Source organism: Pseudomonas sp. NPDC086112 (assembly GCF_044746425.1).
Taxonomy (GTDB): Bacteria; Pseudomonadota; Gammaproteobacteria; order Pseudomonadales; family Pseudomonadaceae; genus Aquipseudomonas.
This window is the reverse complement of the sequence record NZ_JBIVCD010000006.1, coordinates 56,685-101,349: the sequence shown is the minus strand read 5'-3', so window position 1 is coordinate 101,349 and position 44,665 is coordinate 56,685. Positions and strand designations below refer to the sequence as shown.

The following is a 44,665-nucleotide window of genomic DNA, read 5'->3' as shown; positions in this document are numbered from 1 at the left end:
ATACGCTTCATGTGGTGCTTACGACGACGGAACTTGATGATGCGGTCTTTATCGTGACGACCTTGTTAGATCACTTCAGCCACAACGGTAGCGCCAGGAACAACTGGAGCGCCGATATTCACGTCGTCGCCATTGGCAACCAACAGAACGCGATCAAAAGTAACGGATTCGCCGGTAGCGATTTCCAGTTTTTCGATCTTCAGGTATTCACCTGGAGCAACTTTGTACTGCTTGCCACCAGTAACGATTACTGCATAAGACATGGTATTTCTCCGATAATCCTGCTCACCCAGCTCTTTATAAGAAGAGGTATTGGCTGGCATGGCTGCATAAGGCTGGAAGGCCTGTTTGCAATTGCGTAAGGCAGGTGCTGCCCAGGAAGTTCAGGGTGCGCGATTGTACGCAAGCTTCCGGGGCGATGCAAGAGGCTGTCCATCGCGCCTTGACAGGCCCGGACGTGGGTCCTAGCATGCCGCGCAACCCTTCTGGAGCAACTGTCGCTGATGCAACCCCAAGCTTTCTACCGCGCGGTGGCGGACGATTTTAGCGCCGTCGACGGCATCATCAAGAAACAGCTGACTTCCCGAGTGCCGCTGGTATCGAAAATCGGCGACTACATTACCTCGGCTGGCGGTAAACGCCTGCGCCCGTTGCTCGTGCTGCTGTGCGGCAAGGCACTCGGCCGCGAAGGCGATGACCTGCGCCTGTTGGCCGCGACCATCGAGTTCCTGCACACCGCCACCCTGCTGCACGACGACGTCGTCGACATGTCCGGCATGCGCCGTGGCCGCTCGACCGCCAACGCCATGTGGGGCAACGCGCCGAGCGTGCTGGTGGGCGACTTCCTGTATTCGCGCTCCTTCGAAATGATGGTCGAACTGGGCTCCATGCCGGTGATGAAGATCCTTTCGCAAGCCACGCGCATCATCGCTGAAGGCGAAGTGTTGCAACTGTCGAAGGTCCGCGACGCCAGCACTACCGAAGAAACCTACATGGAAGTCATCCGCGGCAAAACCGCGATGCTCTTCGAAGCCTCGACCCACAGTGCCGCGGCCCTGGCCGGCGCCTCGCCGGAACAGAGCGAAGCACTGCGCACCTTCGGCGATCACCTGGGGGTGGCCTTCCAATTGGTCGACGACCTGCTGGATTACCGCGGCGATGCCGAAACCCTGGGCAAGAACGTCGGTGACGATCTGGCCGAAGGCAAACCGACGCTGCCGCTGATCTACACCATGCGCGAAGGCACTCCTGAGCAGGCCGCACTGGTTCGTCAGGCGATCCAGAAAGGTGGCATCGAAGATCTGGAAAGCATTCGCGAAGCTGTTGAAGCGTCCGGTTCGCTGGACTACACCGCGCAACTGGCCCGCGATTATGTGGCCCGTGCGATCAAGTGCCTCGACGCCCTGCCCGCTAGCGAATACCGCGATGCGTTGGTTGAGTTGAGTGAGTTCGCGGTCGCCCGCACGCACTAACTAACGCGCGCCCTGTAGGAGCGAGGCTTGCCCGCGAATGCGGTGTGTCAGTCACATTGGTGTCGACTGGTAGATCGCATTCGCGGGCAAGCCTCGCTCCTACAAAATCATGTGTCGCCCCCTCCCCTGTATAAACCCTATATAATGTGCGCTTTTTAGCCATCCTGAATCCAAGGAGCTTTAGTGAGCACGCTGCCACCCTGCCCAAAATGCAATTCCGAATACACCTACGAAGACGGCACCCAGCTGATCTGCCCAGAGTGCGCCCACGAGTGGTCCGCCGGTGGCGAAGCCGAAGTGACTTCCGATGACACCGTGAAAAAGGACTCGGTCGGCAATGTCCTGCAGGACGGCGATACCATCACCGTGATCAAGGACCTCAAGGTCAAAGGCACGTCGCTGGTGGTCAAGGTCGGCACCAAGGTCAAGAACATCCGCCTGTGCGATGGCGACCACGACATCGACTGCAAGATCGATGGCATCGGCCCGATGAAACTCAAATCCGAGTTCGTCAGAAAAGTCTGAATCTGCTGCATTCCATCCCGCGCCCGGCGTGGGATGGTGCTTCGCCCTTCCCCGAATCACCCAGCATTCCCGCGCAATAGCCAAACGCCAGTCGTTTTGACACTCAGCAATTTCCCCACAGAAAAAAACACAAACCGCCAATAGGCCCTTGCTATTTGATGAATAAGAATTATTCTCATTGAAACCCATCAATGGAGATTAGACTCATGACTTATTTGATCGATGCCTGGCTGGACCGCCCACACCCCTACCTCAGAATCCTGCATCGGGAAACCGGGGAAGTCTGTGCGGTGCTTGAAGAAGAAGCCTTGAACGAGCTGCAGGATCAGGGTGATCTGGACGTCAACGGTTTAAGTTCCAGCGAGCCGGTGGTGCTCAAGGAACTGGTGCGCAATCTGTTTCTGTTCTGCTATGCCCGGGCGTTGCGCCCGACCAGCGATTTGAACCATAAAATTGAACTATGAAAATGCAACATGTCGGAGCGAGCCCTGTGGGAGCGGGCTTGCTCGCGAAGAGGTCATGACATTCAACATCATCGCTGAATGACACACCGCCTTCGCGAGCAAGCCCGCTCCCACATGACCGAGCCCGTTCCGACACCCAGGTCTTACAGAACGTCGAGCAGTTCGACGTCGAATACCAGTACGCTGTGCGGCGGAATGCTGCCAACGCCTTGAGCGCCGTAAGCCAGTTCGCTCGGCACGTACAGACGCCATTTGCTGCCGGCGTTCATCAGTTGCAGGGCTTCGGTCCAGCCAGCGATAACGCCGCCTACCGGGAATTCTGCAGGCTGACCACGATCGTAGGAGCTGTCGAACACAGTGCCGTCGATCAGGGTGCCGTGGTAGTGGGTGCGCACTTGATCTTCACGGGTTGGCTTGGCGCCTTCACCTTGAGTCAGCACTTCGAATTGCAGGCCGGAAGCCAGAGTGGTGATGCCTTCGCGCTTGGCGTTTTCAGCCAGGAAAGCCAGGCCTTCGCCAGCAGCGGCTTCAGCCTTGGCTGCAGCTTCGGCTTGCATGATTTCGCGGATCACCTTGAAGCTGGCGGACATCTCTTCCTGACCCACACGGCTTGGCTTGCCGACGAACGCGTCGGTCAGGCCAGCCAGGATTGCGTCCAGGCTAACGCCCGGAGGCGGGTTGTCACGCAGCTGGTCGCCCAACTGACGGCCAATGCCGTAGCTGACGCGGGTTTCGTCGGTAGACAGATTTACTTCGGACATGACACTGCTCCGTTGTGCGGACGGCCCTGGAACTTGCCGTGCATGCACAGCGCATCCCGGAGCGCCCGGAATCAAAAGGGCGAGCAGACTAGCACAGATGCCGTCACGTTGATGAGCCGTGTCGGCCCTGTCACGCGGAACGGAAAGTGATCGGTACCTTCAGGCTTTCCTCGGTGCTGGCACCGCACATTTCATCCTGAGCCGAGGTATGCACGACGTTGAACGACAACTTGGGAAAGGCATGAAGCACTTCACGCGCATGCTCGACCGAGCGCAGATGCAATATCTCGCCGTGCGCATCGCGCAATGGATGCCCCGCGCCATGCATCCGTGCCTCCAGCACGTAAAACACGCCTTCCATCGAGATCAGGTTCAGCTCATCGACCTTTCCGGCGACGGCATACGCATTCAATTCTTGCAGGTTCATGAGCACACCTCAGGCATTGGCGAGCCAGGACCTCTACATGGATATGCCTCGGCGGGCCAAAGTACAAGCTACAGACGGCACCACCCGTCTGTTTCACACCGTTTCTTGTAGGAGCGAGGCTTGCCCGCGAAGGCGGCGTAACAGGCAACACTTATGTCGACTGACACGGCCTCTTCGCGGGCAAGCCTCGCTCCTACAAAGAATTGTGCAGATCAGTGCTTGGTCAGCTTGTCCAGATAGCCCATGGCAAACGCCGACACCACGAAGGTCATGTGAATGACCACGTACCACTTCAAATGCTCGGGATCGACGTTCTTGGCGTCCATGAAGATCCGTAGCAGGTGGATCGACGAAATCGCCACGATGGAAGCTGCGACCTTCATCTTCAACGAAGACGAATCCATGGTGCCCAGCCAGTTGAGCTTTTCCTTGCTGTCGTCGATATCCAGCTGAGAAACGAAGTTTTCGTAGCCAGAGATCATCACCATCACCAGCAAGCCGCCCACCAGCGCCATGTCGATCAACGACAGCAGTACCAGAATCAGGTCCGACTCGGCCATCGAGAACACGTTAGGAATGACGTGGAAGACTTCCTGGAAGAATTTCAGTGCCAACGCCAGCAAGCCCAGGGACAAACCGAAATAGATCGGCGCCAGTAACCAGCGGGAGGCGTACATTGCATTTTCGATAAAGCGTTCCATTGAATCTCACACAAGGGGCTGGAAATGGCGGCGAGTATAACAGCCACCTGTTACACCCAGAAACCGCCGGAAAATCCGTAACCTGCGTGTGTGTGACAAAGTTTTTCTGCTAGTGTCCAGATGATTGACAGGTCAGCGACGTCGGACAGGAAGACTGGAAATGGATGTGCGATTGCCGTTAACGAGTGCCGGGCTTTGCTTCGCATTGTTGCTCGGTGGCTGCTCACCCAGCGATGAGAAACGCCAGGTCAGCCTCGAAGAAAAGATCGCACAGTTCGAACAATCCCTGGAGACGATCGAGGACCCTAAACTCAAGGATGCCGTAGCCGAGCTAGGCGGTTCCCTATTGTTACTCGAGCGTGCACAACTCAAACTCGACACCAAACCAGTGGTCACCGAATACGGCGAAGACGCCCTCGCCGTGCTCAAGCACTACCCCACACCCCAGGCCCTGGTCGACACCTACATTAACGGTCTGTTCGTGCTGCACAAGGAGTCCAGCTCGGATTACCTGACCGATCTGCAACCGGTATTCCCCTTCAACTTCAACATTCCGGGCGCGTTCCTTTTTCCTCATGGACTGGAATGGCAATCGGTGACCCTGAGCAACAAGCGCGTCATCGCGTTCCAGCCGGAATGGTCGGAAACCGATCCCGGCATTCAGCTGAGCCCGTCGAGCTCCAACCTGACCAACCCCGATGATTTGACGGTGACCTACCCCTTCATCGAAGGCCTGGAGGTGGACAAGAAGAACCAACCACAACCGGTGAGCCTGCAAAGCAAGGTGGAAGTCATCGCCCCACGCCGGCTCTACAGTTTCGACCTGACGAAAAAGGACGTCGGCCAGACTCGCACCAACGACAATCTCAGTGTCACCTTATTGAAACTGGGCGATAACTACGCCGAAATCGAATTCAGTAACAGCGCGCCGCTGGCCCCCGAGATACGTGACATATCACTCACCCCATTGATCGTTCAGGCCAGGGACGCCACCGGGCAATTCCTCTCTCGTTCAGGTGCGATCAACGAAACCGCCGCGCAAATTGCGTTTTATCAAAAACAACTGGCGCAGATGCAACAGCAGAAGGCCTGGAGCGAAGCGTTCGAAAAACAGCTCGATGACGAGCAGCGTGCGTTTGAACAACAACAAACCCGGCATTACACCAAGGTCTACTTCAACGGCCCGATCGACACCATCGAGGTGAGCCTGCTGGACTTCTCGGCGGTCACGGTGACCCACAAGGACCTGAACCTGCCGATACGCCGCTTCGACCCGCACACCACGGAAAAAACCATCCAGCCGCTGACCTTACCGGTGGTGGTGTATGACGACCAGGCTGCGACTTGGCTCAAGGGCGCAACATTGAGCGAGGAGCAACTGAAAAAAAGCATCAGCATCAGTCAGTCGGTCGATGACCCAAGTGCCGCCCGCATCGAATTCAATCACCCCAGAAGCTTCAATGACGAACTGCTCGGCACCTCTTTCAATCCCGGCGAAAGCCCGGTGACGTTCTTTACCCAAGACCGCAATGGCCAGCGCGATGGGCCGATAGAGCTGCCGCCGGAGGCGTATGAGGTCGATCCGATCCGCGGCGCCATCACCTATGATCTGAACCTGTTTCCGGAAACACCGGCCTACGCCGTGGGCTCCATGCCGCACTTTCTGGCGACTATCGACCAGCAAACATACGACGCCCGCCAGTTGCCCAAAGGCCTGGAGTTCAAAGGGAATGCATTGGTGGTGGATTTGAAACTGTTTCCCGCCCAGGACTGGCGTTTTTTCGCCAAGGACGACAGCGGCAATTATTTGAAAGAGATTCTGTCGGTCAGTCACGACGCGAGCGCGCAAGGCCCGGCGTTATTTGCAGTGCATTACTTCTATGGCCAGCCCACACGTCTGGAAACTTATCAGCGAACCAACCTCACCACCGTGCAATATGGGTTTGAGGTCAAACTCGACAAGGCTGAGCCAGGCAGCCTTGATCAATAGCCTGTTCAGTGCTCGGGCCGAAACTCGGGTCCGCTAAGGTTGCGGTAACGACCACCATTGATCTCTCGCAACTGGGCTTGCAGATGCAGGCACCAGATTTGCGGGTCGTCGGCCAGTTCGTAACCATGCAAGGTCAGACTTTCAACGATGGTGTCGAGGATCGATTCCGCCACGACCGGCCCACGGAACGGGCCTTGGGCCTTGATGGCAGAAGGCTGCTCGCCGGCCATTCCGGCGGCGAAGAGCAAGGTCCACATGCCCGTATCTCCCGCCAGCGGGCGGATAGCACATTCGATACGGGTCACAAGGCCCAGGCATTGACGGGTGAGACAGAGGTTGCGCGACATGGCGGCGACCCTCGGTAGATCCGGTATTCAGCCTCCACGGGAAGGCTGTCTCGATCCAGTGATTACTGTCGATATCCTTGAGCAGATAATAGAAGAAAAGTCTGGCTCGCACGCGAACCAGAATCAGAAGGTGCCGAGTGGTCACTGCGTGAATTCTTGACGCCATTTTGATGGCGCTCTTTTGCATTGAATACAGTCTGCAAAACACTACAGAACCTGTGGGAGCGGGCTTGCTCGCGAAGGCGGCATAACAGTCGACATTGATGTTGAATGTTAGTCAGTCTTCGCGAGCAAGCCCGCTCCCACATGGGGGTTGTGTCAGGCCGGTTTGATTTCCAGCATCGCTTCCTGTGCCAACTCCTTTTCGGCTTCCTTGAGGTCTTCCTCGCTGATCATTTCCGCAATCACCCGCAAGCGTTCCACTACCCGCGCGTTGATGCTGCCTTCAGGGAATGCGCCATTCTCATCCGGCGCGCCGGCTGGCTCGCCGACCAACAGACTCAGAGCCTCGTCGGCCTGGCGCACCGCGTAGACATGGAACTGCCCCGCGCGCACCGCCGCCAGCACCTTTTCGTCGAGCATCAGCGTGGCAACGTTGGCCTGAGGAATGATCGCCCCTTGCTCCCCCGTCAAACCACGGGCTTCGCAGAGCCGGAAGAAACCTTCGATCTTCTCGTTGACCCCACCCACCGCCTGCACTTCACCGAACTGGTTGATCGAACCGGTAATCGCGAAACACTGCTTGAGCGGGGTTTTCGACAAGGCCGAGATCAGCGTGCACGCCTCCCCCAGAGACGCGCTGTCACCGTCGACATAACCGTAGGACTGCTCCAGGGCGATACTCGCGGAAATCGCCAGCGGAAATTCCTGGGCATAACGGCTGCCCAGATACCCGGTAAGGATCATCACGCCTTTGGAGTGGATCGGCTGACCGAGGTTGACCTCGCGCTCGATGTCGACGATGCCGCTGCCGCCTGGATAAACCGTGGCGGAAATCCGCGCCGGAATCCCGAAGGCCGAATCGCCGACTTCCAGTACCGTCAGCCCGTTGCACTTGCCAACAGCCGCGCCATCGGTGTCGATCAGAATGATCCCGGCCAGCATGTCATCGAGAATCCGCGCCGAAACACGCCCGGTACGGGTGGCCTTGGCCTTGAGCGCACGCTCGATGTGCCCGGCGTCGGTCATGTCGTCACCCGCCAGGTCACGAATGAAATCCGCCTCGCTGACCAGTTGGAACAGATCGCCGATCCGCGCCGACAAACGTCCCTGATGTTCTGCCAGACGCGCGCTGTAAGTCGCCAGACGCGCCACCGCATCGGCGGTCAGCGGCGCCATGCCTTCCTCGGACGTACGGGTTTTGAGCAACTGGGCGAACTGCTCCAGGCTCTCGTCGACCATCGGGATGTCTTCGTCGAAATCCACCAGGACGCGGAACATCTCCTGGAAGTCCGGATCGAGGTCTTGCAACGTGTAGTAGAGCTGTCGGGCGCCGATGATGACGACTTTCACCTGCAACGGAATGTGTTGCGGTGTCAGCGTCACGGTGGCCAGCCGGCCCAACTCACCCAGAGGCGATTCCATTTTCAGCTTGCGCGATTGCAGGGCGCGTTTGAGCGCATCCCAGACAAAAGGCTCACTGAGCATTTTTTCCGCTTCGAGAATCAGGAAACCGCCGTTGGCCCGGTGCAGCGCACCCGGTCGCAGCTGCCGATAGGTGGTGTAGAGCGCGCCCTGATCGGTGCTGTATTCGATGCGTCCAAACAGGTTGTCGTAGGTCGGATGCGGCTCGAACACCACGGGCGCGCCGCCACTGAACGGATGACCGACCACCAGGCTGGGGGCGTATTGCTCTTCCAGTAGCTTGCGGGCGATGGCGTCGGTCTTGCTGTCGTCCACCAGTTGCTCGACCACCGTCTTGAGCAGGTACACCTGCATCGCTTGCAGGTAACCGCAAACGCCGGCGTTTTCCGCGTACTTTTCCGACAGCGGAGCGAGCAATGGCTGCAAGGCCAGGGTGATGGTTTCTTCGTTGAGCTGACGCAGTTGATTGCTCGACTCGCGCTTCCATTGCGGCAGGCTGGCGAGTTCTTCGTTCAACCGCTCTTCCAGCCCGGCAATGTCGTCATGAAAACGTTCGCGCTCGGCTTCCGGCAACTGGGCGAACTCAGCCTCATCCAGTGCCTTGCCTTCGCTCATCGGGGTGAAGGCGATGTTGCTGCTGTCGCGGTAGAGCGCGACCTCTTTCTCCAGCGCCAGACGCTCGATCACATCCAGTGCACGGTCATAACGCTGGTTGAAAGCGCGGTCGATGGCGCTTTTCTTCTGCTGATAGGACGGGTGCTCGAACACGGCCGGAAAGGTCGCCAGCAGGTTGTCGATCAAGCCGTTGATGTCACCGATGAAAGCACCGGCGGTGCCCGACGGCAATTCCAACGCACGAGGCTCGCGCGGCTCATCGAAATTATTGACGTAGACCCAGTCAGCCGGGGTCTGCAGGCGCTTGCCTTCGGCCTTGAGGTAGCGTTTGACGAACGAAAAACGGCCGGTGCCGGGCTCGCCCATGACGAATACGTTATAACCGGGGCGTGGCATGGCCACACCGAACTGCAAGGAAAAAACCCAACGTTACTGGACAAGAACACCCCTGAAGGGATCCAGATCATTGGTCGTCTAGAAGCTGAACTGTTCAGCGGAAAACGGACGGGTCAGCGCTTCAGGCGCTAGACGCAAGCTGGCAGCAACAGGATCAGGCATCGGGCTTCCTTACATCAGGCGGGGCAGATAGCGGCATTCTGGCGCTGCCCGTACCTCACTGGCAAGGCGCGCGCTTAGACAAAGCGCCAACCCCGGGCCGAGCAGCTCAAAATCAATGTTTTCAACGAATGTTTCGCAAAAAGTAACGGAACCCCCGGAACGTGCCTAAACTCCAAACTGCGCGGCTGGAACGAATAACCGGCCCACTGGCACCATTAGGGGCCAGCACCCTGTCCATTGGTATGCACACAAAGAGAACATAGCTATGAAACGGATTCTTCTCGGTACTCTCTTCACCGCTGTATCCATCAACGCCATGGCTCAGGCGCCAGGCGGTCCGGACTGCGGTTGGGGCAACATGCTGTTCGAAGGTCAGCGTGGCACCCCGGCACACTTCCTGGCATCCACCACCAACGGCACTTCCGGTAACGCAACGTTCGGTATGACCTCCGGTACCAACGGTTGCTCGACCAATGCGTCGCTGACCTATGGCGGCAAATCCTGGATCGCCATGAATGGCATGATGAACGAGCTGTCCGAAGACATGGCTAAAGGTCAGGGCGAAGCGCTGACCACTTACGCCGTAGTACTGGGCGTGGCGCCGGAAGACCGTGCGCACTTCGCCGCTGTGACTCATCAGCACTTCCAGCAAATCTTCAGCAAAGCTGACGTGACCGCTGATGACGTGCATACCAACACCCTGGCCGTGCTGAAAAGCGACCCGCGTCTGGCCAAGTACGCTACTCAAGCTTAAGCTCGATCCACCCCGCTCCTTTTGGGGAGCGGGTTTTGTTTTTTGACCTGTCGTGCTTTGGGTCTTTCCTCCGATCTCTTTTTTTTTCGAAAAGCTAAGTTGCTCACTATGCTCAAACGCCTTGCCTGGCTGGCGCTCTGTGTCTGCGCCCCGCTGTCCGCCGCGCCACATATCGACAATCAACGTTTGCAGCAACTGGCCAACGACCCCTTCTGGATTTCCCTGGGGCATTACGAAACCGCCAAGCTCGGTGGCTGGCGCAGCTATGTCAGCGACAAGAAATTCTTTCTCGCCCCCGATGGCAACGAACACCCCGACCGTGAACTGGCGGCGACCGTGCAGGCTCTGTATGCCCCGGCCAGTGCAGGTGAGCAGCATGCCCAATGCGTCTATCCGGCCCGCACCCGCTGGCTCAAGGCGCAACTGGCGCTCAGCGATCTGCCGACACCGGACTGTGCTGAGTTCAAGCAATGGTTCAAGGATGTTGCGCCCCACAGCGCGGTGATGATTTTCCCGGCGGCCTACCTGAACAGTCCATCGTCGATGTTTGGTCACACCTTGCTGCGCATCGATCAGGCCAATGTGCAGAGTGACAAGACATCGCTGCTCAGTTACGCGATCAACTTCGGCGCCTACATCGAAGGTTCGGACAACAGCATTCTGTATGCCTGGAAAGGTCTGATGGGTGGCTATCCCGGGCTGTTCGCGTTGGTGCCGTATCAGGAAAAGCTCTCGGAATACCGTAGCCTCGAGAACCGCGATCTGTGGGAATACCGCCTGAACCTGACGCAGCAGGAAACCGAGCGCATGGTCGAGCACGTCTGGGAACTCAAGCAGATCCAGTTCGACTACTTCTTCTTCGACGAAAACTGTTCCTACCGCCTGCTTGAACTGCTGCAAGTGGCGCGACCGAGCCTGCAGTTGACCGAGCAATTCCCGTTGACCGCTATCCCTACTGACACGGTCAAAGCGGTGAAAGAAGCCGGGCTGGTGGAGTCGATCGAGTATCGCCCGTCCCGTGAGCGTGAACTGCTAAGCCGCGCCGAGCCATTAACCGTTGAAGAGCAGGCGTGGGTGCTGAACGTCAGCGCCGATCAGACGCAATTGCAGACTCCGGCGTTCAAGACCCTACCTCGCGACCGCCAGGCGTTGATCATCGATGGGGCTTATCGTCTGGAGCGTTATCGCGCCAACGGTCAGGAGCGTGACCCGCAACGGGCTCAACGCAGTTTCGAATTGCTGCGCGCAATCAATCAAAACCCGCCCCCGGAGCTGGAAATTCCGCAACCCGGCTTGCCCGAGGACGGTCACGAATCCCGCACCTGGCAGGCCGGCATCGGCACTCGAGGCGACAAGGCCTTCGGCGAATATGGCCTGCGCATGGCCTATCACGACCTTAATGACAACATGGAAAGCTTCCCCCTCGGCGCGCAGATCGAAATTCTGCAGATGAAGCTGCGCCAATACGAAGGCAATGACTGGCAGTTGCAGCAACTGGACCTGGCGACCATCCGCTCGCTGACGCCTCGCAATGAATTGTTGCAGCCGCTGTCATGGCAAGTCACCGGCGGCCTGGAGCGCGTACCGGGCAAGCATGATGACGAAACCCTGGTCAGCCATGTCAATGGCGGTGGCGGCGGGACCTGGCAGCTGGGTGACGACATGCTCGGTTTCGCCTTGGGCACCGTGCGTGTTGAGCATAACAACGACTTCGCGGGTTTCATCGCCCCGGCGGCGGGATTCAACAGCGGCCTGCTATGGAAAAACCCGCTGGGCAATTTCAGCCTGGAAGCCAAGGGTGATTACTTCACCAATGGCGAAGTGCGCCGCAGCATGAGCCTGAATCAGCAGTGGGAACTGTCGCGCAATCTGGGCGTGCGCCTGAGCGCCCAGCGCGAATTCAGCCACCTGGCTTCGCCCGAAAACGAAGTGATGCTGGAGGTGAAGTGGTATCACTACTGACGCAAATCCCTGTGGGAGCGGCGGTGCGGCGATCCGACTTGCTCGCGAAGGCGGAGTGTCAGTCAACATCGATGCCAACTGATACACCGCCTTCGCGAGCAAGCCCGCTCCCACAATTGAGTCCTTGTAAGCCCACAGATTAATCACAAGCCTTTCACATACACCCGACAAATCCGCTTCTAGACTTCCCTTATAGGCCGTTGAACGGCCCAGGAGTCCGGGATGTGGCGTTGCGTGGCTGTATTGGGGTTGTTGGTAGTGATCACGGGGTGCGAGTCGACCCACGAGGATCTGATCGCCAAGGGTTATCCGCCGGCATTCGCCGATGGCTTCGATGACGGTTGCAGCAGTGGCCGGCAAGCCGCTGGGGCGATCACCGGTGAGTTTCGCAAAAATGTCCCGCGTTACCTCAAGGACAAGCAATACGCCGAAGGCTGGACCGATGGCTTCCGTCAGTGCCAGGCCATGCGTGAAAACGAGGATCGCAACGAGTACAAGGACCGCCATTGGGACGAGCGCGAACGGGCCTGGCAACAAGAGAAAGACAGGGACGCCGCGCGAGCCTATCGCTCGCAATAAGTCGTTTACAGACATTCGTCGAAACTTAATGCCTGCGACCATGGCCCAAACCCTATAACGGGAGAACAGCATGAGTCGCGCCTTCGTCAATGAAGATAACGCCGCCGCGCAAGCCGATCAGCCAGTCGAACGGCAGGTCAGCGCGCAGCCCAATTACGTCACGCCAGCGGGCCTGGCGCAGCTTCAGGCAAAAGTTGCCGAGCTGCAAAGCCTGCTTGATCAGGAAAGCGCCAAAGGCGAACTGGCCGATAAGCAGCGCCAGGCCGACCTCGATCGCGACTGGCGCTATTTCAAGCAGCGCCTGCAAAGCGCCCAGGTGGTCGCACAAGCCTCCTCGACCGACAAAGTGCAGATCGGCAACTGGGTGACCTTTGCCGACGAACACGATCATGAGCAGCGCGTGCAATTGGTCGGAGAAGACCAGGCGGATGCCACCCATGGCTTGATCAATTGGAGCTCGCCACTGGGTCGGGCGTTGCTCGGGGCGCAGGTGGGTGATGAAGTGCTGTGGAAGCGACCGGCGGGGGATTTGGTGATTGAGGTGTTGGCCATAGAGGCCGGGTGACCTTCAGACCGTCTTCGCGGGCAAGCCTCGCTCCTACAGGGTTGTGGTTATTATCAAAAATCTTCACAACCTGTAGGAGCGGGCTTGCTCGCGAAGGCCTCGACTCGGTCTTACTGAAGACCCATAAAAAAACGGAGCCCCGAAGGCTCCGTTTTTTCTATGCGACCAACCTGAAATCAGGCCAGTTTCTTGTGCCGTACACGGTGCGGCTGGGAAGCCGCTTCGCCGAGGCGTTTCTTGCGATCGGCTTCGTACTCGGTGTAGTTGCCTTCGAAGAACACCGCTTGCGAGTCGTCTTCGTACGCCAGGATGTGAGTCGCGACTCGGTCAAGGAACCACCGATCGTGAGAGATCACAATGGCGGCGCCCGGGAAGTCCAGCAAGGCCTCTTCCAGGGAACGCAGGGTTTCAACGTCGAGGTCGTTGGACGGTTCGTCGAGCAGCAGGACGTTGCCGCCCTCTTTCAGGGTCAGGGCCAGGTGCAAGCGACCACGCTCACCACCGGACAGGTCCTTGACGAACTTCTGCTGATCGCCGCCCTTGAAGTTGAAGCGACCAACGTAGGTGCGCGACGGGATCTCGTAGTTGCCGATGCGAATCTGGTCGGAACCGTCGGAGATCTGCTGGAACACAGTCTTGCTGCCATCCAGGTCTTCACGGCTCTGGTCGACGCACGCCAGTTGTACGGTTTCGCCGACTTCGATGGAGCCCGAATCCGGTGTTTCCTTGCCCATCAGCATACGGAACAGGGTCGACTTACCGGCACCGTTACCGCCGATCACGCCAACGATGGCGCCCTTAGGCATGGAGAACGACAGATTGTCGATCAGCACGCGATCGCCGTAGCCCTTGCTGACGTTCTTGAACTCGATAACCTTGTCGCCCAGACGCGGACCGGCCGGGATGTAGATCTCGTTGGTTTCGCTGCGCTTCTGGAATTCCTGCGATTGCATTTCTTCGAAGCGTTGCAGACGAGCCTTGGATTTGGACTGGCGGGCCTTGGCGCCTTTGCGCACCCACTCCAGTTCTTCCTTCATGGCCTTTTCGTGAGCCGATTGCTGCTTGGATTCGGCGGCCAGACGATCGGACTTGGCTTCGAGCCAACCCGAATAGTTGCCCTCGTACGGGATACCGGCGCCGCGGTCGAGCTCGAGGATCCAGCCGGCAACGTTGTCCAGGAAGTAACGGTCGTGCGTGATCGCAACCACGGTGCCCGGGAAATCGTGCAGGAAGTGCTCCAGCCAGGCGACGGAATCGGCGTCCAGGTGGTTGGTCGGTTCGTCGAGCAGCAGCATGTCCGGTGCGGACAGCAGCAGGCGGCACAGGGCCACACGACGTTTTTCACCACCGGACAAGACTTCGACCTTGGCATCCCACGCTGGCAGACGCAGCGCATCGGCGGCGACTTCCAGTTGGCGATCCAGGTTGTGACCGTCGCTGGCTTGCAGGATGGCTTCAAGCTTGGCCTGTTCTGCCGCCAGTTTGTCGAAGTCGGCATCCGGTTCAGCGTAGGCCGCGTAAACCTCGTCCAGGCGCGCCTGAGCGTCCTTGATCACGCTGACCGCTTCCTCGACCACTTCACGCACGGTTTTGGTCGGGTCCAGAATCGGTTCTTGCGGCAGGTAGCCAATATTCAGGTCCGGCATCGGACGGGCTTCACCGTCGAACTCTTTATCGACGCCCGCCATGATTTTCAGCAGCGTGGACTTACCCGAACCGTTGAGACCGAGTACGCCGATCTTGGCGCCAGGGAAGAACGACAGCGAAATGTTTTTCAGGATTTCCCGCTTCGGCGGAACAACTTTGCCCAGCCGATGCATGGTGAAGACGTATTGAGCCATGGAGAACCTTGGGTCAGTGACTGATGAATGATTGGAGCGCAGGCAATGCCCGGCCAGGCCATGCGCGTCGTTCGTCTGATGGGTATCAAGGCGTGCGCGCTGAAAAAACCTCTAGGAGCTGGAACGCTCCCGCGTAACCGGCAAAGCTACCTTATTGATAGAAAGCAGTCCAGCCGAGCGGGACTGGCACTTCGCCACAACTCAAGGCATGCTAGCCGCCCTTCGGGCGTCCGGCTTATAGTGCACGTCGCGCCAGTCCAGCCAAACCGCAGGATTACAGTTTGTCTAATGTCTCTCCGCCATCGTCCGTGAGCGCACTCAATCCTGCGACCGGCTCGCCCCTGCGCGGAACCTTGAAGGGCGCGCTGGCAACCCTCGTGCTGTTGCTGCTCGCACTGCTGTTCTGGCAGCTGCTGGATCAGCTTCGCGAATCCCAGAAAAACCAGCGCCAGTACACCATCGACTATTCCGCCGATCTGGCTGCGCAAGTCAGCCTCAACATGGCGCTCAATGCCCAGATCGCCCTTAACCTGCTACCGATCATCGAACAACCGCAAAGTCCCGACGAACAGCAGGCGTTGCTGCGTAAACTGCAACAATCGCTGCCCGATTTGCGCAGCCTGGCGTTGCTCAGTCCCTCCGGAAAAATCCTCAGCGACAGCGCCGCCGACAGCCAGGACGCCAGTTACCTCGGCGAACTGGTTCAGCGTAGCCGCGCCCAGGCCCACTATTTCAGCAATGCCGACGACGGCTCAGTGGTGCATCTGCTCCTGCATCAAGCCAGCGGCAGCAGCCGCGGCTATTGGGCCCTGCGTCTGACACCGACGTTTTTCTCCTCATTGACCAAGCAGGGCGACGCCGGCATCCGCCCCCTGTGGCTGGTGGAAAACCGCATCAATCATCAGATCATCAGCCGCGATGACACCCAGCCCTCGGCCAAGCCGGCCGTGCTGACAGCCGACGAACTGGCCAACAGTGTGCTGACAGTCCCTCTGAGCAGCAGCGACTGGCAATTGCGCGGGTTGTTCGACCGCCAACGGGTGCTCGAACAACTGCTGCCGGCGTTCATCGGCAAATGCCTGCTGGGCCTGGCCTTTTCGCTGTTACCGTTCATCGCTCTGCTGAGCATTCGTCGCCGTCAACGCCTGTTGCATGAAGGCCGCCGACGCTATCAGGACATTTTCGAAGGTACCGGCGTTGCGCTGTGCGTGCTCGACCTGTCCGGACTCAAAAGTTTTTTCGACAAGGCTCAACTCAACAGCAGCGAGCAGTTGAAGGCCTGGCTCCAGACACCGGAGCAACGCCAGCAACTGCTGCAGGAACTGCGCATCACCGAGGTCAATCAGGTCGCCCTGCAATTGCTCAACGTCAATTCCTGCGATCAGGCCTGGAAACTGCTGATCGACGGCTGCCCATTGGACTGCACGGCCATCGGCAATCAAGTGCTCGAAGCGGTGCTGCACCAGCAAAAACAGCTTGAGCTGGAAATCAAGCTTCAGGATGCCAATGGTCGTGACCAGCATTTGTGGCTGGTGCTGCGTCTGCCGGAAGATCAGGCCGACTACAAAGCGGTGATCCTGAGCATCAGCGACATCACCAGTCGCAAGCTCATCGAATTGTCGCTGCTGGAGCGTGAAGGGTTCTGGTCCGACGTGGTGCGCACCGTGCCGGATCATCTGTATGTGCAGGATGTGGTCAGCCAGCGGATGATCTTCAGCAACCATCACCTGGGGCAAACGCTGGGTTACAACCGCACCGAACTGCACCAGATGGGCGAGTACTTCTGGGAAATCCTGTTGCACCCCGAGGATGCCGACTACTACCACCGATCACGCCAGTCCCAACGTCACGCGGGTTACACCCAACTGATGCAATGCCAGCTGCGCTTCCGTCATCGCGATGGCAAATGGCGGCGTTTCGACATTCGCGAACAGGCCCTGGCGCGGGACAAACACGATCAGGTCACGCGCATCATTGGCGTGGCCAAGGACATCACCGAGCAGATCGAAGCCAGTGAGTCCCTGCGCGACAGCGAACAACGCTACCGGATGCTCGCCGAAAGCATCAGCGACGTGATTTTCTCCACCGACAGCAAGATGTCGCTCAATTACGTCAGCCCCTCGGTGCAAGCCGTGCTGGGTTTCGACGCCGACTGGATATTCCAGAACGGTTGGCAATCGACCATTGCCAACCCGCAACAACTGACCGGCATCTACAGTCTCATGGACCGGGTCAGCAAAGCGCTGGATAAGCCCGAGCAACTGGCGTTGCTGCGCAGTCAGGTGCAGACCCAGCTGTTTCTGTTCGACTGCCTGCGGGCCGACGGACGCAAGATTCCCATCGAGCTGCGTCTGGTGCTGGTCTGGGACGAACACGGAGCCTTCGAAGGTGTGCTCGGGGTCGGCCGCGACATCAGCCAGCAACGTCGGGCCGAAAAAGACCTGCGCATGGCTGCCACGGTATTCGAGCACTCGACCTCGGCGATTTTGATCACCGACCCGGCCGGCTATATCGTCCAGGCCAACGAAGCGTTCAGTCGCGTCAGCGGCTATGCGGTGGCCCAGGTCCTCGACCAGTTGCCGAATATGCTCACCGTCGATGAGCAGCAGGAAGCCCATCTGCGCTATGTGCTCAAGCAATTGCATCAGCACAGCACCTGGGAAGGCGAAGTCTGGCTCAAACGACGCAATGGCGAGCACTACCCGGCCTGGGTCGGAATTACCGCGGTGCTCGACGATGAAGGCGACCTGGCCAGCTACGTGTGTTTCTTCAGCGACATCAGCGAGCGCAAAGCCAGCGAGCAACGGATTCACCGGCTCGCCTATTACGACGCCTTGACCCACCTGCCCAACCGCACGCTGTTCCAGGATCGCCTGCACACCGCGCTGCAATCGGCTGAACGGCAGAAGTCCTGGGTGGTGCTGATGTTCCTCGACCTGGACCGTTTCAAGCCGATCAACGACTCCCTGGGCCATGCCGCCGGCGACCGCATGCTCAAGGAAATGGCCACGCGCCTGCTCGGTTGCGTCGATGATGACGACACCGTGGCACGCATGGGTGGTGATGAGTTCACTTTGCTGCTGCAACCGCGGGTCAACCGGGAGATCGCGTTGAACCGGGCGATTCACGTGGCCGAACAGATCCTCGCCAGCCTGGTGAAACCGTTCGTGCTCGAAGGCCGCGAGTTCTTTGTCACCGCCAGTATCGGCATCGCCCTGAGCCCTCAGGACGGCAGCGAACTCAGTCAGTTGATGAAGAACGCCGACACCGCGATGTACCACGCCAAGGAGCGTGGCAAGAACAACTTCCAGTTCTATCAGGCCGACATGAACGCCAGCGCCCTGGAGCGTCTGGAGCTGGAAAGCGACTTGCGCCATGCCCTGGAGCAAAATGAATTCGTGCTGTACTACCAGCCGCAGTTCAGCGGCGATGGCAAACGCCTGACCGGTGCCGAAGCCCTGCTGCGCTGGCGTCACCCACGACGTGGCCTGGTACCGCCGGGGGATTTCATTCCCGTGCTCGAAGAGCTCGGGCTGGTGGTGGACGTCGGCGACTGGGTGATCAGCGAAGCCTGCCGTCAGCTCAAGACCTGGCATCAAACCAAAGTCCGGGTGCCGAAGGTTTCGGTGAACATTTCGGCCCGGCAGTTCTCCGACGGTCAGCTCGGCACGCGGATCGCCACCATCCTCAAGGAAACCGGCCTGCCGCCGGCGTGCCTGGAGCTGGAGTTGACTGAAAGTATTCTGATGCGCGAAGTCAGCGAAGCGATGCACATCCTCGCCGGGTTGAAAAACCTTGGCCTGAGCATTGCAGTCGACGACTTCGGCACCGGTTATTCATCGCTCAACTACCTCAAGCAATTCCCGATCGACGTGCTGAAAATCGACCGCACCTTCGTCGATGGCCTGCCCTCGGGTGAACAGGACGCGCAAATTGCCCGGGCGATCATCGCCATGGCCCATAGCCTCAATCTGGCGGTGATCGCCGAAGGCGTGGAAACCCACGAGCAGCTCGACTTCCTGCGTGAGCATGGTTGCGATGAGGTTCAGGGGTATCTGTTTGGCCGGCCGATGCCGGCGAGCCGGTTTGAGGCGCAGTTCAGCAATGATGCGTTGTTCATGTTTGATTGAGATTCAGCAGCGCCTGTCGTGACGCCTTCGCGGGCAAGCCTCGCTCCTACAGACGGTGCTATCCGTAGGAGCGAGGCTTGCCCGCGAAGAGGCCCGCACAAACACCGCAAATCCTGCGCATGAACACCACTTGTCTGCGACATGATGTCCTTTCATATGCCATCTAAAACCCATTGAGTTAGAATGCCCCCCTTTTCTGCCCCGATCCTTGAGGACCGCCATGTTCAGCCGTGATTTGACTATTGCCAAGTACGACGCCGACCTTTTTGCCGCCATGGAGCAAGAAGCTCAGCGCCAGGAAGAACACATCGAGCTGATCGCTTCGGAAAACTACACCAGCCCTGCGGTGATGGAAGCTCAAGGCTCGGTACTGACCAACAAATATGCCGAAGGTTATCCGGGCAAGCGCTACTACGGTGGTTGCGAGTTCGTCGACGTGGTTGAGCAACTGGCCATCGACCGCGCCAAAGAACTGTTCGGCGCCGATTACGCCAACGTTCAGCCACACGCCGGCTCCCAAGCCAACAGCGCCGTTTACCTGGCCCTGCTGCAAGCGGGCGACACCATCCTGGGCATGAGCCTGGCCCACGGCGGTCACCTGACCCACGGTGCCAGCGTTTCGTCCTCCGGCAAGCTGTACAACGCTGTTCAGTACGGTATCGATGCCAACGGCCTGATCGACTACGACGAAGTCGAGCGTCTGGCGGTCGAGCACAAGCCAAAAATGATCGTGGCCGGTTTCTCTGCCTACTCGCAGATCCTCGACTTCCCGCGTTTCCGCGAAATCGCTGACAAAGTCGGTGCCTACCTGTTCGTCGACATGGCTCACGTGGCCGGTCTGGTCGCCGCTGGCGTCTACCCGAACCCGGTTCCATTCGCTGACGTCGTGACCACCACCACCCACAAGACCCTGCGCGGTCCACGTGGCGGCCTGATCCTGGCTCGCGCCAACGCCGACATCGAGAAGAAGCTGAACTCCGCGGTATTCCCGGGCGCCCAGGGTGGCCCGCTGGAGCACGTGATCGCCGCCAAGGCGATCTGCTTCAAGGAAGCGCTGCAGCCTGAGTTCAAGGCCTACCAGCAACAAGTGGTGAAAAACGCCCAGGCCATGGCCGGCGTGTTCATCGAGCGCGGTTTCGACGTGGTGTCGGGCGGTACTCAGAACCACCTGTTCCTGCTGTCGCTGATCAAGCAGGAAATCTCCGGTAAAGACGCCGACGCCGCTCTGGGCAAAGCGTTCATCACCGTGAACAAGAACTCGGTACCGAACGATCCACGCTCCCCGTTCGTCACCTCCGGTCTGCGTTTCGGTACACCGGCAGTGACCACTCGCGGCTTCAAGGAAGCAGAGTGCAAAGAGCTGGCCGGCTGGATCTGCGACATCCTGGCAGATCTTTCCAACGAAGCGGTGATCGACGCCGTTCGTGAGAAAGTCAAAGCCATCTGCAAGAAGCTGCCGGTGTACGGCGCTTAATTGCCCCGCTAAACCGCAGCAATGAAAAAACCGGTCAGTGATGGCCGGTTTTTTTTCGTCCGCCATAAAGATCAAAAGATCGCAGCCTTCGGCAGCTCCTACAGAGGTTGTGTACATTCGTGAAATCATGGGTGTACGCGGGTTTTTGTAGGAGCTGCCGAAGGCTGCGATCTTTTGATCTTGATCGGCATCTCCTACGCGGCTTTAGCCACTGGTCAGACCGGTCATGCCAATTTTTCGACTTCCACTTGTAATCCTGAAAAAATCCAGCGTAGACTGCGCCTGCACTGGACATACCGGTAAGACCACAATAATTAAGTCCTGAATCTGATGCGCATCGCGCACGGCAGCCAGGACACCGACCAGGATTCCTCCCATGCTCAGATGGTGCTCGCGTTCAATCTTCCTTCAAGTGGTTCTCGGACTGGTGCTCGGCATCGTCTGCGGGCTGACCCTTCCCGAATATTCCGCCCAACTCAAACCTCTCGGCGACGGTTTCATCAAACTGATCAAGATGCTTATTGGTCTGATCGTGTTCTGCGTGGTGGTCAGCGGCATCAGCGGTGCCGGCGACTTGAAGAAGGTCGGACGCATCGGCCTGAAATCGGTGATCTACTTCGAAATACTGACCACCATCGCCTTGGTGATCGGCCTGGTATTCGCCTTCACGACCGGCATCGGCAGCGGCGCGAACATTCATCTGGAGCAACTCTCCGCCGCCGACATGGGCGACATCGCCCAGCGCGGTCAGCACATGCAAACCACCTCCCAGTTCCTGATGAACCTGATCCCGACCTCGGTAATCGGCGCCTTCGCGGAAAACAACATTCTGCAAGTCCTGCTGTTTTCGGTGCTGTTCGGCAGCGCGCTGAACCTGGTGGGTGAAGCGGCATCGGGTATTTCCCGGTTGATCAACGAACTCAGCCACGTAATCTTCCGCATCATGGGCATGATCGTGCGTCTGGCGCCGATCGGCGTGTTCGGCGCCATCGCTTTCACCACCAGTAAATATGGCCTGGATTCGCTGCAGCACCTGGGCAGCCTGGTCGGTCTTTTCTACATGACCTGTGTAGCGTTCGTGGCATTGATTCTCGGCCTGGTGATGCGCCTCTCGGGCCTGAAGATGTGGCCGCTGCTCAAGTACCTGCGTGAAGAACTGCTGATCGTCATGGGCACCGCATCTTCCGACGCCGTGCTGCCACAAATCATGCGCAAGCTTGAGCATCTGGGCATCGGCAGCTCCACGGTCGGGCTGGTGATTCCGACCGGGTACTCGTTCAACCTGGATGGTTTTTCGATCTACCTGACCCTGGCCATTGTGTTCATCGCCAATGCCACCGGTACGCCGCTGGCCATGACTGACCTGCTGACGATTCTGCTGGTGTCGCTGATCACCTCCAAAGGTGCCCACGGGATTCCCGGTTCGGCGTTGGTGATTCTTGCGGCAACACTGACGGCAATCCCGGCGATTCCGGTGGTCGGGCTGGTGCTGGTATTAGCGGTGGACTGGTTCATGGGCATCGGCCGGGCACTGACCAACCTGATCGGCAATTGCGTCGCCACCGTGGCCATCGCCCGCTGGGAAAAGGACATCGATATCCAGCGAGCGAACAAAGTGCTTTCCGGTCAGGTGGGTTATACCTTCCAGCCCAGGAAACCGGTGGTCCCGGCGCATCAGCAGGAATTTTAAACTAGGTGTGCCTGCCCAAGGTCAGGCACATTTATCACGACTTGGAGCGAACAGTGATTACCTCGTCAACCGTTGTAAATTCGGTGGTAGAAAAACTTCGGGCCGCCCTGGCCCGCGGTCAGTGGCGCTCCGGCGAGATGCTGCCGGGCCAGCGTGAACTGGCCGAGCAACTGGGCATTAGCCGCCCGAGCCTGCGCGAAGCGGTCATCGTGCTGGAAACCCTCGGGCTGGTGCGCTCCATGCCGGGCAAAGGCGTGGTGGTGCTGGAAGCCAATCTCAGCGACAGCCAAAGCCACGACAGCGCGGTGGCCGGGGCCAGCCTGGAAGATGTGCTGCAACTGCGCTACACCCTCGAACCCTTCATCGTCGGCCTGGTTGCACAATCCATCAGCAGCAAGGAAGTCGGGCAACTGCGCCTGACCCTGATGGACATGCGCGAAGCCCTGGAGGCCAACGACAGCGAAGCCGGGGTCAGCGCCTACATCGCGTTCCACGAAGAACTGTTCACCCTGACCTCGAACCCGATCTTCCAGAGCGTTGTGCAGCAGACCAGCAACGCCCTCAAACAAAGCGCCGAGGTGCTACGCAACTCGCCAGAGCATCTGGCTGAACGCCTTGAAGAAAACGAAGCCGTGGTGCGGGCCATTCGCAGCAAAAACAGCGCCCAGGCCAGCGCCGAGATGCGTCGGCACATCCTGCGCGAAGGCCAGCGGATGGGCATCGAATTGAACATTCCGGATGACCACCTCGGCAGTTGACCCCCTCTTCGAACTGGAGACAGGCCATGAACAGCTTCGCCTCACCACAGATATTCACTGCCCTGCCCTTCTCCCGAACCGACACAGGGAAACTGCCGGCGGATGATCTCTATTCACGGATCTTCGACGCCATTCTCGAACAGCGCATCCATGCAGCCAGTCGTTTTACCGAAGACAGCCTGGCGCAGATGTTCAGCGCTCGACGCAGTGACATTCGTGGCGTGCTGACGCAGTTGTCCCATCAGCAGATCATTATCCTTCGCACCCACCATCGCCCCCGAGTCGCCGCGCCCGATGCCGAACAGATTCGCCAGACGCTGCATGCCCGACGACTGACCGAGATCACGCTGATTCGACTGGCCTGCCAGCAACCTCACCCGCAAGACTTGAAACGCCTGCGCGCCCTGATCGACAGCGAACGCCAATGCACGGCGCGTGGTCCGGCCATTCGATTGTCAGGGGAATTTCATCTGCAACTGGCCGAAATGGCGGGGAACGCACCGTTGGCGTATTTTCTTGGCACTCTGGTGCCGCTGACTTCGCTGGCGATTGCGCGGTATGACGCGCTGGCAGGTGATTATTGCGGATGGCGGGAGCACGCGGAGATTGTCGATGCAGTGGAGCGTGAGGATGTAGCGATGGCCGAAAATTTGATGACCCGGCATCTGCATTATATTGAACAAAGATTACTGAACTCTGGATCATCGACCATTCGAAACTGTGCTGCCGGGTAGATCGCTTTCGCGAGCAAGCCCGCTCCCACATTGACTTTGTGTCGTCCCGGACAGAGTGGGCAACACGGATCAAATGTGGGAGCGGGCTTGCTCGCGAAGGCGGCCTCAAACACGCTGAAGATATCCGACTTTACTCGGCTGCGACTCGGGCAAACCCCTCACGAATCTTCTCTTCCGGCAATTCATCGGCAATAAACACGATCACGCTTTCACGTGTTTCGTCGTCGGCCCATTCCGTATCCCAGTCGAATCCGTACAGCTTCAAGACCCCCTGAAACACCATGCGCCGTGGTTCGCCAAGGATGTTCAAAACACCTTTGTAGCGCAGCAATTGCTTGCCGTGGTCTTCCAGCAGTTCGTTCATGAACTCACTGAGTTTGTCGATATCCAGCGGCTTGTCAGTGCGCAACACCAGGCTGGAAATACGGTCGATGGACGGCACCTTGCTCACCGGGCGCAAACTCACGCCACCGCCGAGATCGGCATTGAGGTTGAAGCCGCGCACGTCGAGCAGTTCGGCCAGATCAATCTTGCCGTGGTCGACCACGCGGATTGGCGCACGACGGTTGATGCGGGTCAGACGCTCGCTGAGGGCGGTGAAGGTCGGTTCGTCCACCAGATCCCGTTTGCTCACCAGCAAACGGTCGGCAAAGCCGATCTGTGCCTGGGCGATGGTCTGGGTCAGGTGCAGGTCGGCGTGGGCCGCGTCCACCAGGGTGATGATGCCGTCGAGGATGTAGCGCTCACGCAGTTCTTCGTCGATGAAAAAGGTTTGCGCCACCGGGGCAGGGTCGGCCAGGCCAGTGCATTCGATCACCAAGCGGTCGAAGGCGATTTCGCCGCTGTCCAGGCGTTCGAGCAGCAGGTACAGCGCTTTGGTCAAATCGGTGTGGATGGTGCAGCAGACGCAGCCGTTGGACAGCGTCATCACTTGCACCGGCTCGTCGCCCAACAGTTGGGTGTCGATACCGGCGTCACTGAATTCGTTTTCGATCACGGCGATTTTCAGGCCGTGCTCGGCTTTGAGCAGGTGGCGCAAGAGCGTGGTTTTTCCCGCGCCGAGAAAGCCACTGAGGATTGTTACTGGAATGGGAGAGGACAAACGGGTTCTCCTGTTTCACAAAGTTAAGAAACAACACAAAACAAATGTGGGAGCGGGCTTGCTCGCGAAGAGGTCGTGTCAGTCGACATTAATGTTGAATGACACACCGCTTTCGCGAGCAAGCCCGCTCCCACAGGGATTGCATCAGCCAGGCTGTTGCATCAACAGCACTTCGGCCCACCCTTGCCACCGTAACGGGCTTCCTGACGTTCGCGAAAGAACATCTCGTAGCTCATCACCGGTTTGTCCGGGTGTTTGGTTTGCATATGCTCGACGTAGTTGTCGTAGTCGGGCATGCCGACCATCAGGCGCGCGGCCTGACCGAGGTATTTACCGAGGCGACTCAGGTCATTGAACATGGTGCAATCCTCGATTACGCATCCGGCTGAGCCTGGAACGGCGATTCTTTATCCGTACGTTCTTTGGTGCCCCAGGCAGCAATGCCGACCTTAAGCGCATAGAACAGGATGCTGAACACCACGAACAGGAACAGCGCGGTCAGCGTTGCGTTGGTGTAGGCGTTATAGATGACATGCTGCATCTGCTCGATGCTCTTGGCCGGGGCCAGAATCTGCCCGTTGGCCAACGCATCGCTGTATTTCTTCGCCAACGACAGGAAGCCGATTGCCGGGTTGGCGTCGAACAGCTTGATGAAGCCTGCGGTGGTGGTGCAGATCAGCAACCACACGGCGGGCAACATGGTGACCCAGATGTAGCGTTGGCGCTTCATTTTTATCAATACGACAGTTGCCAGCATCAGTGCGATACCCGCCAGCATCTGGTTGGAGATGCCGAACAGTGGCCACAAGGTGTTGATCCCGCCCAGTGGGTCGATCACGCCTTGATACAGCAGATACCCCCACATTGCTACGCAACCGGCGGTTGCGATCAGGTTGGCGGTCCAGGATTCGGTGCGTTTGAGCGCTGGCACGAAGGAGCCGAGCAAATCCTGCAGCATGAAACGCCCGGCACGGGTACCGGCGTCCACCGCCGTCAGGATGAACAGCGCTTCGAACAGGATCGCGAAGTGGTACCAGAACGCCATGGTGTTTTCACCCGGCAGTACACTGTGCAGGATCTGCGCGATACCGACCGCCAGGGTCGGCGCACCGCCGGCACGGGCCAGAATGGTGGTTTCACCGATGTCCTTGGCCACCGCTTGCAGCGCTTCCGGGGTAATCGCGAAACCCCAGCCACTGACAGCTTGTGCCACAGCCACCACGTCACCACCGACGACCGCCGCCGGGCTGTTCATGGCGAAGTACACGCCTGGCTCGATCACCGAAGCGGCCACCATGGCCATGATCGCCACGAAGGACTCCATCAGCATGCCGCCGTAACCGATGTAACGGGCGTTAACCTCGTTATCCAGCAACTTCGGCGTGGTACCGGAGGAGATCAACGCATGGAAACCGGACACCGCGCCACAGGCAATGGTGATGAACAGGAACGGGAACAACCCACCCTTCCACACCGGCCCGGTACCGTCGATGAACTGGGTCAATGCCGGCATTTTCAGCTCGGGCATGGTGATCAGGATGCCGATCGCCAGCGCAACGATGGTGCCGATTTTGAGGAAGGTCGACAGGTAGTCACGCGGCGCCAGAATCAGCCACACCGGTAGTACCGCCGCCACAAAACCGTAACCGATCAACATCCAGGTGATCTGGACCCCGGTAAAGCTGAACGCCTTGGCCCACACCGGGTCAGCGGCAATCTGCCCGCCCAGCCAGATCGAACCCAGCAGCAACGCCACGCCGATCACCGAGATTTCACCGATGCGGCCCGGGCGGATGTAGCGCATGTAAATACCCATGAACATCGCGATCGGGATGGTCGCCATCACCGTGAAAATGCCCCACGGGCTTTCGGCCAGGGCCTTGACCACGATCAGCGCCAGCACCGCGAGGATGATGATCATGATCAGGAAGCAGCCAAACAGCGCGATGGTCCCGGGGATGCGGCCCATTTCTTCACGGACCATGTCGCCCAGGGAGCGACCGTTGCGGCGGGTGGACATGAACAGGACCATGAAGTCCTGAACCGCACCGGCCAGCACCACCCCGGCAATCAGCCACAGCGTACCGGGCAGGTAGCCCATCTGCGCCGCCAATACCGGACCGACCAGAGGCCCTGCGCCAGCAATGGCTGCGAAGTGGTGACCGAAAAGAATGTGCTTGTTAGTCGGTACGTAGTCCAGACCGTCATTGTTGAGCACGGCGGGTGTCGCCCGACGCGGATCGAGTTGCATCACATTGTTAGCGATGAACAGGCTGTAGTAGCGGTACGCGACCAGATAAATGGCCACCGCGGCGACCACAATCCACAAGGCGTTGATCGCCTCGCCTCGGCGCAATGCCACTACGCCCAGGGCGCACGCTCCCAGGATTGCCAGCAGCAGCCAGGGTAAGTGGCGTAGCAGGCTATTATTATTTTTCATTTTATGATTCCAGCCAGAGTGGACAAGAAAGACAGCCATCCGGAGTTTAGCGCTACTGACGGCAAAGGCCATACCCCGACATTGATCCAGGGCCTCGTCTTGGCTGGCAGGCTTTAACAATGCGGGTCTATAGTCAGCGGACATTCAGAGGATTGCGCCATGAGTGACCACCCTGCTGATCGCCGCCGCTTCAAACGTTTTGCGTTCGATGCCCGAACCGAGCTGAGCCAAGGGGAATTCATCTGGCCGGTGAAGTTGATCGACCTGTCGCTCAAAGGGTTATTGATCGAACGGCCCGAGCCTTGGCTGGGGAATCGGGACTGGCATTTCCTGGTCGATATTCATCTCAACGAGGATGTCGCCATCAAGATGGATGTGCTGCTGACCCACGATGACCATGGTCAGCTCGGCTTCGTCTGCAAACACATCAGCCTGGAATCGATTGAGCGACTGCGGCGGTTGATTGAGTTCAACCTGGGCGATCCCGAGGAACTGGAGCGCGAATTGGGCGCCCTGATCGAAATATAACGGCCCGACGCTGATCCAATGTGGGAGCGGGCTTGCTCGCGAAGGCGGTGTAACAGCCAACATTGATGTTGGCTGTTACACCGCCTTCGCGAGCAGCCCGCTCCCACAGGGATTGTGTTCGACTCGGCAGCTATTCGAACAACGCGTCCAATGCCTGCTCCAGGCGCGTCACGGCAATAATCTGCAACCCCGGCGGCGCCTCTTTCGGCGCGTTGCCCTTGGGCACGATGGCGCGCTTGAAGCCGTGCTTGGCCGCCTCTTTCAAGCGTTCCTGACCACTTGGCACCGGGCGCACTTCACCCGACAAGCCGACTTCGCCGAACACCAGCAGATCATGGGGCAGCGGCCGGTTGCGCAAACTGGACATGACCGCCGCCATCAAGGCCAGGTCGGAAGCGGTTTCCAGCACCTTCACCCCGCCGACCACGTTGAGGAACACGTCCTGATCGTGAGTCGGAATGCCGCCATGTCGATGCAAAACCGCCAACAACATGGCCAAGCGATTCTGATCCAGACCGAGCGTTACCCGGCGAGGGTTGGCCAGATGGCTGTCGTCCACCAACGCCTGGACTTCCACCAGCATCGGCCGGGTGCCTTCCCACGTTGCCATGACCACGCTACCCGGGACTTCTTCCTGGGCCCGGGTCAGAAAAATCGCCGAGGGGTTGGAGACTTCCTTCAGGCCTTTGTCGGTCATGCCAAACACGCCCAATTCGTTGACCGCGCCGAAACGGTTTTTCACTGCCCGCAAAAGACGCAGGCGCCCGTCGGATTCGCCTTCGAAATACAGAACGGTGTCGACCATGTGCTCCAGCACTCGGGGACCGGCCAGCGCGCCTTCTTTGGTGACATGGCCCACGAGGAAAATCGCCGTGCCGCTTTGTTTGGCGTAACGCACCAGCAATGCTGCACTTTCGCGCACCTGGGAAACGCCCCCCGGCGCCGATTGCAGTTGCTCGGTGAAAATCGTCTGGATCGAGTCGATCACCATCACCTTGGGCTTTTCCTGCCGGGCCGTGGCGATGATGGTTTCGATGCAGGTTTCGGTCATCACCCGCAGCTGATCCTGAGGCAAGCCCAAGCGCCGGGCGCGCATGGCCACTTGTTGCTGGGACTCTTCGCCGGTGACATACAGTGCCGGCATGCTCTTGGCGAGGTTGCACAAGGTTTGCAACAAAATGGTCGACTTGCCGATACCCGGATCACCACCGATCAACACCACCGAGCCATCCACCAGGCCGCCGCCCAGAACGCGATCCAGCTCGCTGGACGCCGTGGAGAAACGCGGAATCTCTTCGACGCTGACTTCGGCCAGGGTTTTGATCTGCGCCTGCTGGCCGGTCCAACCGGTGCGCCCGCTGGGGGCTGCGGCGCCGCCACTCTCGACCATGGTTTCGGTCAGCGTGTTCCAGGCCCCGCATTCGCCGCACTGGCCGGCCCACTTGGGGAAGGTTGAGCCACACTCGGTGCAGCCGTACATGCGCTTGGCCTTGGCCATCTGAACTCCCGGCAAAAACCGCGATGATAGCTCAGCTCGCGCGGATCAGCGCGGCGGTGCCGTACGGATTTCACCGCTGGCCAGACGCGCGGCGCTGTTGCCCAGCGGATCTTCGGCGTTCATGTCCGCCCCTTTGGCCTTGAGTGCGTCCAGCAACTCAACGCGCTTGAACAAGCCGGCGTACATCGCGGCAGTCTGCCCTGCGCCATTGCGTTGGTCGGGACTGCAATGGGCGGCCAGCAAGGTCCTGGCAATCTGCACTTCGCCTTTGAAAATCGCGCCCATCAATGCCGTATTGCCACGTTGATCCTGGGCACAGGCGTCCGCCCCGGCAGCGAGCAAACGCTCCACTGCGGCGCTCTGCCCATGATAGGCGGCCAGAATCAGTGCGGTGTAACCCTTGCTGTCGCGGGTATCGAGGGAATAGCCGGCCTCGATGAAGGTATCGAGCATCGGCACATCACCGCGTCGAGCGGCATCAAAGTAGTAATCCTGTAATTGGGCTTTCAGCGCCTGAGGGTTCTTCGAGGCTTGCACGTCAGGCCCGGCGAACACACTGAGCGACCAGCACGCCAGAAACACAGACAGATAAAAACGCATGGCGCAACTCCTTGATCAGACGGGACCTCGCATGAGGCCCCGTTTCAGGCAGATGGATCAGTCGACCAGTTTGGCCGCCAGCGCCTTGACCCGAGCCAAATCACCCTTGGCTACTTTGGCCACGCCGGTCCCGTATTCCGGGTCGGCCTTGTACAGGAAGGACAGGATGATGTGCTTGCTCTCCTCATCGGTGGTGGCCAGTGAGCCACCGAAGCTGTCGATCAGGTCCTGACGTTCCTTCTGGTTGAACGAGCGGTACAGATCGCCGGCCTGCTTGAAGTTCTGCTCACGCTGAATCTTCACCTGTTGCGTGCTGCCCGACAGAACCGACTGGCTGTAACGCGCGGTTGGCGGCTCTTCACGGGCCAGCAGGCGACTTGGCTGGTAATTTACGCCGGTGCTGCTGGCGCCGATGTTCATTGCGCCATCCTGATTACCGTTGTTCACGGCGACTTTGGGTGCGTTGATCGGCAACTGCAGAGCGTTGGCCCCCAGACGATACAGTTGAGTATCGGCATACGAGAACACTCGCCCTTGCAATAAGCGATCTTCCGAAGGTTCGATACCCGGAACTAAATTGGCCGGGGCCATGGCCACTTGTTCGGTTTCCTGGAAAACATTCGCCGGATTGCGGTTCAACACCATTTGTCCAACTTTTCGTTCCGGCACACCTGGCCATATCTTGGTCGCGTCCAATGGATCGAAATCAAACTTGGACAAGTCTTGTGGATTTAGAACCTGGATGTACAAGTCCCATTTAGGAAAGTTGCCCTTGTTAATATTGGCGACCAAGTCGTTAGTCATATGACTGTAGTCTTGACCTTGAACACCCGTCACTTCTTTAGGGTCGAGGTTCTTTAACCCCTGCAAACTTTTCCAATGGAATTTTACATAGTGCACATCGCCTTTGGCGTTCACTAACTTATAGGCATGTACACCGTTACCGTCCATCTCCCGATAACTGGCCGGCGTACCGGAGTTGGAATACAACTCGGTCAGGGTACGAGTGGCTTCTGGAACATGGGAGAAAAAGTCGAAACGACGGGAATCGTCGTCAAGGTTGGTGCGCGGGTCTGGCTTGAAGGCGTGAACCATGTCTGGAAACTTGATCGCGTCACGGATGAAGAAGGTCGGAAAATTGTTGCCGACCAGGTCCCAGTTGCCGTCTGCGGTGTAGAACTTGGTGGCGAACCCCCGCGGATCACGCAAGGTTTCCGGCGAATGGTTGCCATGGACCACAGCGGAGAAACGCACAAATACCGGCGTGCTCTGGCCGCCGGCGAACACCTTGGCCTTGGTCAGGTCACTGAGGTCGTCGGTTACGGTGAACGTGCCATGGGCGCCAGTGCCACGGGCATGCACCACGCGTTCGGGAATGCGTTCACGGTCAAAACGCTGGAGTTTCTGGATCAGTTGCACGTCTTGCAGCAGTACCGGCCCGGTCGCGCCGGCGGTTTGTGAGTTCTGGTTGTCGCCGACGGCGGCACCGTTATCGCGGGTCAAGGTCGCAGCATTGACGGAGAAGGACAGCAGGCTGGCGGTCAGAACGCCAAGGGTACGAGGGAAGGGAAAAGCCCCGAGGCCAAGGGGAGTTGTCATGGAAGTTTCCTCTGGTTTTATAAGGCGCATCCAGGTGCGCCCCACAGAGGCTAGTGACCCAAAGGCCAAAACATAAATAGAAATCCCGCACCGAGCCGATAGCGAAAAGGTTCTGGAATACCCGGTCTAGAGCGGTTAGTCGCGCGCGAATGGTGGCACTTTGTAAACTAATTGCCGGAAGATGTGTCGATAAGAGCGAGCATTGTAAGGCGGTGTTTCGAGCGCCAGCCGTTTTGCTGATTTACACTGCGTTCACCAACCTCATCTGTAACAAGGAAATAACCTATGGGCGTGATAAGTGAGTTCAAGGCCTTCGCGGTCAAAGGTAATGTGGTCGACATGGCCGTGGGTATCATCATCGGCGCCGCCTTCGGCAAAATCGTTTCGTCGTTTGTCGGCGACGTGGTGATGCCACCCATAGGTTTGCTGATCGGTGGGGTGGACTTCAGTGACCTGGCCATTACGCTCAAGGCTGCCAACGGTGATGTCCCGGCGGTGATGCTGGCCTACGGTAAGTTCATCCAGAGCCTGATCGACTTCATCATCGTCGCCTTCGCGATCTTCATGGGCGTCAAGGCCATCAACCGCCTGAAACGTGAAGAGGCCGTTGCGCCCACCCTGCCGCCGGTTCCGACCAAGGAAGAAGAGCTGCTGGAAGAGATTCGCGATCTGCTCAAGGCTCAGAACAATCAGCCCTGATGACTGATTGCCCAAGAAACGGCGCCTTTTGGGCGCCGTTTGTTTACCAGTAGTTTTCCACTGCCACCTGGCCGGGTCGTCGACTGAGGCTCAAGCGCATGTCCCGTTGTTTGAGCAACTTGCGCGTGTCATCGATCATCTGTGGATTACCGCAGAGCATCACCCGCGAATGCTCGGCTGTCAGCGCTACACCGGCCGTGCGCTCTAGCTCGCCACTTTCCATGAGTGTCGTGATCCGCCCATTCAGGGCCCCCGGATGCTGCTCGCGGGTGACGGTGGCGATGAACTGCAGCTTGTGCGCGTATTCGGCCAGATAATCGCGCTGTGCCAGCCCTGCAATCAGCTCCTGATACGCCAGCTCCCGCGCTTCGCGCACGCTGTAGACCAGGATGATTCGTTCGAATTTCTCCCACACCTCGAAGTCCTGCAGGATCGACAGAAACGGCGCCAGCCCCGTGCCTGTGGATAACAACCAGAGGTCACGGCCATCGACGAAGCGATCCAGCGTCAGATAACCAAAGGCCTGCCGATCGACGAGCAGCATATCGCCGACTTCCAGCCGGCTCAGTTCACTGGTGAACTCCCCTCCCGGCACGACAATGGAGAAGAACTCCAGGAACTCGTCATAGGGGGACGAGACCATGGAATAAGCTCGCCACACCGTACTGCCGTCGGCCTTGGTCACGCCCAGCCGGGCGAATTGCCCTGCGCGAAAACGAAAGCCAGAATCCCGGGTGGTTCGCAGGGTAAACAGGTTTGGAGTCAACGGCTGGACGTCGAGCAGTGTCTGGCGTGTGAATTTCTCTGCACTGGCAGTCATTGGGTCGCTCCATTCAACAGATAACGCCAGTGTCCCGCAAAGTAGAAGGTATAAACACCGGTGATTTGTAATGGCTTTTCCCTCACCTCACCAAACAGTAGAAATACAAATATGATATGTAGTTGATTCCTGTTGATCCGTTAGTAAGCTAAGAACTGGTTTATGCAGTTGCATATTTTTTTTAAGAGCAAAAAAATCCACCACGCATGTAAGAATTCTCCTACAATCGTGGCGTGCCGGATATCGGATCCAATCAGCACCAACGACAGTAAGGCCGCCATGGAGCTACCCAATGAAAGTGTGGAAGGAGTCACAGTTAACGCAGCTTTCTTACGCTCAGAAAATAGAGACCGCGTACGAGATTTCTCTCAATCTTGTTAAAAATCTTGGCTTTAATTTCTGTGCATTTTCAATAACATCCCAAGTAAGGGGGATACGCCGCCATACGATCAATCTGAATAATTATCCCACCGAATGGAACACAAAATATGAACAGGAGCACTTCAGTGAAGTCGATCCGATACTAGCCCATTGCAATCAATCTGAATTACCGATTCTTTGGCAGAAAGAAATTTTCTGCAAGACACCCACACTGTGGCAAGCACAACAACAGCAAGGCTTGCGCTATGGCTGGTCCCAATCCGTTCATGATGAGAACGGGCTTTGCAGCATGCTGAGCCTGGCCAGAAGCCACTGTCCGATTACGACGCATGATCTGTATAAGAATCTGGGCTATGCGTTGTTCATTAGCCGTCACTTGCATGGGCTTGTGGCGAAAGAACTGCCTGCGCCCTCAAAACCAGGCACAGTGCATTTATCATCCCGGGAAATCGAGGTGCTGAAATACTCAGCCGATGGCAAGACGGCAGACGAGGTCGCGATCATCCTCAACCTCAGTCCAAGCACGGTACAGTTCCATATACGCGGCGCCATCCGAAAATTCGGCGTAAACAACAAAATTGCGGCAGTGATCAGAGCCGCGAAAGTGGGCGTCATCTGAATCTGTTTGAATCCGGTAATCCCCGCGAGTAATCCAAGCGAAAAAACCGTACCATCTGCGATCCAGTCCTGAGTGATGCCGTGTGAAATTCCACGACGTAGTCCACTCGGAATGGCTCGCCCGTTATAAGCCTCTGCGCGGCGGGCCACTCGTTGATTATCCTCCGTTGATTACCCAGAGCCCCCCGTCTCATGCCTCTGCTCGAAACCCCCTTCGCTCAACTCGATCTGATCCGCCAGCCAGAACAGCCGAACGAACCGTTGCAAGCCTTTGATGCCGCAGACGAATACCTGCTCACTCATCTGGCCGGGCAACAACCGGCAGCCGATACCCGCGTGCTGGTGCTCAACGACAGCTTCGGCGCTTTGGCCGCCAGCCTGGCGGGCAAGGTTCGGGTGACCAGCAGCGGCGATTCGTTTCTGGCGTTTCAGGGGCTGGAAAAAAACCTGATACGCAATGGCCAGACGTTTGATGCAGTGCCGAAGGTGCCTGCCAGCGAAATATTCGTCGGGCCGTTTGACCGGGTATTGATCCGGGTACCGAAAACCCTGGCCCTGCTGGAAGAGCAACTGATCCGGCTACAAGGGCAACTGGCTCCTGGCGCTCAAGTGATTGCAGCCGCAATGGTGAAGCATTTGCCACGCGCTGCGGGCGATCTGCTGGAGCGTTACATCGGCCCGGTGCAAGCCTCGTTGGCCGTCAAGAAGGCTCGGCTGCTGATCGCCACGCCCCAAGACAAAGCGCCCGCGACCTCCCCCTACCCGACCCGCTATCGACTCGACGACCCTGCGATCGAACTGCTCAATCATGCCAATGTGTTCTGCCGCGAAGGGCTGGATATCGGCACGCGGGCCTTTTTGCCGCACTTGCCGAAGAACCTCGGCGCAGCACGGGTTGCCGATCTGGGGTGTGGCAACGGCGTGCTGGCGATTACCAGTGCCCTGCAAAACCCTGAGGCGCACTACACGCTGGTGGACGAATCGTTCATGGCCGTGCAATCGGCCACTGAAAACTGGCGCGCGGCGCTGGGTAATCGCGACGTGATCGTGCGGGCCGGCGATGGGTTGGCTGAGCAGGAACCTCAATCCCTGGACGTGGTGCTGTGCAATCCGCCGTTTCACCAACAGCAAGTGGTCGGCGATTTCCTGGCTTGGAGGATGTTCCAGCAGGCGCGTGAATCGTTGGTGGTGGGCGGCGCGCTGTACATCGTCGGCAATCGTCACCTGGGTTATCACAGCAAGCTGGCGCGGTTGTTCCGCGGCGTCGAGCAAGTCGCGGCCACACCCAAGTTCGTGATTCTCAAAGCACGCAAATAATCACGGACAAAAAAAACCCTCCATCGCAGGAGGGTTATAAATCCGTGCCGCAAGGCAACGGGATGGGAATTTCAGTGGGTACTCAGGCCCGCGGCATTCATGAACATGCGCATTAGCGTGGCCACGATGAACAGAGCCACGACGCTGCCGGCCCAGATCATCGCCAGCCAGCCGAGCCGCTGCCAGAGCGGCTTTTTCTCGGCGGCTTCGATTTCCTGCAAATCAGGTTTGCCAGCCATCATCGTTTTCTCCTCTGCAACGGCGCAGGATTCAATTCTGCGCCGTAGTCACTAGTGGTAACCATCTTCGTGGGTGACCTTGCCGCGGAACACGTAGTAGCTCCAGAAGGTGTAGCCCAGGATGAACGGGATGATGAACAGCGTGCCCACCAGCATGAAGCCCTGGCTTTGCGGCGGTGCGGCGGCGTCCCAGATCGAGATCGACGGCGGCACGATGTTCGGCCACAGGCTGATACCCAGACCGCTGTAGCCGAGGAAGATCAGCACCAGGGTCAACAGGAATGGCGTGTAATGCGCATTGCGGGCCACCGCGCGAATCAGACCGTACATGGTCACCAGCACCAGAATCGGCACCGGCAGGAACCAGAACAGGTTCGGCAGGGTAAACCAGCGTGCGGCAATCTCGGCGTGGGCCAAGGGTGTCCAGATGCTGACGATGCCAATCACCGCCAGCACCACGAAGGCCAATGGCCGCGCCAGATCATGCATCTGCTCCTGCAGCTTGCCTTCGGTCTTCATGATCAGCCACGTGCAACCGAGCAGCGCATAAGCCACCACCAGCGCCGCACCGCAGAACATCGTGAACGGTGTCAGCCAGTCGAGTGAGCCTCCGGCAAACTGACGATTGACTACCGGTAGCCCATCGATGAACGCACCCAATGCCACGCCCTGGAAAAAGGTTGCGGCGATCGAGCCACCGATGAATGCCTTGTCCCAGAGGTGGCGCTTGTCGTCCTTGGCCTTGAAGCGAAACTCGAAGGCCACACCGCGAAAAATCAGCCCGATCAGCATGAAAATCAGCGGCAGGTACAACGCCGAGAGCACCACCGAATAAGCCAGCGGGAAGGCGCCGAACAATGCCGCACCGCCCAATACCAGCCAGGTTTCGTTGCCGTCCCAGACCGGGGCGACGGTGTTCATCATGACGTCCCGATCGCTCTTGCCCTTGATGAACGGGAAGAGAATTCCGATCCCAAGATCAAAGCCGTCCATGACCACGTACATCATGATGCCGAAGATGATGATCACGGCCCAGATCAGCGGAAGATCAATACCCATGATTCAAATCTCCTTGTTCAGGCTGTGGTTGTGATCAGCGTCACCATTGTCATCGGCTGCGGACAGCGGACGGGCTGGTGTGCGTTTCTGGCCAGGACCACCTTCGTTGGTTTCCTTGCCTTCGTCGATCTTCGGCCCTTTGCGCACCAGGCGCATCATGTAGCCAAGACCGGCACCGAACAGTGCGAAATACACCACAACGAACATGATCAAGGTGATGCTCATCTGCACGAAGCTGTGCCCGGAGGACGCATCCGCCGTGCGCATCAACCCATAAACCACCCACGGCTGACGGCCGATTTCAGTGGTGAACCAGCCGGCGAGGATCGCGATCAGGCCTGACGGCCCCATCCACAGCGCCAGGTACAAGAACGGCCGCGAGGTATACAGCCTGTCGCGTTTGCGCAGCCACAGGCTCCACAAACCAGTGAAGATCATCAGCATGCCCAGACCGACCATGATCCGGAACGACCAGAACACGATGGTCGAATTCGGCCGGTCTTCAGGCGGGAATTCCTTGAGCGCAGGGACCTGTTTGTCCAGGGTGTGGGTCAGGATCAGGCTGCCGAGGTACGGAATTTCTACCGCGAACTTGGTCTTCTCAGCTTTCATGTCCGGCCAGCCGAACAGAATCAGCGGCGTCGGTTCGTCGCCGTGGTTTTCCCAGTGGCCTTCGATCGCAGCGATTTTCGCCGGCTGATGCTTGAGGGTATTGAGGCCGTGGAAGTCACCGATAACCGCCTGAATCGGGGCAACGATCAGCGCCATCCACATCGCCATCGAGAGCATGGTGCGGATCGCAGGGTTGTCCTTGCCGCGCAGCAAGTGCCAGGCCGCCGACGAACCGACGAAGAACGCGGTCGCAACGAACGCCGCCGTGGCCATGTGCATCAGGCGGTAGGGGAACGACGGGTTGAAGATAATCGCCAGCCAGTCCACCGGAATAACCTGACCGTTGACGATCTCGTAGCCTTGAGGGGTCTGCATCCAGCTGTTGGAGGCCAGAATCCAGAAGGTGGAAATAAGGGTGCCGATGGCCACCATGACGGTAGCGAAGAAGTGCAGCTTGCGCCCGACCTTGTTCCAGCCGAACAGCATGACGCCCAGGAAACCGGCCTCGAGGAAGAAGGCGGTGAGCACTTCATAGGTCAGCAATGGCCCGGTCACCGAACCGGCGAAGTCCGAAAAACGGCTCCAGTTGGTGCCGAACTGATAGGCCATGACCAAACCGGAAACTACGCCCATACCGAAGTTGACGGCAAAGATCTTCGACCAGAAATGGTACAGATCGCGGTAAGTGTCGTTGTGCGTCTTCAGCCACAGGCCTTCGAGCACCGCCAGGTAACTCGCCAGGCCAATGGTGATGGCCGGGAACAGGATGTGAAACGAAATGGTGAATGCGAACTGAATCCGGGCGAGATCAAGTGCCTCCAAACCGAACATACGTCTTCCTCTGTCAGGTAATACCGGCTGAAGGCTTGCGGCCTACACCCACTGCCCCCACGGATATGGAGTGTGGCGAATTCGAATTCGTTCTTTTTGGACCATCATCACAAACGTAGGGAGTCTGGCCATCTGGCCGCCAGATCAATTCCACGAAGGGTCTTGATCTGGATCAAGCAACGTTGAAAGAGTAGTCGCATTTTTGCCGATGGACGGTGTGGTCTTTTGCCGCGTGACAGGTTGCCTCATGGGTTTTGGCATGAGCTGCAATACATTTTTGGATGGGTGGACTAACTGTGGCGAGGGGGCTTGCCCCCGTTCGGCTGCGCAGCAGTCGTAAATCCGGTTACTGCGGTGTACTTGGCAGAAATGAGTTGCCTGGGTCTGGGGCCGCTTCGCAGCCCAACGGGGGCAAGCCCCCTCACCACAGGGATTTCGTATGCTCCATAGATCGGTGTCTAGCTAACTAAATTTTTCAGCCCTGCAACTTCTGGTTACAGCTTGGTGATAATCTCGCCCCTTCCCTCTCCCAGACCTGCCTTCAGATGCCCAGCCAAGCGCCCCTGCTGTTACGTCATCACCGCCCGTTTATCGCGTTCTGGCTGGCTCGGGTGTTCACCGCCAGCGGTTTTCAGATGTTGACCGTGGCCATTGGCTGGAATCTGTATCAACTGACGGGCAATGTGCTCGATCTGGGCCTGGTAGGGCTGGTGGAATTTGCCCCTCGCGTGTTGTTCATGCTGCACACCGGGCATGTCGCGGACCGCTATGACCGGCGCAAGGTCGCGGCGATCTGTCAGTCACTGCAAGCGCTGATCGCCCTGTCACTGGCCATCGGCAGCGCGACCGACCAGGTCACCCGGGAGATGATCTTCATCCTCGCGTTCCTGCTCGGCGCCGCCCGCTCCTTCGAAATGCCGACGACTCAGGCCTTGCTGCCGAGCATTGTGCCCAGCGCGTTATTCCCCCGCGCCGTTGCCGCCGCGCAGTCTGCGCAACAATCGGCCACTATCGTCGCCCCGGCGCTGGGCGGTTTGCTCTATGCCTTCGGCAGCGTTTGGGTGTATGGCCCGACGGTGATCCTTTACCTCATCGCTTGTGCGCTGATGCTCAACCTCCCGGCCCGGCAAACACCGCTGAACAAGAGCAAGGCCACCCTGGATTCGCTGCTGGCGGGCATTCGCTTCATTCGCAGTCGTCCGGATATTCTGGGAGCGATTTCCCTGGATCTGTTTGCCGTCCTGCTGGGTGGCGCCACCGCGCTGCTGCCGGTGTTCGCCAAAGACATTTTGCTGACTGGCCCGTGGGGGCTGGGCCTGCTGCGTTCGGCCCCTGCGGTCGGTGCGCTGCTGATGTCGCTGTTTCTGGCGCGATTTGCCGTGGAGCGAAACGTCGGGCGGGTGATGTTCACGGCCGTGGGCGTATTCGGCGTGGCAACGATCGCTTTCGGCCTGTCGACTTCGTTCTGGTTCTCTCTCGCCGTGCTGGTGGTATTGGGCGCAGCGGACATGATCAGCATGGTGATCCGCGCCTCGTTCGTGCAACTGGAAACCCCCGACGAAATGCGCGGCCGGGTCAGCGCGGTGAATGGCTTGTTCATCGGCGCTTCGAATCAGCTCGGCGAGTTCGAATCCGGCTTGACGGCCCACTGGTTCGGCACGGTGCCGGCAGTGGTCATGGGCGGTATCGGCACGCTGATGGTGACCGGAGCCTGGATCAAACTGTTCCCGACCCTGGCCAACCGCGACCGTATGCATGTGCCGGAGGAAGCAGTCAGGGCCTGATGTAGCTCAGGATACGGAAGTCCCCTACCTGCTTCCAAAAGACTGGAAATCAGCACAAAGCATAAATTCTCCGACCAAGTGCAATACATAGATAGTGCATCAAGTGTAATGTATCGCCTTACACTTCGAGCATGATCAAATCCTTTCAGCACAAAGGCCTTCGTGGCTTCTACGAAACCGGTTCGACTCGTGGGATTCGAGCAGATCATGCGAAACGTCTGGCTCGCATGCTGCAGTTCATGGATCGCGCAGTGGCCCCCGACGACCTCGACCTTCCGGGATGGCGATTACATCCGCTCAAGGGCGTTCTGATCGAATATTGGTCACTCAGCATTTCGGGGAACTGGCGGGTTATTTTTCGTTTTATTGGTTCGGATATCGAACTGGTCGACTATCTGGATTACCACTGACAGGAGGCAGGACCATGCCCATGCACAACCCGCCACACCCTGGCGAAACACTCTTGATGGATGTATTGCCCGAGCTTGGTGTCAGCGTCACCGAACTGGCCAGGCACCTTGGATTCGCCCGCCCGCATCTTTCGCGAGTGCTGCACGGCCATGCGCCCATCAGTCCGGACCTGGCGGTACGTCTGGAGCGGGCTGGAATCGGTAAGGCCCGGATGTGGTTAGGGGTTCAGATCGACTACGATCTCTGGCAAGCGGAGCAGCGTGAGCAACCCTTCATCGAACCGATTGCTATCCACGCCTGACATTCACTAGACCACCAACTCCCCCGCCACCGTCGCCCGCGTGGCTTTGCCGCAGAGTTGCTCCACCAGCGTCAGCGCAAACTCCAACGCGGCGCCTGAACCCTGAGCGGTGATGCAGTTGCCATCGACCACCACCGGTTGATCGATGAAGTTACAACCCGACAGTTGATTGCTGACCGTGGGCAGGCAAGTCATGCGCCGTTGGCGCAAAACGCCAAAGGTTTGCAGCGCCAGCGCCGGAGATTCGGCAATACCGGCGAACAGGCGCCCGGCGGCGGCCTGGTCCTTGATCAATTGTTGCAAGGGTTGGTGGGCCGCCAAATGCTGCGCCCCTACGGCACCGCCAGGCAGCACGATCAAGTCGAAGGATTGGGCGAGCAAATCCACCAACATCGCATCGGCGGTCAAGCGGGTGCCGCGAGCGCAGGTGAGCATGCGTCGTGCCTCGATGCTGGCCACCACCACTTCAACCTTGGCGCGGCGCAGCACATCGATCAGGGTCACGGTTTGCAGATCGTCGATGCCCTCGGCGAGGGTAATCAGGGCTCTAAAGGTCATGGGCGCGGTCCACAGGATGATCTTTAAAGCGTAGTCAGCTTTCCTGACCCTTGTTCGAGCCCAGCCGTTACTTGATGTAAAGCTGCGTCGACATCGTGTTGCCGGGGGCATTGATCGAGGTATTGCTGAACGTAAAGGTGCCGTCCTGCTTGCCCGCCAGGTTGAAGATGTACAGATAGCCGACGGTTTTTTTCCCGGCGGAGCACTCGGTCAGGTTGCCGGTATCAAAAGCACAGACAGGGGTGCGGGTGCCGTTCACCTCGAAACCGTCCAGTGCGACATGGGCTGCACGGCCGTAGCCGACCTCCAGCACATACACCTTGATGTTTGACCCTTGGTGGTCGCAACGGGTTTGCGCCTGGCCGTCCGCAATACTTTCAAATCCACAGGATGGCGATTCGACCTTGAGCACCTTCACCTGGCTCAACGGTTGGGCCATGGCCGCGGAGGCTGTTTGCGCTCCGATGAAACAGCTGAGCAGCAATCCAAATGCCGCAAGCACACGCTTATTAATGCAATACATATCTACCCCCTCCCTCCCCCAAAAAAACAGCGCGCAGTATGGCGCAGTTCCCTTTTGTGCAAAACATCGACGACGATCGCAGCCATAAGCAGCCATAGCCCCACGCTGCTGGTATGATGCGCGGCTTTTTCCGACCCACAGAAAATACCCAGGCGCCTGCTGCGGCCTGTGCTTTGCTGTTGAGGTCGATACATTCACGGCGCCGGGCGCGCCACGGGGAGCAGACATGCTGGAAAGGCTGTTTCAACTCAAGGCACACAACACCAACGTGCGGACCGAGATTCTGGCGGGCGTCACGACCTTTTTGGCCATGGCCTACATTCTGTTCGTCAACCCGAGCATCCTCGGCGAGACCGGCATGGACAAGGGTGCGGTGTTTGTCGCCACCTGTCTGGCAGCGGCCATCGGCTCGGCAACAATGGGTCTGATCGCCAACTACCCGATCGCCCTCGCGCCGGGCATGGGCCTGAATGCCTTCTTCACTTACACAGTGGTCCTGCACATGGGCCACACCTGGCAAGTGGCGTTGGGCGCGGTGTTCATCTCGGCGGTGATGTTTTTCCTGCTGTCGATCTTCCGCATCCGCGAATGGATCATCAACAGCATTCCGCTGGCGCTACGCTCGGCGATTGCCGCCGGTATCGGCTTGTTCCTGGCCCTGATCGCCCTGCACAACGCCGGCATCGTGGTCAGCAACCCGGCGACCATGGTCGGTCTCGGCGACTTGAAGCAACCGGCACCGATTCTCGCAACCCTTGGTTTTGCCCTGATCGTTGCCCTCGAAGCCCTGAAAGTACGCGGTGCGGTGCTGATCGGTATTCTGGCGGTAACCATCGTTTCGATCCTGTTGGGCTTCACCCCGTTCGGCGGCGTGATGTCGATGCCGCCGTCGCTGGCGCCGACTTTCCTGCAACTGGACATCAAAGGTGCACTGGACATCGGTCTGGTCAGCGTGATCTTCGCCTTCCTGTTCGTCGACCTGTTCGACAACTCCGGCACCCTGATCGGCGTGGCCAAGCGCGCCGGCCTGATGGGCAAGGACGGCCACATGCCGAAAATGGGCCGCGCCCTGATCGCCGACAGCACCGCGGCCATGGCCGGTTCCTTGCTGGGCACCTCGACCACCACCAGCTACATCGAATCCGCAGCCGGCGTGAGTGCCGGTGGCCGCACCGGCCTGACCGCCATCGTGGTCGCGATCCTGTTCCTGCTGGCGCTGTTCTTCTCGCCATTGGCGGCCAGCGTTCCAGCCTTCGCCACCGCACCTGCCTTACTGTTCGTCGCCGTACTGATGACATCCGGCCTGGCGGAAATAGACTGGGACGACATCACCGTTGCCGCACCGGTCGTGGTCACCGCCCTGGCCATGCCATTCACATATTCCATCGCCAACGGCATCGCCTTCGGTTTCATCTCCTGGACGGCCATCAAGTTGTTGTCCGGTCGCGGCCGTGAGTTGAATTCGGCGCTGGTGATTCTGTCGATTCTGTTCGTGATCAAGTTGGGTTGGTTCAACGCATGACTTTTGATTCCCAGGCTTACGCCGCTCAGCTCGAAGAAAAGGTCACGCGCCTGCGTGATCTGCTGACCCCGTTCGGTGCTCCCGAACCCGCAGTGTTCGATTCGCCGCTGAAAAACTTCCGCCTGCGTGCCGAGTTCCGCCTGTGGCGCGAAGCCGGCGAGCGCCATTACGCGATGTTTTCCCAGGAAGACAAACGCACGCCGATCCTGATCGAAGAGTTCCCGATCGCAAGCCTGCGCATCAACCAGTTGATGCCGCAGCTCAAGGCGGCGTGGCAAGCGAGTGCGGCCCTGAGCCACAAGCTGTTTCAGGTGGAGTTCCTCACCACCCTGGCCGGCGATGCGATGATCACCCTGTGCTATCACCGCCCGCTGGATGAGCACTGGCACGCAGCGGCGTCGAAACTGGCCGCCGAGCTGAATGTCAGCATCATCGGTCGCTCGAAGGGCAAACGCGAAGTGATCGGTCACGATTACGTGGTCGAAAAACTCGAAGTTGGCGGCCGTACCTTCAGCTATCGCCAGCCGGAAGGCGCGTTCACCCAACCCAATGGCACGGTAAACCAGAAGATGCTCAACTGGGCGTATGACGCCCTCGGTGATCGCTCCGACGATTTGCTGGAGCTGTATTGCGGCAACGGCAACTTCACCCTGCCGCTTGCGACCCGTGTGCGTAAAGTGCTGGCCACCGAGATCAGCAAGACCTCGGTCAATGCAGCGCTCAGCAACCTGAGCGAAAACGCAGTGGATAACGTCACGCTGGTGCGTTTGTCTGCCGAAGAACTGACCGAAGCACTGAACGAAGTTCGTCCGTTCCGCCGCCTGCACGGCATCGACCTCAAGAGCTACGAGTTCGGTAGCGTGTTCGTCGACCCGCCCCGCGCCGGCATGGACCCGGACACTTGCGAACTGACCCGGCGCTTCGACAACATCCTCTACATTTCCTGCAACCCGGAAACCCTGGCGGCCAACATCGCCCAGCTGCACGACACTCACCGCATTACCCAATGCGCGATGTTCGACCAGTTTCCGTGGACCCATCACATGGAATCCGGGGTGTTGTTGACCCGTCGTTGATCGCAGCCTCCATATACAAATCAGCCGTCCACTGGACGGCTTTTTTGTGGGCGATCAAAGCGCCGCATCGCCTGGCCGGTGCTGAACTCGGCACTGGCAGGTGAAACACCCTGTATTTATGTGCCCTCATTTGATAAACATAGCCTTCAAACACTTCATTTGATTCCCGGTGTAATCAATCATGCAGCGACATTTCGACGATCTTCAATTAGGCAG

The 44,665-nt window shown here is 58.6% G+C and carries 40 protein-coding genes and 2 pseudogenes (1 of these 42 running past the window's edge); 23 read left to right on the top strand and 19 right to left on the bottom strand.

Annotated elements, in window-relative coordinates:
- A pseudogene (rplU, locus tag ACIPLA_RS06775) lies at positions 1-263 on the bottom strand (50S ribosomal protein L21); the annotation flags it as partial.
- Positions 264-503: 240 nt separating this feature from the next.
- Between rplU and ACIPLA_RS06770 the strand changes: the two are divergent.
- The 3 genes from ACIPLA_RS06770 (at position 504) to ACIPLA_RS06760 (ending at position 2,461) form a co-directional block, all read left to right on the top strand.
- Positions 504-1,472: a polyprenyl synthetase family protein gene (locus ACIPLA_RS06770; RefSeq protein WP_030129461.1), complete on the top strand. Its 969-nt coding sequence runs from the start codon at positions 504-506 to the stop codon at positions 1,470-1,472.
- A 183-nt stretch (positions 1,473-1,655) separates the two neighbouring features.
- Positions 1,656-1,997 (top strand): zinc ribbon domain-containing protein YjdM, encoded by a 342-nt coding sequence (locus ACIPLA_RS06765; protein WP_123497102.1) that lies wholly within the window; start codon positions 1,656-1,658, stop codon positions 1,995-1,997.
- 206 nt (positions 1,998-2,203) lie between these two features.
- On the top strand, positions 2,204-2,461 hold the full coding sequence (locus ACIPLA_RS06760) for a hypothetical protein (RefSeq protein ID WP_095632313.1): 258 nt from the start codon (positions 2,204-2,206) through the stop codon (positions 2,459-2,461).
- 143 nt (positions 2,462-2,604) lie between these two features.
- On the opposite strand, the gene ACIPLA_RS06755 is transcribed toward ACIPLA_RS06760, so the two are convergent.
- The 3 genes from ACIPLA_RS06755 to ACIPLA_RS06745 all read right to left on the bottom strand — a co-directional run bounded on the left by ACIPLA_RS06755 (position 2,605) and on the right by ACIPLA_RS06745 (position 4,350).
- Positions 2,605-3,222 carry an FKBP-type peptidyl-prolyl cis-trans isomerase gene (locus tag ACIPLA_RS06755; RefSeq protein ID WP_401172554.1) on the bottom strand — a complete coding sequence of 206 codons (618 nt, stop codon included), beginning with the start codon at positions 3,220-3,222 and terminating at the stop codon, positions 2,605-2,607.
- A gap of 130 nt (positions 3,223-3,352) precedes the next feature.
- Positions 3,353-3,649 (bottom strand): DUF6482 family protein, encoded by a 297-nt coding sequence (locus ACIPLA_RS06750; protein ID WP_401172551.1) that lies wholly within the window; start codon positions 3,647-3,649, stop codon positions 3,353-3,355.
- A 212-nt stretch (positions 3,650-3,861) separates the two neighbouring features.
- A complete protein-coding gene (locus ACIPLA_RS06745; RefSeq protein WP_007901849.1) occupies positions 3,862-4,350 on the bottom strand; it encodes a TIGR00645 family protein in 489 nt (162 codons plus the stop codon).
- 160 nt (positions 4,351-4,510) lie between these two features.
- Between ACIPLA_RS06745 and ACIPLA_RS06740 the strand changes: the two genes are divergently transcribed.
- Positions 4,511-6,340 carry a hypothetical protein gene (locus tag ACIPLA_RS06740; RefSeq protein ID WP_401172548.1) on the top strand — a complete coding sequence of 610 codons (1,830 nt, stop codon included), beginning with the start codon at positions 4,511-4,513 and terminating at the stop codon, positions 6,338-6,340.
- 5 nt (positions 6,341-6,345) lie between these two features.
- Here the strand turns inward: ACIPLA_RS06740 and ACIPLA_RS06735 are convergent, their stop codons facing one another.
- Both ACIPLA_RS06735 and ACIPLA_RS06730 read right to left on the bottom strand, forming a co-directional pair.
- Positions 6,346-6,687 carry a hypothetical protein gene (locus ACIPLA_RS06735; protein WP_007901845.1) on the bottom strand — a complete coding sequence of 114 codons (342 nt, stop codon included), beginning with the start codon at positions 6,685-6,687 and terminating at the stop codon, positions 6,346-6,348.
- A gap of 318 nt (positions 6,688-7,005) precedes the next feature.
- Positions 7,006-9,444: pseudogene (locus tag ACIPLA_RS06730) on the bottom strand (Lon protease family protein).
- A gap of 265 nt (positions 9,445-9,709) precedes the next feature.
- Here ACIPLA_RS06730 and ACIPLA_RS06725 point away from each other — a divergent pair.
- From ACIPLA_RS06725 to ACIPLA_RS06710, 4 genes are all read left to right on the top strand, one after another.
- On the top strand, positions 9,710-10,198 hold the full coding sequence (locus ACIPLA_RS06725; protein ID WP_007901840.1) for a DUF3015 domain-containing protein: 489 nt from the start codon (positions 9,710-9,712) through the stop codon (positions 10,196-10,198).
- Positions 10,199-10,306: 108 nt separating this feature from the next.
- Entirely contained in the window at positions 10,307-12,160 is a 1,854-nt protein-coding gene (locus tag ACIPLA_RS06720; protein WP_218398808.1) for a DUF4105 domain-containing protein, read from the top strand.
- Between the two features lie 222 nt (positions 12,161-12,382).
- Positions 12,383-12,739 carry a hypothetical protein gene (locus ACIPLA_RS06715; RefSeq protein WP_192345384.1) on the top strand — a complete coding sequence of 119 codons (357 nt, stop codon included), beginning with the start codon at positions 12,383-12,385 and terminating at the stop codon, positions 12,737-12,739.
- 70 nt (positions 12,740-12,809) lie between these two features.
- Positions 12,810-13,304, top strand: coding sequence for a GreA/GreB family elongation factor (locus ACIPLA_RS06710; protein WP_218398810.1), 495 nt, complete (start codon positions 12,810-12,812; stop codon positions 13,302-13,304).
- Positions 13,305-13,480: 176 nt separating this feature from the next.
- On the opposite strand, the gene ettA is transcribed toward ACIPLA_RS06710, so the two are convergent.
- Positions 13,481-15,145 carry an energy-dependent translational throttle protein EttA gene (gene ettA / locus ACIPLA_RS06705; protein ID WP_008072328.1) on the bottom strand — a complete coding sequence of 555 codons (1,665 nt, stop codon included), beginning with the start codon at positions 15,143-15,145 and terminating at the stop codon, positions 13,481-13,483.
- A gap of 281 nt (positions 15,146-15,426) precedes the next feature.
- Between ettA and ACIPLA_RS06700 the strand changes: the two genes are divergently transcribed.
- From ACIPLA_RS06700 to ACIPLA_RS06680, 5 genes are all read left to right on the top strand, one after another.
- Positions 15,427-19,275 carry an EAL domain-containing protein gene (locus ACIPLA_RS06700; protein WP_401172542.1) on the top strand — a complete coding sequence of 1,283 codons (3,849 nt, stop codon included), beginning with the start codon at positions 15,427-15,429 and terminating at the stop codon, positions 19,273-19,275.
- A 220-nt stretch (positions 19,276-19,495) separates the two neighbouring features.
- A complete protein-coding gene (glyA, locus tag ACIPLA_RS06695; protein ID WP_007895259.1) occupies positions 19,496-20,749 on the top strand; it encodes a serine hydroxymethyltransferase in 1,254 nt (417 codons plus the stop codon).
- Between the two features lie 376 nt (positions 20,750-21,125).
- Positions 21,126-22,439: a C4-dicarboxylate transporter DctA gene (locus tag ACIPLA_RS06690; RefSeq protein WP_063342470.1), complete on the top strand. Its 1,314-nt coding sequence runs from the start codon at positions 21,126-21,128 to the stop codon at positions 22,437-22,439.
- 53 nt (positions 22,440-22,492) lie between these two features.
- Positions 22,493-23,197 carry a FadR/GntR family transcriptional regulator gene (locus tag ACIPLA_RS06685; protein WP_008072332.1) on the top strand — a complete coding sequence of 235 codons (705 nt, stop codon included), beginning with the start codon at positions 22,493-22,495 and terminating at the stop codon, positions 23,195-23,197.
- 26 nt (positions 23,198-23,223) lie between these two features.
- Positions 23,224-23,931 carry a GntR family transcriptional regulator gene (locus ACIPLA_RS06680; protein WP_401172537.1) on the top strand — a complete coding sequence of 236 codons (708 nt, stop codon included), beginning with the start codon at positions 23,224-23,226 and terminating at the stop codon, positions 23,929-23,931.
- A gap of 130 nt (positions 23,932-24,061) precedes the next feature.
- Here the strand turns inward: ACIPLA_RS06680 and yjiA are convergent, their stop codons facing one another.
- The 3 genes from yjiA to ACIPLA_RS06665 form a co-directional block, all read right to left on the bottom strand.
- Complete coding sequence (gene yjiA / locus ACIPLA_RS06675; RefSeq protein WP_401172535.1) at positions 24,062-25,033, bottom strand: GTPase; 972 nt, start codon at positions 25,031-25,033, stop codon at positions 24,062-24,064.
- A gap of 161 nt (positions 25,034-25,194) precedes the next feature.
- A complete protein-coding gene (locus tag ACIPLA_RS06670; protein WP_007895266.1) occupies positions 25,195-25,392 on the bottom strand; it encodes a YbdD/YjiX family protein in 198 nt (65 codons plus the stop codon).
- Positions 25,393-25,406: 14 nt separating this feature from the next.
- Positions 25,407-27,473 (bottom strand): carbon starvation CstA family protein, encoded by a 2,067-nt coding sequence (locus tag ACIPLA_RS06665; RefSeq protein WP_038981466.1) that lies wholly within the window; start codon positions 27,471-27,473, stop codon positions 25,407-25,409.
- A 159-nt stretch (positions 27,474-27,632) separates the two neighbouring features.
- On the opposite strand from ACIPLA_RS06665, the gene ACIPLA_RS06660 reads away from it, so the two are divergent.
- Positions 27,633-28,001 carry a PilZ domain-containing protein gene (locus ACIPLA_RS06660; protein ID WP_218398816.1) on the top strand — a complete coding sequence of 123 codons (369 nt, stop codon included), beginning with the start codon at positions 27,633-27,635 and terminating at the stop codon, positions 27,999-28,001.
- A gap of 130 nt (positions 28,002-28,131) precedes the next feature.
- Here the strand turns inward: ACIPLA_RS06660 and radA are convergent, their stop codons facing one another.
- The 3 genes from radA to katB are packed head-to-tail and all read right to left on the bottom strand — an operon-like array spanning position 28,132 to position 31,698.
- Positions 28,132-29,499 (bottom strand): DNA repair protein RadA, encoded by a 1,368-nt coding sequence (gene radA, locus ACIPLA_RS06655; RefSeq protein ID WP_007937264.1) that lies wholly within the window; start codon positions 29,497-29,499, stop codon positions 28,132-28,134.
- A 45-nt stretch (positions 29,500-29,544) separates the two neighbouring features.
- Positions 29,545-30,099 (bottom strand): ankyrin repeat domain-containing protein, encoded by a 555-nt coding sequence (locus tag ACIPLA_RS06650; protein ID WP_123498663.1) that lies wholly within the window; start codon positions 30,097-30,099, stop codon positions 29,545-29,547.
- 57 nt (positions 30,100-30,156) lie between these two features.
- A complete protein-coding gene (gene katB / locus ACIPLA_RS06645; RefSeq protein WP_401172528.1) occupies positions 30,157-31,698 on the bottom strand; it encodes a catalase KatB in 1,542 nt (513 codons plus the stop codon).
- A gap of 285 nt (positions 31,699-31,983) precedes the next feature.
- Between katB and mscL the strand changes: the two genes are divergently transcribed.
- The gene (mscL, locus tag ACIPLA_RS06640; protein WP_007895273.1) at positions 31,984-32,397 is read left to right on the top strand and encodes a large-conductance mechanosensitive channel protein MscL; all 414 of its coding nucleotides are present in this window, start codon (positions 31,984-31,986) and stop codon (positions 32,395-32,397) included.
- Between the two features lie 43 nt (positions 32,398-32,440).
- On the opposite strand, the gene ACIPLA_RS06635 is transcribed toward mscL, so the two are convergent.
- A complete protein-coding gene (locus tag ACIPLA_RS06635; protein ID WP_218398819.1) occupies positions 32,441-33,217 on the bottom strand; it encodes a ferredoxin--NADP reductase in 777 nt (258 codons plus the stop codon).
- Positions 33,218-33,509: 292 nt separating this feature from the next.
- Here ACIPLA_RS06635 and ACIPLA_RS06630 point away from each other — a divergent pair, with 292 nt between their 5' ends.
- Together ACIPLA_RS06630 and ACIPLA_RS06625 are read left to right on the top strand one after the other, a co-directional pair.
- On the top strand, positions 33,510-34,217 hold the full coding sequence (locus ACIPLA_RS06630) for an autoinducer binding domain-containing protein (RefSeq protein ID WP_218398820.1): 708 nt from the start codon (positions 33,510-33,512) through the stop codon (positions 34,215-34,217).
- Positions 34,218-34,408: 191 nt separating this feature from the next.
- Positions 34,409-35,533 carry a methyltransferase gene (locus ACIPLA_RS06625; RefSeq protein ID WP_401172523.1) on the top strand — a complete coding sequence of 375 codons (1,125 nt, stop codon included), beginning with the start codon at positions 34,409-34,411 and terminating at the stop codon, positions 35,531-35,533.
- A gap of 71 nt (positions 35,534-35,604) precedes the next feature.
- Here ACIPLA_RS06625 and ACIPLA_RS06620 read toward each other — a convergent pair whose 3' ends face one another.
- The 3 genes from ACIPLA_RS06620 to ACIPLA_RS06610 are packed head-to-tail and all read right to left on the bottom strand — an operon-like array spanning position 35,605 to position 38,274.
- A complete protein-coding gene (locus ACIPLA_RS06620) occupies positions 35,605-35,772 on the bottom strand; it encodes a DUF2474 domain-containing protein (RefSeq protein ID WP_162830918.1) in 168 nt (55 codons plus the stop codon).
- Between the two features lie 51 nt (positions 35,773-35,823).
- On the bottom strand, positions 35,824-36,831 hold the full coding sequence (cydB, locus tag ACIPLA_RS06615; protein ID WP_123359142.1) for a cytochrome d ubiquinol oxidase subunit II: 1,008 nt from the start codon (positions 36,829-36,831) through the stop codon (positions 35,824-35,826).
- Positions 36,832-36,834: 3 nt separating this feature from the next.
- Positions 36,835-38,274 carry a cytochrome ubiquinol oxidase subunit I gene (locus ACIPLA_RS06610; RefSeq protein WP_401172518.1) on the bottom strand — a complete coding sequence of 480 codons (1,440 nt, stop codon included), beginning with the start codon at positions 38,272-38,274 and terminating at the stop codon, positions 36,835-36,837.
- 545 nt (positions 38,275-38,819) lie between these two features.
- Here ACIPLA_RS06610 and ACIPLA_RS06605 point away from each other — a divergent pair.
- The 3 genes from ACIPLA_RS06605 (at position 38,820) to ACIPLA_RS06595 (ending at position 40,770) form a co-directional block, all read left to right on the top strand.
- Positions 38,820-40,058 carry an MFS transporter gene (locus ACIPLA_RS06605; RefSeq protein ID WP_401172515.1) on the top strand — a complete coding sequence of 413 codons (1,239 nt, stop codon included), beginning with the start codon at positions 38,820-38,822 and terminating at the stop codon, positions 40,056-40,058.
- 131 nt (positions 40,059-40,189) lie between these two features.
- Positions 40,190-40,468, top strand: coding sequence for a type II toxin-antitoxin system RelE/ParE family toxin (locus tag ACIPLA_RS06600; RefSeq protein ID WP_401172512.1), 279 nt, complete (start codon positions 40,190-40,192; stop codon positions 40,466-40,468).
- 14 nt (positions 40,469-40,482) lie between these two features.
- Positions 40,483-40,770 carry a HigA family addiction module antitoxin gene (locus ACIPLA_RS06595; RefSeq protein WP_218398824.1) on the top strand — a complete coding sequence of 96 codons (288 nt, stop codon included), beginning with the start codon at positions 40,483-40,485 and terminating at the stop codon, positions 40,768-40,770.
- 6 nt (positions 40,771-40,776) lie between these two features.
- On the opposite strand, the gene ACIPLA_RS06590 is transcribed toward ACIPLA_RS06595, so the two are convergent.
- Together ACIPLA_RS06590 and ACIPLA_RS06585 are read right to left on the bottom strand one after the other, a co-directional pair.
- Positions 40,777-41,328, bottom strand: coding sequence for a DJ-1 family glyoxalase III (locus ACIPLA_RS06590; RefSeq protein WP_401172509.1), 552 nt, complete (start codon positions 41,326-41,328; stop codon positions 40,777-40,779).
- Between the two features lie 67 nt (positions 41,329-41,395).
- Positions 41,396-41,851, bottom strand: coding sequence for a DUF4879 domain-containing protein (locus tag ACIPLA_RS06585; RefSeq protein WP_401172667.1), 456 nt, complete (start codon positions 41,849-41,851; stop codon positions 41,396-41,398).
- Positions 41,852-42,077: 226 nt separating this feature from the next.
- Between ACIPLA_RS06585 and ACIPLA_RS06580 the strand changes: the two genes are divergently transcribed.
- From ACIPLA_RS06580 to ACIPLA_RS06570, 3 genes are all read left to right on the top strand, one after another.
- A complete protein-coding gene (locus tag ACIPLA_RS06580) occupies positions 42,078-43,373 on the top strand; it encodes an NCS2 family permease (protein ID WP_123498645.1) in 1,296 nt (431 codons plus the stop codon).
- A complete protein-coding gene (gene trmA, locus ACIPLA_RS06575) occupies positions 43,370-44,449 on the top strand; it encodes a tRNA (uridine(54)-C5)-methyltransferase TrmA (protein WP_401172505.1) in 1,080 nt (359 codons plus the stop codon). The genes ACIPLA_RS06580 and trmA overlap by 4 nt, the downstream gene beginning before the upstream one ends.
- A gap of 181 nt (positions 44,450-44,630) precedes the next feature.
- A protein-coding gene (locus ACIPLA_RS06570; RefSeq protein WP_401172502.1) for a LysR family transcriptional regulator crosses the window boundary here: on the top strand, positions 44,631-44,665 show its 5' end (the start). The gene runs 877 nt beyond the window's last position; the window shows 35 of its 912 coding nt (coding positions 1-35); its start codon is at positions 44,631-44,633; its stop codon lies beyond the right edge, outside the window.

Bases quoted from the DNA above. Each gene is read 5' to 3' on its own strand.
- ACIPLA_RS06745 (WP_007901849.1), bottom strand. From the start codon at position 4,350: ATGGAACGCTTTATCGAAAATGCAATGTACGCCTCCCGCTGGTTACTG.
- cydB (WP_123359142.1), bottom strand. From the start codon at position 36,831: ATGGGTATTGATCTTCCGCTGATCTGGGCCGTGATCATCATCTTCGGC.
- trmA (WP_401172505.1), top strand. From the start codon at position 43,370: ATGACTTTTGATTCCCAGGCTTACGCCGCTCAGCTCGAAGAAAAGGTC.
- ACIPLA_RS06725 (WP_007901840.1), top strand. From the start codon at position 9,710: ATGAAACGGATTCTTCTCGGTACTCTCTTCACCGCTGTATCCATCAAC.
- ACIPLA_RS06620 (WP_162830918.1), bottom strand. From the start codon at position 35,772: ATGGCTGGCAAACCTGATTTGCAGGAAATCGAAGCCGCCGAGAAAAAG.
- ACIPLA_RS06770 (WP_030129461.1), top strand. From the start codon at position 504: ATGCAACCCCAAGCTTTCTACCGCGCGGTGGCGGACGATTTTAGCGCC.
- katB (WP_401172528.1), bottom strand. From the start codon at position 31,698: ATGACAACTCCCCTTGGCCTCGGGGCTTTTCCCTTCCCTCGTACCCTT.
- ACIPLA_RS06610 (WP_401172518.1), bottom strand. From the start codon at position 38,274: ATGTTCGGTTTGGAGGCACTTGATCTCGCCCGGATTCAGTTCGCATTC.
- ACIPLA_RS06630 (WP_218398820.1), top strand. From the start codon at position 33,510: ATGAAAGTGTGGAAGGAGTCACAGTTAACGCAGCTTTCTTACGCTCAG.
- ACIPLA_RS06660 (WP_218398816.1), top strand. From the start codon at position 27,633: ATGAGTGACCACCCTGCTGATCGCCGCCGCTTCAAACGTTTTGCGTTC.
- ACIPLA_RS06680 (WP_401172537.1), top strand. From the start codon at position 23,224: ATGAACAGCTTCGCCTCACCACAGATATTCACTGCCCTGCCCTTCTCC.
- ACIPLA_RS06580 (WP_123498645.1), top strand. From the start codon at position 42,078: ATGCTGGAAAGGCTGTTTCAACTCAAGGCACACAACACCAACGTGCGG.
- ACIPLA_RS06735 (WP_007901845.1), bottom strand. From the start codon at position 6,687: ATGTCGCGCAACCTCTGTCTCACCCGTCAATGCCTGGGCCTTGTGACC.
- ACIPLA_RS06600 (WP_401172512.1), top strand. From the start codon at position 40,190: ATGATCAAATCCTTTCAGCACAAAGGCCTTCGTGGCTTCTACGAAACC.
- ACIPLA_RS06715 (WP_192345384.1), top strand. From the start codon at position 12,383: ATGTGGCGTTGCGTGGCTGTATTGGGGTTGTTGGTAGTGATCACGGGG.
- ACIPLA_RS06740 (WP_401172548.1), top strand. From the start codon at position 4,511: ATGGATGTGCGATTGCCGTTAACGAGTGCCGGGCTTTGCTTCGCATTG.
- ACIPLA_RS06670 (WP_007895266.1), bottom strand. From the start codon at position 25,392: ATGTTCAATGACCTGAGTCGCCTCGGTAAATACCTCGGTCAGGCCGCG.
- radA (WP_007937264.1), bottom strand. From the start codon at position 29,499: ATGGCCAAGGCCAAGCGCATGTACGGCTGCACCGAGTGTGGCTCAACC.
- ACIPLA_RS06760 (WP_095632313.1), top strand. From the start codon at position 2,204: ATGACTTATTTGATCGATGCCTGGCTGGACCGCCCACACCCCTACCTC.
- ACIPLA_RS06710 (WP_218398810.1), top strand. From the start codon at position 12,810: ATGAGTCGCGCCTTCGTCAATGAAGATAACGCCGCCGCGCAAGCCGAT.
- glyA (WP_007895259.1), top strand. From the start codon at position 19,496: ATGTTCAGCCGTGATTTGACTATTGCCAAGTACGACGCCGACCTTTTT.
- ACIPLA_RS06635 (WP_218398819.1), bottom strand. From the start codon at position 33,217: ATGACTGCCAGTGCAGAGAAATTCACACGCCAGACACTGCTCGACGTC.
- ACIPLA_RS06665 (WP_038981466.1), bottom strand. From the start codon at position 27,473: ATGAAAAATAATAATAGCCTGCTACGCCACTTACCCTGGCTGCTGCTG.
- mscL (WP_007895273.1), top strand. From the start codon at position 31,984: ATGGGCGTGATAAGTGAGTTCAAGGCCTTCGCGGTCAAAGGTAATGTG.
- ACIPLA_RS06605 (WP_401172515.1), top strand. From the start codon at position 38,820: ATGCCCAGCCAAGCGCCCCTGCTGTTACGTCATCACCGCCCGTTTATC.
- ACIPLA_RS06755 (WP_401172554.1), bottom strand. From the start codon at position 3,222: ATGTCCGAAGTAAATCTGTCTACCGACGAAACCCGCGTCAGCTACGGC.
- ACIPLA_RS06585 (WP_401172667.1), bottom strand. From the start codon at position 41,851: ATGTATTGCATTAATAAGCGTGTGCTTGCGGCATTTGGATTGCTGCTC.
- ACIPLA_RS06590 (WP_401172509.1), bottom strand. From the start codon at position 41,328: ATGACCTTTAGAGCCCTGATTACCCTCGCCGAGGGCATCGACGATCTG.
- ACIPLA_RS06650 (WP_123498663.1), bottom strand. From the start codon at position 30,099: ATGCGTTTTTATCTGTCTGTGTTTCTGGCGTGCTGGTCGCTCAGTGTG.
- ACIPLA_RS06690 (WP_063342470.1), top strand. From the start codon at position 21,126: ATGCTCAGATGGTGCTCGCGTTCAATCTTCCTTCAAGTGGTTCTCGGA.
- ettA (WP_008072328.1), bottom strand. From the start codon at position 15,145: ATGGCTCAATACGTCTTCACCATGCATCGGCTGGGCAAAGTTGTTCCG.
- ACIPLA_RS06595 (WP_218398824.1), top strand. From the start codon at position 40,483: ATGCCCATGCACAACCCGCCACACCCTGGCGAAACACTCTTGATGGAT.
- ACIPLA_RS06625 (WP_401172523.1), top strand. From the start codon at position 34,409: ATGCCTCTGCTCGAAACCCCCTTCGCTCAACTCGATCTGATCCGCCAG.
- ACIPLA_RS06720 (WP_218398808.1), top strand. From the start codon at position 10,307: ATGCTCAAACGCCTTGCCTGGCTGGCGCTCTGTGTCTGCGCCCCGCTG.
- ACIPLA_RS06750 (WP_401172551.1), bottom strand. From the start codon at position 3,649: ATGAACCTGCAAGAATTGAATGCGTATGCCGTCGCCGGAAAGGTCGAT.